The sequence below is a fragment of the Haloferax namakaokahaiae genome, from assembly GCF_042663225.1.
Taxonomy (GTDB): Archaea; Halobacteriota; Halobacteria; order Halobacteriales; family Haloferacaceae; genus Haloferax; species Haloferax namakaokahaiae.
This window is the reverse complement of record NZ_JBHTAA010000005.1, coordinates 940516-995637: the sequence shown is the minus strand read 5'-3', so window position 1 is coordinate 995637 and position 55122 is coordinate 940516. Positions and strand designations below refer to the sequence as shown.

The following is a 55122-nucleotide window of genomic DNA, read 5'->3' as shown; positions in this document are numbered from 1 at the left end:
GCACGGGGCCGCGCAACGGCATGCACAGCTTCGACAACGCGACGCTGTACATCGACAATCCGGACGCAGACATCGAGGACGCCGACCTCTACGATATCGCGCCGACGATTCTCGACCTGATGGAAGTCGAGTACGCGCGCGCCGACTTCGACGGCGCGAGCCTCATCCAGCAGTAACGCACTAAAAAACAGTTTTTTCGCAGACTGCGCCCGGTTAGAGGAGGCTGTCGAGGTCGTCGTTCTGCCACATATCGTCCGGGTCTTCGCGCGAGGCGGCCTCGGCTTCTGCCTCTTCGATTGCCATGCGAGCGCGCTCCATGAACGCCTCGACGCGGTCGGACCGCTGGACGCCCGCGAGCAGTACCAAGACGGCGATTCGACCGCTGTCCAGCGGGAAGTCGCCGCCGCGGACTTCGAGACTCCCCGTCTCGTTTTCGACCCACCGCCGCGCTCGTTCGACGCCCTTCCGCGGAATCACGTCGGGCTTGCCGGCGACGACGACGAGCGCGGAGTCGGCGTCGCTCGCGTCCTGGAGACTCGTTCCCGTGAGGACCGCGCGACGGGTCGTGCTCATCACGGCGTTGATGTTGTCTTCGGCGACTTCGGAGGCTTCCGCGCTCGCGTAGCCCAGTGCGGCGATGCCGCCGCTCCGGAGCGTGTTGATGATTTCGGAGGAATCGACGACGCTCTCGCCGACGCCTTCGACGGCCTCGCCGGACGCGAGGAGGAGTCCGACGCGTTGGGCGATAGCCTGATTGATGGCTTCGTAACCGGCGCTCATCGACTCGCCGGACGAGCGGAAGGCGTCGTTATCGACGAGGAGGACCGCGTCGGCCTCGCGGGCGATGGTCTTGAGCGACCGACCGGCGTTGACCTGATACATCGCGCCTTCGTTCTGGCCGGGGACGATACCGAGGACGTACACCGGAATGTCGTAGATTCGCTTGAGTTCCTTTGCGAGGACGGGCGTGCCGCCGGACCCGGACCCACCACCGAGACCGGCGACGAGGAATATCGACTCGGTCTTCGCGGTCACGCTCCCTTCGAGCGCCGAGAGCACTTCCGTCTTGTCTGCTTGCATGACCTCTGCACCGAGTTCGTTGTCGCCGCCGACGCCGTGACCGTTCACTCGGTCTTGGCCGATGAGGACCGTCTCGTAGGGGAGTGACTGGAGGTCGGCTTTCGCCGTGTTCACTCCGACTGCGTCGAGGACCGCACCGAATCCCATCTGTTTGTCGAACTCGAGGAGGGCCTGCGTGAGTTTCCCACCCGCTTGTCCCACGCCAATGAGGACCGTTTTCATACGATACGTGACTCGGGCGCGCATCTTGAACGTTCCCCACCGTGGAACCGATGTGTTCTCACATTCCCGTCAGAATCGACGCCTGAGGTTTATATTCGATACCGGAACCAGCCCTCGTATGACCGACGACCTGACCCACGGCAGTGGCCCGTCACCGACCGCACCACGGAACCAGCACTCGGCACAGACCGAAACGCTCTCGGCGCGACTCGACGCCGTCGAACGAAGCCTGACTGGCGACGACGTTGCCGTCTCCTCGCTGGAAGATGCGGCCGCGGTCGAATCGCGCCTCTCGGACCTCGAAACCGCCGTCGAAGAACTCTCGGTGCGGATGGACGAAGTCGATGCCGCGACGCAGGCGATGCGCGGGTATCTCGGCGGCGTCCGCGCCGTCAACGAGGACGTAGAGCGCCGAGCGAACGCCGCACTCGCCAAAGCCGAATCGCTGGAGGGCGCCCTCATCGACGAGTCCGCGCACTCAATCGACGGACCTACGCACGCTGTGGGCGACGACGCGATTTCGGAGGCTGTCGATGCTCGCACCGACGCCGACGCGCCAGTTCACCCCGACGTTGGCGCTGAACCGAATCGGGAGGACGGTGCTGGCTTGGCCGAGCGACTCCGAGACGTCCTGTGATTCGCGTCGTCCTCTCGTGTCTCCTCGTCGTCGCAGTCGCGGGCGTGGTGTTTCCGGCGGCCGACGCCGCACGCGCCGATTCGACGGCGACGCACGTCGAGACCACCGCCGACGAGATTGCCAGCGCGGCGAGCGAACTCGTCGCGGACGAAGACCCGGCACCCGCCGGACTCGCAGGGCCGACCCGTCGCGTCACTATCTCGGTGCCGCGCGAGTCGTGGAAGCGGATAGAAGTCTCGTCGCTCACGATACGCGGCGGGACGCACCTCGAACTCGTCGCCCACACGGCAACCGGGACGACGACGGCGCGCCGAGTGGACGTGCCGCGGATACGACCCGTCGATGGAGTTCTCGAACTCGAACCGGGGGAACAGAGACTCACACTCACGTTGAGGGGCGATTCGACCGCGCCGGTCGTCGTCATCGACACGGCGTAGGTTCAAATACCCGAACGGGACCACCCCGGCGTATGACTCACACCCTCGACCCCTCGTCACTGTTCGACGTCGGTCGCATCCGCGACGGCGTCGTCACTGCACTGGGCGTCGGCTCGGATACCGACGACGACTGTACGTGTTCGACGTCGGTTTCCTCGCCGACGGCGAACCCGGACAGTTCGCGTCGCTCGCTCGTCGTCGATGCCTCGTCCTGTCCGGGCGCTGGCGCGCTCGCAACCGAACCCGCCTGTCGCGCGTCCGTGATTTCGGCGCTCGAATCGACCGACGTGGAGTCGGTGGTCGTTCGAACCGCGGGGCTGGAACACCGATACGACGGCGACGCCTGCGCGCTGCTCGTCGCGGCGGGGCGCTTCGCCGAGCGCGTCGGCCACCGCGACGAACGACTCGCCTCACGCGCTCGTCACGACCCGCTCGCGGCCGCACACGAAGCACTCGGACGAGCGGGAGCGATTCGCCGCGCCGCCGTCGAGACCGGACTCGCCGAGGGCGCATCGCGGGCACCCGACGACGCGACGGCGCTCCGCGCACACGTCGGCCCTGAGGTTGCGCGCTTTCGAGCCGACAGACACCCACCGAGGGACGCCAGCCTCGTGAGCCGCGAGACGTTGGAGACGGGGTCGGTCGTTCGGCAGTACGACACGGCCGAGGGACCGCTGTACCACCTCGACCCGCCGGAGTCGAATCTCGACCCCGCCGCGGCCCGCACGCTCGACGAGGCCCACGACGCACTCGCACGCGGTGTCGTCTCCGGCGGCGAGCGCGCACCCGGTCGGGCGGTTCGCCACGTCGCCGACGAAGACGCCCCGGTGTCGATGCTCACGTCGATTCTCACCAAACACGTCCGCGGCTACGGCATCCTCGACGACTTCTTCGCCGACCCGTCGGTCTCAGACGTGTACCTCTCGCATCCGGTCTGTGAGACGCCGATTCGCGTCGTCGTGAGCGGGACGACGATGCGGACGAACGTCCGTCTCGCGCCCGGCGGGGCAGAATCGCTCGCCTCGCGTCTGCGCCGCGAGAGCGGGTCGCCCTTCTCGCGTGCCGACCCGACGCTCGACGCCGTCATCGACGTCGGCTCGGGTCGCGTCCGCGTCGCGGGCGTGACCGCCCCCGCGAGCGAAGGACTCGGCTTCGCGTTTCGACGCCACGACGAGACGCCGCTGACGCTCCCGTCGCTCGTCGCCAACGGGACGCTCACCGCCGAGTCTGCGGCCCTTTGCTCGCTCGCCGTCGAACGCGGCGCGTCCGTCCTCGTCGCCGGTGCTCGCGGTGCCGGCAAGACGACGTTCCTCGGGTCGCTGCTGTGGGACCTCCCCGCGGACGTTCGGACGGTGCTCATCGAGGATGCGCCCGAACTCCCGGCCGGGACGTTGCAAGATGCGGGTCGTGACGTGCAGGCGTTGCAAACCGACCCCGCCGACGGTCCCGCGCCGACGCCGCAGGACGCGCTTCACACGGCGCTTCGACTCGGTGACGGCGCGCTCGTCGTCGGCGAAGTCCGCGGCGACGAAGCAGCGGTCCTGTTCGAAGCGATGCGCGTCGGGTCGAATTCGAGCGCGGCGCTCGGGACGATTCACGGCGACGGCGCTGCTGCGGTCCGAGAGCGCGTCGTCTCCGACCTCGGCGTCTCGCCCTCGTCGTTCGCAACGACGGACCTCGTGGTCACCTGCGAACACGCCGGGAGTCACCGCGTCGCCACCATCGAGGAAGTCCGTTCGACCGGCGACGACGCCACCTTCGAGACGCTGTTCGCCCACGACGGCGAGCGGGTCGTCCCGACGGGTGCGCTCGCCCGCGGTGACAGCCACGTCGTAGAGTCCATCTCGGCACCCGATGAGTCCTACCGCGACGTTCTCGCCGCACTCGACCAGCGAGAGGCCCGCCTCTCGATGCTCGCCGAGACGGGACAGACGAAGCCCGCTGATTTGGCCGCGAATGCCGGAGGTGCGTCACAATGACGACGCTCGCGTTCGAATCGGTGCTTCCCGCTGTCGCGCGTCTCGCCCCGGTCAGTGCCGACCCGAGCGACGAACTCCAGCGGTCGCTGTCGTTTCTGGATGCGAACGTCGATGCCGAGACGGTCGTGCAGGCTGGCTACGGCGCGGCACTCGTGGGTGGCGTGCTCGTCGGTCTCTGTTCGGCGTTCGTCGTCCCACCGCTGAGTGCGTTCGTCGCCGCACTCGCAGCGATGCTCGTGACGGCCCACGCAGTCCACGTGCTCCCGGTTTGGCTCGCCGCGCTGGAGCGGACGCAGGCACTCGGAAGCGCGCCCGCGCTCGTCGGCCGCCTCGTCCTCCGGATGCGAGTCGAACCCTCCGTCGAGCGCGCGACCCTCTTTGCCGCACGCTCTGGTGACGGGCCACTTTCGTCGTCGCTGGCGACGCACGTCGAACACGCTCGCGGGTCGCCACGGACGGGACTCGGTGACTTCGCCGCCGCGTGGCGCTCGTGGTTCCCCGCGCTCGACCGCGCAGCGGCACTCGTCGAGACGGCCGCTGACGCACCCGCAGGAGAACGTGACCGCGCACTCGACAGAGCGCACGAAATCGTCCGCGAAGGCACGCGCGACCAACTCGCGTCGTTCACGAGCGAGGTCCGCGGACCGGTGACCGCCGTCTACGCCTTCGGCGTCCTCCTCCCGCTCGCGCTCGTCGGCGCGCTCCCCGCGGCCCGTATCGCCGGCATCCAGCTTTCGGTCGTCCACGTCGCGCTCCTGTACGATGTCGTGCTTCCCGTCGCGCTCGTGGCCGCCATCGGGTGGGTGCTCGCGCGTCGGCCGGTCGCGTTCGCACCTGTCGCGGTCGATACCTCGCATCCGGCGGTTGCCGACCACCGACTCCACGCGCTCGTCGCTTCCATCGCGGCTGCCGCGGCCGGGTTCGTCGGCACCGACCTGTTCGTCGCCTCGTGGGCCGCGCCGTTGGCCGCCCTCGGTCTCGGCGTCGGGTCGGGCATGTTCGTCGTCACCCGTCCCGTGGTCGAACTCCGCGACCGAGTTCGGGGTGTCGAAGACGGACTGTCCGACGTGCTCTACCTCGTGGGCCGCGCCATCAACGACGGTGAGGCGGTCGAATCCGCCCTCGTGCGTGCCGCAACGTCGGTTCCCGGTGCGACCGGCGAGTTGTTCGAAGCCGCCGTCGGCGTGCAGAACCGCCTCCGCGTCGGCGTCGTCGAGTCGTTCTCCGGGGAGTACGGCGTCCTTAACGAACTCCCGAGCCAGCGAGTTGCGAGCGTGGCGACCTTGCTCGGTCTCGCGGCGAGTGAAGGCCGTCCCGCCGGACACGCCATCGTCGCAATGGCCGACCAGCTCGCGGCACTCAACCGACTCGACCTCGACGCGCGCCGCGAACTCGCCAGTATCACCGAGACGCTGTCGAACACGGGGTCGATATTCGGCCCGCTCGTCGCGGGTGCGACCGTCGCGCTCGCAGACGGCATGGGTCCGGCGCGCTCGCTCGATTCGGCCGGCGTCGTCGAACCGCTGGCGACGGCAGACCTCGGTCTCGTCGTGGGGAGCTACGTGCTCCTCTCGGCGGTCATCCTCACGACGCTCTCGGTCGGCGTCGCACACGGACTCGACCGCTCGCTGGTCGCACACAACGTCGGGAAGGCGCTCGTCTCGGCGACGACAATCTTCCTCGCCGCGTTCGTCGCCGCGGGGACGATTCTCTGAGCTGAGGTTTATATACTGAGACGGGACCACCCCGGGCTATGTTCGATGCACCAATCGAGTCGCTGTCTCTCTGGACGGCCCTCGCGCTCGGCGGGGTCGTCTTACTCGGCGTCGTCGGTGGGCTTTCGTCGCCGCCCGCACCCGACGCTCCGGCTGTCGCCGACGCCATCGACCGCGTCGCGGTCGCCGAGTACGACGCGTCTGCGACTGTCCACCTCGACGCCGAGTCCGTTCGCCTCGGCACGCACCGAATCGCGCTTCGAAACGACGGCGGCACGTCACACGCGACGTTCGCGTTCGGCCCGGTCACGCCCGCGACGCCCGGGACGCCGCTCGCCGCCGTCGCACGGGGTTCGTCGCCCGAGTCGGTCTTCGATACGCCAGCGGCGTTCGAATCCGCGCTCGCCGACGCGCGCACGACCAATGCGTCGTGGCACGCCGCCGAAGAATCGCTCGTCGTTCGCCGAATATCGTGGGAGGGAGTCGATGCACTCGTCGTCGTCGCGTAGAGCACAACTCTCGCCGCTGTCGGCGCTGACGGCGTTTTTCGTCGTGTGCGCGGCGATTACGGGCTACGCGACGGTGCTGAACGACGCGCGCCCGACTTCGGAGCGGAATCTCGGCGAGACGACGCTCTCGGCCGTCGAATCCTCGCTCGAAGACGATACCGGCGTCGTCGCGCTTCCTGACGAATCTGCATCCGTCTCGTCGTGCCCCGACGGCTACTCGTGTCGCGTCGTCGTCGCCGCTGGCGACCACCGCCGTGTCATCGGCGCGACTGATCCTGTTCCCACGGATGCCGACCGCGCGACGACCCGTGTCAGCGTTCGTGTCGCGCCCGGCGACGTTCGCTTCGGGACGCTTCGCGTGGAGGTGTGGAAATGACCGACCTCGTGTTCGACGTTGCGCTCTGTCTCCTGCTCGTGAGCGCGAGCATCGGCGTCGTCGCAACCGCCGACGAACCGACGACGGGCGACGACTCGCTCGACCCCGACGGTATCGCCGACGCGCTCGCAACGAGCACGGCGACGGTCCACTACGACCTCGAACCGGGCGTTCAGGCCGCCGATTCGTCCCTCCTCGACACGGGCGGCGTCGATGCCCGCGAACTCGACCGAACCGCCCACGGCAGTCTCGCTGGTCTCCTCGCTCGGGCGACGCTCGGCGCGGTCACCATCGACGGCGTTCGACTCACGCACGCCCGCGACGGACTCCGCCGCGCAGTCGGCGAGCGAGTCGCGGCCGAACTCCCTGCCCGCGGCATCCACGTCGGTGTGCAGTGGACGCCGTACCCCGGCGCACCGGTTCGTGCGGTCGATGGGCTGGGCGAACGGCCACCCGAAAGCGTCGCCGTCCACAGCGCGACGCTACGCGTTCCGAGTGGTTTCCCAACCGCACGCGAAGACGCAATCGACGCCAGCGACGACGGCTTCGACGCCGTCGCACGCGTCGTCGCCGAGCGAACCATCGCGGGACTGTTCCCACCTGAACAGGACCGCCTCGCACTCAACGGCGACGAACCGGTTACGACGCTGATGCGCACGCGCTACGAGCGCGCCGGTCGGTTGCTGAACGCATCCGTCGAACCCGAAGTCGCTCGCAGTGAGACCGAGGCGGCGAACGCCGACCTCTCGGCCCGACTGGCATCGAAGTTCGAAGCCGACATGCGCGACCGGTTCGACTCGCCGCGCGCCGCGGCCGAGAGCGTCGCAGTCGGCCGAATCACCATCGTCGTCAGGACGTGGTCACGATGAGACTCGCCGACGACACGCGCGGCCGTGTGCCGTTCGCCCTCTTGGGCGTGCTGCTCCTCGTTTCGAGTGCGACGTTCTCTGGTGCGCTCTCGGGGCAGTCGCTCGTCACGGACCAGCGCGTCGATGTCTCGATGGACCGCGCGACGGCGCAGGTCGATGCGACCGTTCGCAGCGCGGTTTCTGCCGCCGCCCGCGACGCCGCCGCCAACCCGGTGACGACGCCGGCGAACACGACAGTCGGTCGGGTACTTTCCGAGAACGACACCTTCCGTGACTACCTCAAACTGCGAATCGCGCTGGAGGCGAAGTCGCGTCTCGAATCCGTCTCGGCGGGTCGAAACGGCGTTCGAGCCACGGCGTCGCTCCCGAACGCGACCAACGAATCGACCCTTCGAACGTTGCTCTCGCGGGTCTCCATCGAGAGTCGGGAGAACGGGACGCTCCTCGTTGCGACCGTCGAGAACGTCTCCGTCGAAGCGGTGCGAGAAGGCGACGTCGTCGCCAGCGAACCGGTGACGAGCACCGTCAGCGTGCAGACGCCTGTGCTCGCACTGCACGAGAAGACCGAGACGTTCGAACGCCGACTCGATGCGAACGCGCTGAACGGCGGAACGCTGGACGCCACCGTGACGACCGCGCTCTGGACGAGTGCGTGGGCGCGAGGATGGGGCCAGTACAGCGGCCTCCCAATCGACAACGTCGTCTCGAACGAACACGCCGCGCTTGCGACGAACGCCGGCGTGTTGCTCGCCGAACAACAGACGTTCGGTACGACCGACCGTGACGCTCGCGGAGCGATGGGTCGCGCCGCGGCCCGAGCAGGCGCACGAGCAATCCTCTCGGAGAGCGGCGTTCCCGTCGCCCCCGAGATGGCGAACGCGCTCCCGTCCCCGAACCGAGCCGACTCGCCGGACCCGACGATTCCCGAGGACCGGCGTATCAACGTCTCGGCGGGGTCGGCCGCGGACGCGGCGTTCGTGTCACTCCTCGACGGGACGAACGGCCCGTCGATTGCGGACCTCTCGACGGACGCCTACCGTGCCGACGTCGTGGTCGTCGCGGACGTGACGGAAGTCGCAGACACCACTGGGACGACCCAATCGCCGGGCGACGAGTGGGAACACGTCGAGACGCGCACGGAGACCGACTCGTCGGTGACGACGCGTTCGACGACCCTCCCCGGCGGCGTGGACGACTCGCTCGTCGTCGATGCCGGGTCACGACTCGTCTCCGAGACGACGACGACCACGCGGACGTGGCGCGATGGAAACGTGACGCTGACCACTCGCCAGCGGTCGAACACGACCCATCGCGTCGATATCGCCGTCGTCGCCGAGCCACACGCGCTCCCCGGGCCATCGAAACAGATCGACCCGGTGTTCGAATCCGGCGGCGTGCTCGAAAGCGAGAATCTCCGTGAGGCGAAGGCCGAAGGCGACGATATCGTCGCTACCCGCGGTGGAATGGACGGTCTCGCCCGCGACGCGGTCGAGTCGGATATCGATATCCAACGAACCGTTTCAGCGGACAAACCGACCGACATCGAACCGTGGATTCGCGCCGACCTGTACGCGCTCCACCAGCGGGTGAAAAATCGCTCTGTCTCCGTGCCGGCGCGGAAAATCGCCGCGGGCGAGGTCAACCCCGCGGGCGAACTGGCGGCGTCGATTCGCGCCGACCGCGCTGAACTCGTCGCCGCCCCGGACACCTACGACGGCGTCGCCGACAGGGCGCGTGTCGCTGCCCGTGCGGCCTACCTCGACCGCGTTCTGTCCGCACTCGACCGCCGCGCGAACACGACCGAACGCGTGACGAACGCGACCGAATCCACCGCACAGGACGCGGGCGTCGAGTCGCTCTCGGCCGCCGTTCAGGGCGCACGTGACGCGCGAACGTCGCTGGAATCCGCATCGGAAAATCGCACGGCGGAGTCCGAGACCGAAGTTCGGTACGTGCCCGACGCGGACCCGATGTACCTCTCGCTGAGCGGTCTCAACGGTTCGACCATGCCCGAAGTCAGCTCTGACGGGACGTACCATCCGCTGGCGGCCCGCAACACCAACCTGTTCACGCTGCCGTACGGCGATGCGACCGACACGGTTCTGTCGCCCATCTTCGGAAGCAACCGTCGGGTTCCGCTTCGCGTCGCCGCGCGCGCCCTGCTCGCGGCCGACTCGACGCTCGCACAGACCGGCCCGAACGAGACGCTCCAGACGCGCCGCGACGACCTCGAAATCGCAGTCACTCGCTCGATGGCTCCGACGAGAGACGCCGCGCGCGAGACGCTGAAATCGCACACCGACCTGACGCTCACCGAGCGACGAAACGCGCTCACGGGCGGATTGAGCCGATGGCCCGACCCAGCGCACCGCGCACTCGCAATCTCCAACGGCTCTGCGGCGCGCGCCATCGCCGTCGAAGTCGCGGGCGCGGGCACCACCGAAGCCGACATCCTCGAACTCAGACTGGACAACGCGTTCCGCGACGCACGCCAGACCCCCGCGGCGACGGTTCCACAGCGACTCACCAACCGAACGGTTCAGACGACGCGCACGACGAGACAGGACGTGCTCGCGGATGCTGTGACTGACGCCGCGATGAACGCCACCGAAGACGCCGTTCACGGCAAACTGAACGAGACGCTCGAAAAGCGACTCGGCAAGTCGTTCAAGCGCGTCCCCGCGGGGATGCCAGTCGCGCCCGTGCCGGGTTACTGGTACGCGACGGTCAACGTCTGGGACGTCGAAGTAAAAGGCGAGTTCGCGCAGTTCCGCGTGCACGCCCGCGGCGAGACAGAATCGCTGACCTACGCCCGAGACGGGTCGGCCGTCGAACTCGATTGGGACGACGACGGCGAGGCTGAGCGCGTCGGCCGCGGTGAACGAATCGACTTCGAGACGCGCGTGCCCATCGTCGTCGCCGTCCCGCCGAGTGGGGTCGGCGTCGGCGATATCGACGGCGACGCGGACGAACGCTCCGAGGGGTGGGCGAACGGGCCGGGCTGTGAGATTCCGTCCGACTGCCGCGTCGCCTGAGGCCGCCCGCATCGAGTGATAACCGTTTTGCCGCCCGCCTCCCGAACACAGGGTATGTTATACGACGCCGTCGAGCAACCCGGCGCAGTCTCCCTCGACGAACTCCGCGCCGCCTACGACGACGAACTCCGCTCGGCAATCGACGCGATTGGACTCGATACCGCGGCCGACGCCGCGGGCGTTTCGGAAGAGACCGTCGAAAACGGCGTGCTCGACCTGACGCTCGAACAGGCCGCTTCGATTCTCGAACACGTCGATGGCAACCCCGACGCCGACGCCATCGTCTTCGAGTACCGCGACCACCTGCTCATGGGCATGACGACGGGCATCCTCGACGTGGATACGCTCGCCGCGGAGGTCGATTACGACGCCTCCGGCCAAGAGGTCCAGCAGGCAATCGAAGGCCGGATTTCGGCACCCGTCTCCGAACTCGCGGCCATCCACCACGCGATTGCCGTCCGTAACGAGCGATGAGGGTCGCCGTCCTCGGATGCGGCTACGTCGGTCTCGAACTCGCCCGACAACTCGTCGCCGAGGGTCACGACGTGTGGGGGATTCGCCGCTCGGACCACGGTCTCGAAGCGGTCGCTGAAACCGGCGCGCACCCAGTTCGCGCCGACGTGACAGAGCCAGCGTCGCTCGAATCCGTCCCCGACGTGGACCACGTCGTCTTCGCCGCCAGCTCCGGCGGCCGTGGTGCGGACGCCGCCCGAACCGTCTTCGTCGATGGCCTGCGCAGCGCAATCGACCACTTCGCCGCCCGCGACGACGCCCCGGACCGACTCGTCTACACGTCGAGTACGGGCGTCTACGGCGACCACGACGGCGCGTTCGTAGACGAATCGACGCCGCTCGACCCGACGACAGACAAGACGCGCGTCCTCGCCGAGGCGGAACGCGTGGCCCGCGAATACGCCGCCGAACGGGGTATCGAGGGAACCGTCGCCCGATTCGCGGGACTCTACGGTCCCGACCGCTATCGACTCTCCCGATACATCGAGGGACCGGTCACCGCGGGCTATCTGAACATGGTCCACCGCGACGACGCCGCCGGAGCGGTGCGATTCTTCCTCGAGACTGACCGCGCCCGCGACGAAGTCGTCCTGGTCGTCGATGACGAACCCGTCTCGAAACACGACTTTGCGGACTATCTGGCCGACGCGTGCGGCGTTCGGTCGCCCGAAAAGCGGTCGAAACAAGAACGGCTTGAAGAAGGCGACCTCTCGGAAGCCGCCAAACGTCGAATTTTAACGAGCAAACGTTGCTCGAACGACCGATTGCGCGAACTTGGGTACGACTTTTACTACCCCACGTACCGCGAGGGGTATCGGGACGCAATTAATGCCTATCGAGCGTCAAGTGAGTGATACACTGGCGATGAACATCTCGCCAAGTCGTACGTTCTGTCGTTCGTGAAACATCGATTTGGGGGAATATTCATACCGCCGGGCTTAGACGTGATGGGTAATGGTTGGTTCGGTGGGTGGGATTGACATGCCTGGCGTCACTGGTGCCATCCAGTCGTTCGTCAGCACCTACCCGGAAGTCGTCGCCGCAATCGTCGTCGGCATCGTCGCCGTCGCACTGGGAGTGTACGCTGCGCTCCGATTCAAGCGCCCGATGGGTGCGCGCTTCATCGACGCGCTGAGCGACGTGGACGAAATCGCGGTGCTCATGCATCCGAACCCGGACCCCGACGCGATGGCCGCCGCAATCGGCGTGGCGAACTTAGCCGAACAAGTCGGCACAAAGTCCACGATTCAATTCGCAGGCCAAATCAGACACCAAGAAAACCGCGCGTTCCGAACCGTCCTCGACCTCGACCTCCATTCTATCGACCACGTGAGCGACTTAGCGGCCGAGGCCGTCGTCCTCGTGGACCACAACTCCCCGCGTGGCTTCGCCGGGGCCGAGAGCGTCCTTCCGTACGCCGTCGTAGACCACCACCCCGGCGACGGCGGGGGCGAGGCGTTCACGGACGTTCGAACCGACTACGGCGCGGCCTCCAGTATCGTCGCCGAATACTTCCGCGATATCGGCGCGAAACCCGTCCCGCCGGACATGCACGCGAGCGAGGTCAACTCCACGTACACCGTCCCCTCGCAGGTCTCGACCGGTCTCCTGTACGGCATCCTCACGGACACGAAGAACCTCACCGCGGGGTGTTCGGCACCCGACTTCGCGGCCGCGGGGTACCTCTTCCCCGGCGTCAACGAGGACCACCTCGACCGCATCGCCAACCCCGAAGTCTCCCGCGAAGTGCTCGAAGCGAAGGCTCGCGCAATCGCCGGCCGCGACGTTCGCGGTCCCTTCGCCGTCGCCGACATCGGGTCGCTCTCGAACGTCGATGCCATCCCGCAGGCGGCGGACGAACTCATCCAACTCGAAGGTGTCACTGCGGCGGTCGTCTGCGGCGAACGCGACGGCAACGTCTATCTCTCGGGTCGCTCGCGCGACGACCGGGTCCACATGGGCCGCACCCTCGAAGCCGCCGTAGACGAGTATCGCGGGTCGAGCGCGGGCGGCCACGCCCGGATGGGCGGCGGGCAGATTCTCCGCCCCGAAATCTCGACCGACGGCGGCGACGGCGACGACATCTCGCGGGCGGAACTCGTCGAGCGGATTTTCGACGCCCTCTCGGGCGAAGTGTGACTGTTGCCCCGGTGACCCTTACTGCCGGACCGAGAGCCAGCACGCCGGACCGAGAGTCAGTACATCGGACCGGTGACCACTACCCCGGACCGGTGACCATTAACCGCCGTCGCTCGTAGCCTCGTCCATGGCTACAGGACGGGCGACGTGGTCCTATCGGGATACCTACGGCGACAGCTTCGGACGGACGTTCTTCCGCCGATTCGGTCCCGGCGTCACCTCCAGTATCGCGCTCGGAACCTACCTCGGCGACCCGACCGACGAGGTCGATGCGAACTACCGCGAGGCGATTACGCTCGCGCTCGAATCGGGAATCAACTTCGTCGATACCGCCTCGAACTACCGCATGAGTCGCTCCGAGCGCGTCGTCGGCGAGGCCATCCGAGAGGCATCGACCGACCGCGACGCGGTCTTCGTCGCCTCCAAAGCGGGGTTCGTCCCGTTCGACAGGACCCGCCCCAAGAACCCGGGTCAGTACGTCCGCGAGACGGTTCTCGACCCCGGACTCGCCTCGGCCGACGAACTCGCCTTCGGGAGCCACACTATCGCGCCCGCCTTCATCGACGAGATGGTGGACCGTTCGCTCGACGTGCTGGACCTCGACCACATCGACTGCTACTACCTCCACAACCCCGAGACGCAGTTAGAAATCGCCGATAGAGGGACCGTCTACGACCGAATCGAAGCGGCCTTCGAAGTGCTCGAATCGCGCGTTGCGACCGGCGATATCGGTCGGTACGGCGTCGCCACGTGGGACGCCTTCCGCGTCCCCGACGACGACGAGTCGTATCTCTCGCTCCCGGAAGTCGTCCGACGGGCCGAGCGCGCCGCCGAGACGGTCGGCAACGACGGCCGCGGACTGGAGGCGATTCAACTTCCGTTCAACGTGTTGATGGCCGACGCGTTCACTGTCGAGTCCCACGCCGGCGACGACGGCGAGCCGACGAGCGCGCTGTGGTACGCCCACGAACACGACCTGCACGTCTTCACGAGCGCGAGCATCGCACAGGGTGACCTCGCAGCGTCGATTCCGGAAGCTATCGATGCACAACTCACGGGTGACACGCCCGCCCAACGTGCGCTCAACTTCGCCCGGAGCGCGCCGGGGGTGACCTCAGCAATCGTCGGTACGTCCTCGGTCGAACACGTCGCAGAGAATATCGCGGCCGGAACCTTCGACCCGCTGGGAGCGCGGGCGTTCGACGCCGTCTTCGAGTAACTGCCGTCTGTCAGTCGTTATCGCGGTCAGTCGTCGTCGCGGTCAGTCGTTACCGCAGTTCCTTCCACTCGCGTCCGCACTCGGGACAGGTGCGAACCGAGAAGATTTCGTCGGGGTCGTTCTTCTTCTTCAGCGACTTCCCGCAGTCGGCGCAGGTCAGTCGCTCGTAGGTGTCTTTTTTCAGCTCACCGTCACGAAGCCCCTTCCGCGTTGATTTCATAACTTGCAGTTTGTGCAACACGCATAAAAAGACGCCGGGCGACCCGGCAACCGTGTCTCGGTTCGAAAGGATTGTCACCCCACAGTGCGCGAGTTCAGGCAGTGTCTCGTGGCCGTCTCTTCGGAACCCTCTGTGGGATGATATTTCTCGTCAATCTCGCACGAGTCGTCTTCGCACCGCTCCTCGGTGAGTTCATCACCTTCTTCGAGGTCAACCGCGCGACCGTCGGGTTCGTGGCCACGCTCGTCTGGCTCGGAAGCGCGACCCTCCGCGTGCCGACCGGGTGGGCGCTGACCCGAATTCCACGTCACCGCGTCGTCCTCGGAACCGGACTCGTGCTCGTCCTCGCGTCGGCGCTCACCGCCAGCGCGACCTCTATCGAGATGTTGATGGTCGGCGCGGCGGCGATGGGACTCGCGTCGGGGGCATACTTCGTCGCCGCCAACCCGCTGGTGAGCGAACTCTACCCCGAACGCGTCGGCCGCGCGATGGGGATTCACGGCACTGCGAGCCAACTCGCGGCCGTCTTCGTCGCCCCGTTCGTCACGCTCGTCCTCGCCGTCGCGCCGGCGCTCATCGAGCGCTTCGGAATCGTCTCCGCGCCGTGGCAACTCGTCTTCGTCTGTATCGGCATCGCGGCCGCGGTCGTCACGCTCGTTCTCTTCTTCGCCGCACGCTCGACTGACCTCCCCGACGCGGGGTCGTCCGACCGCGACCTCCTCAGTGCCGTTCGCAAGGAGTGGCGAATCATCCTCACGGGCGTCGTCATCCTCGGCGCGACCGGGTTCGTCTGGCAGGGGCTGTTCAACTTCTACGAGTTGTACATGGTCTCGAAGGGCCTGAGTGAAGCGACGGCGCGAAACATGCTCACCGTCATCTTCGGCGCGGGCGTCCCCGCGTTCTTCTTCTCGGGGCGCCTCGCCGACCGTCTCCCCCGAGTGCCGTACATCCTCGGCGTCCTCGTCGCGTTCGTGCTCTCGCTGCTCGTGCTCACGCAACTCTCGGGACTCCTCCCACTGCTCGCCATCACGGCCGTCGTCGGCTACGTCATTCACAGTCTGTTTCCCGCACTCGACACCTACCTACTGGACACCCTGCCCGACGAGAGTCGCGGCAGCGCTTACTCGGTCTACTCGTTCGGCATGATGATATTCCAGGCGAACGGCGCGGGCGCGGTCGGCTACCTGACCGAGTTCTTCTCGTTCAACGAGGTGTACATCGGTCTCGCACTCGGTCTCGGCGTCGTCGTCGGCAGCCTCGTCGGTCTCCAGCGCCTCGGCCGGATTCCGAACTAGCGTCCCGTTCCGACGCCTCGCACCTCGAACTTTTCTGTACACAGCGCCCACCTCCACCACGATGGAGTACGTACAAGAGCGGGTGACGACCCTCCACGACCTCTCGGCAGCGACTCCCGACGCGCCGATAGATCGCACCGCAGTCGTCGTCCCGATGACCGAACAGGAGTACGCCAGCCCTGCCACCGAGCACATTCTGACGACGCTCGAATCCCTCTCACCCGCTCGCGTGGTCGTCCCGCTTCGCGCCGCGGCCGACCGCGTCGTCTCTTTCGCCGAGTGGCTCTCCGAGTTCGACCTCTCGCTCGATATCGTCTGGTGCGACGGCCCGAGACTCGAATCCCTCCTCAACGACGCGAACCTCGATGGCCAGCGCGGCAAAGGCCGCGACGTGTGGGTGGCGCTCTGTGCTGCCTTCGACGAGGAGTACGTCGTCGTCCACGACGCCGACGCGAAAATTTACGGCGACCACTACGTCCCTCGACTCCTGTTCCCGCTCGCCCACGGCTACGACTTCTCGAAGGGCTACTACGCCCGCGTGGAGGACAACCGCCTCTACGGCCGCCTCTTCCGGCTGTTCTACACCCCGCTCGTTCGCGCGCTCGCCGACGAACTCGACGCGCCAATCGTGGACTACCTCGCTTCGTTCCGCTACGCGCTCGCCGGCGAATTTGCGATGACCGGCGACCTCGCCCGCCAAATCCGCCCGCAGCGGACGTGGGGGCTCGAACTCGGCACGCTCGGCGACGCGTACGACTTCGCGGGGTTCGACAAGAGCGCGCAGGTCGATTTGGGTGCCTACGTGCACGACCACCGGGCCGTCGGCGGGGCGACCGGACTCTCGGAAATGAGCACCTCCGTCGGCGAAACACTTCTTCGGGTGGTAGTCGAACGCGGAGGTGTGCCAGATTTCGACACGCTGCCTGACCGCTATCGCGCGGCCGGGATGAAACTCGTCGAACAGTACGCCACCGACGCGGCGTTCAACGGTCTCGATTTCGACTCCGAGGGCGAACGCGCACAGGTCGAAACCTACGCCGAGGCCGTCGTCGAACCGAGCGGCGACGACCGTCTGCCCGCGTGGACGGACGCGCCGATTACGCCCGGCGAGGTGCTAGCCGAAACGCAGTCGGACCTCCGTGCCGCACTGAGAGAGACATGAGCGAGGCGACCTACGACGATTTGGCAGGCATCGTGGACCTATTCGGTGCGCTCTCGCGCGACGAACTATCCGCGGCACTCGATGAGTTGGCCTTCAAGCAGGGCGAAGAGGCGAACGCAGAGGCGCTCGAAGCTGCCATCGAAGACGCCATCGCGGCGTACTATCTGGTTGAGTACGAGACCGACACTGCCGACGAGACGGCGCGACTGACCGTCGGCCCGATGGCGTTTCCGACCCTTCCGGCGCGCGCCGAAGACCTGCCGCACATCCTCGAATATCCGACGCGAGACGTCTCGCGCGAGGAGTTGGCCGAACAGGTCGAGACGCGACTGCGAGCGGACGCCGAGCGAGCAATCGACGATGGCGACGAGGAGGAAGTCGAGCGCTTGCTCGATGTGACCTACGACTTCGAGGCGTGGGCGAACGTCGATGCGTCGGAAATCCGGGACCGACTCGACGACGCGATTGCCGCAGAGGGGCAGGCCTAAGTCGTGACATCACCTCAGGGATTCGTGACGATGGACTTCACGGGCGTCGGCACGCACGAGCCACGAACCGTCGAAGCAGGGCGCAGAGCGGCCGTCATCGCACCCGTCCTCTTCCGCGACGACCGCCCTCACGTACTGTTTACGAAGCGTGCCGACCACCTCGGCGAGCACCCCGGCCAGATGAGCTTTCCCGGCGGCGGGACCGAACCGAGCGACGACGGATTGGAAGCGACCGCGCTCCGCGAGGCCAACGAGGAAATCGGACTTCGTCCCGACGAAGTGACCTTTCACGGCCGTCTCGACGACATCCTCACGATCACCGACTACGCCGTCTCGCCCTTCGTGGCGACCATCCCCGACCGCGAGTACGAACCCGACCACCGCGAAGTCGCCGAAATCGTCGCGCTCTCGGTCGATGACCTCACGTCGCGTGCGAACTACGAGTCCGAACGCCGCGACCACCCGACCTACGGCGACATCCGCCTCCACTTCTTCTACGTCGATGGCTACACCGTCTGGGGGGCGACCGGGCGAATGCTCGTCCAACTGCTCGAACTCACGACCGACTGGCGCATGCCCGAAGCGGTTGACCGCGTCGTTGACCCCGACGCCGACTATCCCGTCTGAGTTTCGAACGTTCGTCCACTTTCGACCGTCACTCTCGCCGTCACCGACAGGGTTTTCAGCTTCTCAGAGCTATTCCCGTTCACATGGTCGCACAGACGATGGATCGCGTTCCGCGACGGTACTGAAATTTTGTTGGTGATAGCATGCTGACCGCCGAATATGCGGTGGTAAACGCCGGACTGGACGCAGTCGCGCTCAAACCCAAAGAGTGCGACGTGCGCCGGGCGCTCGATATCCCGCTCGATGTCGTCGCCATCGACTACGAAGGCCGAGACCACTTGCCCGACCAGTCCGTGCTCGCGCGACTCGCCGCCGAGAGAGACGTTCGACTGACGACGCCCGTCCGCGCCGACGGCTTCGACCCGCTCGGCGACGATTCGCGCTACGAGTGGCTTCCCGACGGTGTCGGACAAGTGCTCGTCGCCGGCCACGGCGCGTATCTCACCGAGTCAGAACAGAAACGCGCAATCGCGCCTCGTCTCCGCGAAGCGCGCGAGGCCGCACCCGAGGCGTGGGTCGGCACCGAAGGAATCGAGCGAATCGCGCTCGCCGCCGGCGGCACGCAGTACGAACTCCTCTCGCGGCGAACCACGCGCGACGTTCGCGCCCTCCGCGCCGCCGGCTTCGACGGCGAAATCGCGCTCTACGCGCCGACGGTACTCTCCGACGACGACGACGAGATTCTCGACGGCGTCGGCGCGTACGTCTCTCGTCGCCGCCCCGTCGCCCGCGCGCTCCCTGACGAGTGCGAAGTCGATTCCGGCGCTCGCGGCCGGGCACGCGAGATACTGTTGAAGGCGGCCCGCGATTACGCGCTCATCGGGTCCGTTAGCGACGTGCGCCAGCGCGTCGATTCGCTCCGTGAGGTCGGTGTCGATATCGTCGTCGGCTACCCCGCCCGCGGCATCGACGAGTTCACCGAATAAGCATCGTTCGCGCCCCACCCTCACTTCTCCCGTTCCACACGCACTTTTCGCGCTCTATACTCACTTCTTTCAAGTCCTCGCCGCGCCAGCGTTGGGTATGCAACCCGAGCGAGTCGCCGTCGTCGGCGCTGGTGCGGTCGGTCTCACGACCGCGTTCGACCTCGCATCGCGCGGTGTTCGCGTGACGCTGTTCGAACGTGACGACCCCGGTGCGGGGATGAGTGGCCGCGCGGCGGGCATCTGTTACGACGCCTACGCCGAGGACATCGACGTCGCGGTCGCCGACCGCGCGATGGAGCGATTCCGCGAACTCGACGGCGAGGGCGACTTTCGATTCCACGAGACGCCCTACGTCTTCCTCGCGCGCGAGGGCGACGACCCGGCTCTCTCGGCGCTCGAAGAAGCGGTCGAACAGATGCAAGGCCACGGCCGAGACGTGTCGCTCGTGGCTGGCGAGGAATTGGACGCCTACTCGATTCGAACAGACGACGTTGGCGTCGCCGGCGTCTGCTCGAACGCGGGGTGGGCCGACCCGGAGGCGTACATCGACCTGTTCGTCGAGAAGTGCGAGCGCGCCGGCGTCGAGTTCCGATTCGGGACCGAAGTCGAGGTTCACGCCGACCCGCCGGGCGTCGCCATCGACGACGTGGTCACGGAGCGATACGACGCAGTCGTCGTCGCGGCGGGCGTGTTCTCCGGTCGGTTGCTCGAAAGTGCTGGTCATCCCGTCGCGCTCAAACCGTATCGCGTGCAGGCGCTCGTCGCCGACTGCGACTATTCGGGACCAATCGTCTACGACGCGACCGACGAGTCGTATCTGCGGCCTCATCCGCGGGGCGTCCTCGCCGGCGACGGGGTCGAACTCGCCGAAGCCGACCCGAGCGACTGGGACCCGAGTGCCGATGACTGGTTCGTCGCTGATGCGCTCGGCGCGGTGGCTCACCGAACCGAGACCGACCGAAAAACTGAGACCGACCCGAAACTGGCTCGCGCGTGGGCAGGACTGTGCGGGGCGACACCGGATAGAAACCCGCTCGTCGGCGAGGTCACAGATGGACTCTCTCTCGCCGCCGGCTGGCACGGCCACGGCTTCATGTGGGCACCGGCAGTGGGCGAACTGCTCGCTAGAGACGTGTGTGGAGAAGACGTGATTCCCACCCCGTTCGACCCCGGTCGATTCGAGGGGACCGAGTCGTTCGACGTGCTCGACGGGATGGTCCTCGAAGAGTAGCTATTCGCCCGCGTCGTCGTCGCTGGAGTGGTCTGCCGGCTCGTCTGTGTCGGACGCTTCTTCCTCGGTGACGACGATATCGCTCGACGTTTCGTCCTTGGGGATCTGGACCTGGAGCGTGCCGTTCTTCGTCACGACGGCGGTCGAATCGGTCGCTTCGACCGCGGCATCGCCGGGGAGTTTCGCGCGTCCGGAGAGCGTGAGTCCGCGACCGGGGAAACGCATCTCGAACCCCTCGTGGAAGTCGCGGAAGCGGTCGATTCGAACCTCGACTTCGCCGTCGAGGAACCGAACGTGTACGTCTTCGCTGTGTGCGCCGGGCGCGTCGAAGACGACGAGGTAGGCGTCGCTCGATTCGAGCAGGTCGTGGGTCAGCGGCTTGCGCTCTTGCATCTGGCTGACGCCGCGGCCGACCCGTTCGAGGACGGCGCTCGCCGCCGATTCGCCGAGTTCTCGAAGGTCCGTCATAGCACAATCTCCTCCAGCGACTCGGTTTGACCGCAGTACGGGCACGAGAAGTCGCCGACGGTCACGCTGTCGGGCATGTCGTAGGTGTAGTGCATCTCGAACATGTCGAGTTCGCAGTCCGAGTCGGTGCACTTGACTTCGAGGGTGGATGGCATATCCAATCGTTACGCTCGCACGCCCATAAACGCGCGGGAGTCGGAACCCTCGTCCAGTGGTTCTGGCGGGCCATCGCGCCCGACCCGCGACCGGTTGCGTTTTCAGCGTCGAACTCGAATCGCGTTCCAATGACTGACCCCGCAACGCTTTCTGCAACCATCGTCGATGGCTACGTCGATGAACCGGCTCACTTCGGGGTGCCGCCGTACATCTCGACGTATCCACGCTTTACGGCCGGCGCGCTGGTTGACGCGGGCGTCCCCGAGTCGAACGTCACCTACCACACTATCGACGAACTCCGCGACGACCGCGCGAAGTGGGCCGACGTGGCCGACGCCGACCTCCTGATTTACGTCGGCGGGATGACCGTCCCCGGCAAGTACGTCGGCGGCACGCCCGCCGAACCCGACGAGGTGCGCGAACTCGCGTGGGTCGCCGAGGGGACGACCGTCATGGGCGGACCGATTCGCTTCGGCGTCGGCGAGGAGAACGCCGGCGGCCAGGACATGCAGCGCAAGAACCTCGACTACGACTTCGTGGCGAAAGGCGACGTCGAGGCCGCGGTGTACGACCTCGTGGACTCCGGACTCGAAGGCTTCGGCAACCGCATGCGCGACAACGCCGAACTCGACCGCTGGGCCGCCAAGGGCGCGTTCGTGGTCGAACAGCACCCGAACCACCCCGAGCACCTCATCTGCGAGATGGAGACCTCTCGCGGGTGTGCCTACCGGTGTTCGTTCTGTACCGAACCCCTCTACGGCAACCCCGCGTTCCGAACCGCCGACTCCGTCGTCAAAGAGGTCGAGAACCTCTACAACCGGGGTGCCCGGCACTTCCGACTCGGCCGCCAAGCCGACATCCTCGCGTTCGGCGGGGACGGCGAGGCACCGAATCCCGACGCGCTCCGGCGACTCTACGGCGGGATTCGAGAAGTGGCCCCCGACCTCGGGACGCTCCACCTCGACAACATGAACCCCATCACCATCACGAGGTGGCCCGAGAAGTCCCGGGAGGCGATTCGCATCATCGCCGAGCACAACACGCCCGGCGACACCGCGGCGTTCGGTCTCGAATCGGCCGACCCCGTGGTCCAAGAGGAGAACAACCTCAACGTCTCCGCAGAGGAGTGTTTCGAAGCCGTGAAAATCGTCAACGAAGTCGCAGGCTGGCGACCCGGCGACGACCCCGCCGACGCGCCGACCTTCGGCGACGGTGCCGCCAATCGACTGCCCAAACTCCTGCCCGGCATCAACCTCCTCCACGGTCTCATCGGCGAGCGCGAGGAGACGTTCGACCACAACAAGCGGTTCCTCCAGCGCGTCTACGACGAGGGCCTGATGGTCCGCCGAATCAACATTCGGCAGGTGATGGCCTTCGACGGGACCGAGATGTCCGGTACCGGCGCGTCCATCGCCAACGACCACAAGCAACTGTTCAAGAAGTACAAACGCGAGATACGCGAGGAGATCGACCGCCCGATGCTCCGGCGTGTCACCCCCGCGGGGACGGTCCTCCCGAACGTCCACCTGGAGTACCACCAAGACGGCCGCACGTTCGGTCGGCAACTCGGGACCTACCCGCTCCTCGTCGGGATTCCGGGCGAGCGCGAACTCGGCCGAACCATCGACGTTGCCGTCGTAGACCACGGCTATCGCTCGGTGACGGGAATCCCCTACCCGCTCGACTTCAACGACGCGTCGATGGACGAACTGAGTTCGATTCCGGGCATCGGCAAGTCCACCGCGGGCGATATCGTCGTCAATCGCCCCTACGAGTCCCACGACGAACTCGACCTCGATGCAAACATCCTCAAGTACGTGCAGTAGCTCGTTGACGCCTCACGCGCTCGTTTTCACCTGCAATAGTGCTCTCTGTGTGAGCGTCTTCACTCGCAACGGTGGTGGGTTCGACCGCAGACGAACGATGAGCACGCGCTCACCCGTCGAAGCTGAGAAAGAACTGAGGTTCGCTTAGAAGTCGTCTTCGACGACTTCGCCGACCGCGAAGTTCGACTTGACTTCCGTAATTTCGACCTTGACGCGTTCGCCGATGTCCGTGCCGGGAATGATGATGACGTAGCCGCGTTCGACGCGGGCGATACCGTCTCCCTGTTTACCGATGTCCTCGATTTCGACGTAGCGGAGTTCGCCGACTTCGACCGGCGGTTGTGGCTCCGTCGAGGGGACGGTACTCGGTTCGGCGCTCGGTTCTTCGGCCGGCGCTGCTTCACGAGAGATAAGAGCGACGCGATACGTGTCGCCGGGTTCGATAGCGCCCGTTTCGACCTCGCGGCGAGGAACTTCGACGACGTATCGGTCGTCCTCGGCGCGAACGTCGGCATTGAACAGACACAAGAGTTTATCTGAGATTTCCACCGTAAGACCTCCAAATAAGTGTCACTCCGTATGGTTAAAGAGGTACCGCAGTCGGGGAGATTCGGTCACTCGATAGGCGTTCCATCGAGGTGTTTCGCACCCTCGGAGTCGTGGACGACGACTTCGCCCGGCTCCGTCTCTACTGGCTCGTAGGCGTCGCTGACGGCGATTGCCTCCCTGACTTCTCGCACTGCTCGCTCTTTCAACGCCCGCGCCAACGCCTCCGCATCGTCGCGCGAGATGTCGCGGCCGAGTCCCTCGCACTCGTGGGCGCGAACCATCCCCTCTTCGTCCACGGCCTCGCCCATCGGTTGACTCGTCCCTCCGAGTGCGACGCTGAAGGGGTACGTCTCGCAGATGAGCGGCCGGTCGTCGTGTACCTGACAGGCTCCCATCCCCGACTCGTCCTCCTCGTAGAATCGGCAGTCGCCGCAGGCACTCGTCTGGAGCGCCCACTCGAACGTCTCGCCTTCGAGACCCGACTTTCCCTCGGCGAGGCCGTAGGGCATGGGCCGGGCGATATCACGCCACTCCAGCGAGGTGTCCGAGGTGGAGTCAGCGGCACCCTCGGTGCCGCCAGATTCGTTTGCTGTCGCGTCCTGAATCGTCCGCACCTCGTCGGGAAAGATGGTCGCCGTGTGTGGCTCGGGACCGTCGTCGGTCTCGTAGCCCTTACAGCAGGCCCCGCAGCGCGTGCATTCGAAGCCGATAGACTCGATGGCATCCGCGAGTTCGGACTCGTCGAGGTCCTGCGCGCGTTCGAGTTCGGCTTCGAGACTCATAGTGACTCGTGCGGGCGCGAGGGGTAAGAGAGACGCGGTTCAGTCTTCGCTCAGCGTTCGAGTGGCTCGACCGACTGCGTCTTCGGGTCCCATCGAACTCGGCGCTCGGCGGCCAGTTTCTCGATGTGCGCGACGACGGTGGCGCGCGCGAGGTCGTAGACGGCCGAGACGTCCTTGTCGTAAGCCGCGTCGGTCACTTCGTCCGGCGTGCGCGCGCCGTCTCGAATCGCGGCCTCCACTTTCTTCTCGCGGGCGCGCCGGTGGTCGATGAGTCGAGCGAGAACGTCACGCGAATCCTCGATGACGGGACCGTGGCCGGGATGCATCCGTCGCGGATTTCGAGCGTAGAGCCGTCGGAGGGAAACGAGATACGCGCGCATGTCGCCGGCGGGCGCACCGACGACGACGCTTCCTTCGGCCATAGCGAGGTCACCGGTCACGTACTCGTCGCCGGCGACGAACGTCACGTGGTCGCGGGCGTGACCGGGCGTATCGAGCACCTCGATGCCCGAGCCGACGGGAATCGTCGTCCCCTCGACGAAGGTGTGGTCGGCCGAAACTCCGGTCGCCGCCTCGAACATGGCTTCCCGCCCGCGACGACACCAGATTGTCGCTCCCGTGTCGCGGGCGTAGTCGGCGACCGCGCCGACGTGGTCCGGATGCGTGTGGGTCACGGCGATGTGGTCCGCGCCGCGGTCTTCGACCAGCGAGTCGAGGTCCGTTGTTCGGGCGGCGGGGTCGAGAAGGAGCGTCTCGCCGTCGTCGGAGACGAGATACGCGTTCGTCGCGCCGGTCGGCGCGCGCGTTTCGACGGGGACGGAGACGCGAGTGACGTTCATACGGCGGCTTCGCTCGGGAACGAATTAGTCAGTTGGGAAAAGTGCGTGGCTTGGTCAGAGCCTGGTCGAACTCTACGTGTTCAGGAAGTAGACCTGCTTGCGCGCGTCCTTGAAGGAGTAGCGCGAGCCGACGAGGTCCGAATCTTCGAGACGGTTGAGCGCGTAGCGGACGGTCCGGTCCGGGAGGAGCGACTCCTCGGCGAGTTGTCCCTGCGAGAGGGGCGCATCGCTTTCGAGGACTTTTGCGACGAGCTTCGCGCTCGGTGGGAGTTCGCGGAGGCGCTCACGGAACTCGGCTTCCGAAAGCAGCGCTTCGGCGTCTGGTTCTGCAGTGGTGGTGCTCATACTTGCCTAGCCAATGTCCTCCGTGTTAAGAGTTAGCTACCAGTGTGACAAAACAATGCAGACTCCTAATATAGATATTATTTCAGTCGCAAAAATGGGTATCGCGCTGTTCGAACCCATGCGCGGTCTCCGAATCAAGAGTCAGCGCGCTTCGTATCGACCGCGGGCGACCCGACGTGGTAACTTCCCATCGGCGCGTGGCAGTCGGGGCAGTGGACGATGAGGATTCCCTCCGTGATGTGGCGCTGTAACTCGTCGGCGTCGTGCGTAGCACCACAGATGCGGCACGTTGGCATACCTCATGGTTGGTGCCCAGTGCGGGTAAGCATCACCCCAGACCGCACGACGCATCCAGTATCGTTTTACCGGTGCCCCCGCGATACAGCGTAGCGTGAAAGGAAAGGAGTGGTACCAAGCGGACGACATCGCTCGGGAGTACGACTCGAAGCGGTTTTCGCGGGGCGGTCAGCTCATCGACCAGCGGGAGAAAGCGGCAGTGCTCGACGCTCTCGGCCCGGTCGAAGACAAGAACATCCTCGAAATCGCCTGCGGGACCGGTCGCTTTACCGTGATGCTCGCCCAGCAGGGCGCGGACATCATCGGTCTCGACATCTCGCGGGCGATGATGCAACAGGGGCGCGAGAAGGCGCGCAGAGCGGGCGTCGAGGACAACATCGAGTTCCTCCGCGGCGACGCCGCGCGACTGCCGTTTCCGGACGACCACTTCGACGCCGTGTTCGCCATGCGGTTTTTCCACCTCGCGGACACGCCGACGAAGTTCCTCACGGAGATGGCGCGCGTCTCGAAGAATCAGGTCTTCTTCGATACGTTCAACGACCAGAGTCTGCGCGTCGCCTACAACTGGTTGCTCCCGATGGGGTCGCATCTCTACTCCGCGAACGACGTGCATCGCCTCCTCGACAACGCGGGTCTCTCGCTCGTCGAAGCGAACCACGACTTCGTGCTCCCGTTCGGGTTCTACCGAAAGATTCCGAACGGCATCGCCCAGCCCTTCCGGTCGTTCGACCTCGCGGTCGGCGACTCACTCGTCGGCGACGACGTGGCCTCGGTCTCCTACTGGAACGCTCGCGTTCCGTCGGCGACCGACGCCGAAACCCGTGCGGAAGAGCACGCCAGCGACGCCGAATAACCCCCATTCCTCTCATTCGACCGTCTCGCGTGGTCTACGGTAGATATTAACACGGAGTTTCAATTCACATTTAAGTAGGTCCGTAGCAACTGTCGAGTATGGACCTCTCGGTTGTGCTCCCGACGCTCAACGGTCGGGACAGCCTCGTCACCAGCCTCGATGCGCTGGCCGAGTACGCCCCCGACGCCGAGGTAATCGTCGTCAACGGGCCGTCAGCCGACGGTACGACCGGGATGGTACGAGAGCGCGACGACGTGGACGTGCTCATCGAAATCTCAGACCGCACGCTCAACGTCGCGCGCAACGCCGGTCTCGAAGCCGCGACGGGTGAGGTGGTCGCCTTCCTCCGATACGACCTCGCAATCGAAGATTCGTGGTTGGACGCACTCGAAGCAGGCATCGAAGATGCGGACGTCGTCACCGGCCCACTGCACCAGACTCTTCGGAACGGAATGACCACCGAATCGCTCGAACAGCGGACGATTTCGGGGCGCACGGTCACCTACTTCAACGGCGGCAACGTCGCCTTCCGCCGCCGCACCATCGACGACCTCGACGGCTTCGACGAGTACCTCCGCACCGGCGGCGCGCGCGACGCCGCCCACCGCCTCGCCACCTTCGACCGAACCGTCGCGTGGGCACCGGAGATGTGTGTCCAACGCGAGTTCGAGGCCGACGGTGGCGTCTCCGAGCGCGATTGGGGCTGGAAGTACCGCTCGCTCGCGTATCGACTCGTCAAGAACTACGGCGTTCGACCGGCGATTATCAAACGCACTCTCAAACACGCCGCGAGCGACGGTATCGCCGCGGCACGCGGCGTACTCGACGGTGAGGTGACGCCGTCTGGCTGGGTCGGCACCGGCCGCGACGTGGTGATGGGAATCTCGACCGGCGCGTCCGACGGTCTCGTCGCCCGCGCCCGCGACCGAAGCAGGGCGCGTAATCCACACGGTCGGTCGAAGCGCGCCGACCGCGCCGTCGCTCGGTACGACTGGCGGTAAGCGCAGATGCGCGGTCCGCTCAGAGTTCTGTTTCAACGTCGAATCCTCGGCAGACTGTTACGATTACGTATTGCGATAGCTGTTGCGGGTGTCTTTGCAGTCGGAACTGCCGTCTTCGTCAGCATCGGTGGCGTTGCCGGGTTGTTGGCCGTCGGTGCGCTGGTCGGTAGTGGACTGGCGGTACTGGGCGTGGGGTTACGCCTTCGATAGACTCCTTAAGCGTCTTCTCGGTCCGATGGCCGAAGAAGACAACACTATCCATGAGATGGGGGAAGTCGGTGATATACGAGAGTGGCTACTCCTCGCCCGGCCCGAGCGCCGAAATCACGCGCGTCGCGTTGTTCGAGAACGCCTTGGCGAGGGCGTCTTCCGACACGTCGAGGGTGAGAATCTCCATGACGCCGACGTTGGGATGGGTCTCGGGTGCGCCGCTCCCGAAGAGGACGCGGTCCGGGTGTTCGAGCAGGGCGCGTTCGAGGACGCTCCGGAAGCAGACGAAACTCGTGTCCAGATACAGGTCGTCGTGGTCGTCGAGCATGTCGATGGCTTCGTCCATCAGGTCACGATTGAGGGGGTAACCGCCGAAACTCGACATGATGACGGGGAACCGACCGAGGAGCGTCTCGGAGAGGGTCCGCGGTGTGAACGCCTCGCCGGCCTCGACGAACACGGGAAGGCCGACCGATTCGAGCATGTCGAGCGTCTCGTCGTCCGGCAGTCCATCGACCGCGGGCGCGAGACAGAAGCCGTGGAATCGGTCGTCGTAGGCGTACTGCTCGACGTCTTCGGGGTCGGTGTGGTGGGCGGCGCGCGAGGCGGTGAGGTTACGGAGGCGGCCCATGGTCTTACTGCTCGGGTCGCGCGGGCCGTTGATGCGGGCGAAGGCGAGAAACGGCCGGTCCACGCTCAAGCGCGCGACGGCGTTGTTCGGTCGAAGATAGCTCACGTCGCCGGGTTGGGCACCCGGTGAGACGACGGCGCGGACGACGCCTGCCTGGTGTAGTTCTCGTTCGAGGCGCTCGGGGCTGATTTCTCGCCCCCGCGTTGCGATGGACTGCTCGTCTGGGTCGAGTTGGGCGTTCACATCGACGACCCGAAACCCGTGTTCCAACTCCAGCATTGTCCAACTCCACACGGTTGGGTCTGAAATAGATTACAGAAAATGGCGAGACACTGGCACCCAACGTGACGGCCCGTCGAAACGGTACGAAATCCCGAATGTCTGGATTACGTTGTCATTAGGCCGTCATACGGTCATATACGCTTTTGATGCCATCCGTTGAAGCACGGTTGTGAGTCTCATCGCAGAGGTCGAATTGCCGATTTCTGTTTTCTGTCTCGGTCGAGTGGCCGATATCGACACCCTCGAACTCGAACTCGAACCGTTCATTCCGACTGCTGTCTCCGAGGGCTGTACGGTCTGGGTCCGGGGCGAACTCGCCAGTGAGTACGGTGAGCGAGCAAAAGCGATTCCCGAAGTGAGCGAGATAACGATGCTCGAAACCGTTCCCGACGGAGCGCTCTACGAGGTGGTGGTAGACCACGAAGAAAACCCACTGTTGTCGGCGTTTTCGGCGTTCGATATCACGCTGCTCGCCTGTTCGAGCACTGGAGAGTCGTGGACTCTCGAACTGCGGTTGCGTTCTCACACTGCTCTGCGAGAACTTCGAGCACGCTGTGTCACAGAGCAAATCGACATGGACGTAACCCGCCTCGTCACGCTCGAAGAGTACGAAACCCCCATCGAAAGGCGACTGACAGACGGGCAGCGAGAAGCGCTCCTCCTCGCGCTCGACCACGGCTACTTCGACGACCGCCGCCGAACGTCGCTCGCCGAACTCGGCACCGAACTCGGAATCTCTCGACAGGCGGTCGCGGCCAGATTGCGTCGGGCCTATCGGTGTCTCGCAGAAGCTGTCTCGGACGAGACACCTAATGAAGAACGGATTACATAGTCAACCCACATTCATAGATACCAGATTCCCGTTACGGATTGTATGGACGATGAACGTGAGACCGAACCATCATCTGCAGTGACTATCTCTGCGGACCGATACGACGATCTCGCAGTTGCCGTAACTTCGGCTGTTGCAACGGCCGAGGAACTCAGTCCACTCGAACTGCCACCGTTAGCTGACGTGGGCGTCGATCCAGAGGCACTCAACTCGCTGTTTGGGACGGCACGAGACCCGTCGCTCGAATTCACCTTCAGGTACGCTGGCTACCTCGTTTCGTTGTTTGGCGACGGAACACTTCGAGTCGCACCACCCGATATCTGAGTTACACGAGCGCTGAACGCACGAACGACGAACGTCGAATTCCGGGCGCGTTCGTCTCCCTGTCGTGCGATTTCATAGCGCACCGCTCGCAGAAATGTATTTATAGAACTGCAAACGTTGTACTCGCTTGAGGTTTCAACATGGCTTCACGAATGCAGCAACCACTCTACATCCTCGCAGAAGGCTCGAACCGCACACGCGGTCGCTCCGCACAGGACTCGAACATCCGCGCCGGCAAGGCCGTCGCCGAGGCTGTACGAACCACCCTCGGACCACGCGGTATGGACAAGATGCTCGTCGATTCCTCCGGCGACGTCGTCATCACCAACGACGGTGCGACCATCCTCGAAAAGATGGACATCGAGCACCCCGCCGCACAGATGATCGTCGAAGTCTCGCAGACGCAGGAAGAGGAAGTCGGTGACGGCACGACCACCGCTGCCGTCCTCACCGGCGAACTCCTCGCGCACGCCGAGGACCTCCTCGACGACGACCTCCACCCGACGGTCATCGTCGAAGGCTACACCGAGGCCGCGCGTATCGCACAGGAGGCAATCGACGACTTCGTCCTCGACGTGGAACTCGACGACGACCTGCTCGAACAGGTCGCCGAGTCCTCTATGACCGGCAAGGGAACCGGTGACGTGACCGCCGACGTGCTCGCAAAGCACGTCGTCAAGGCCGTCCGCATGGTCCACGAGAGCAACGGCAAGTTCGACCGCGACAACGTTCGCGTCCTCACCCGCACGGGCGCGTCCTCCTCGGCGACCGAACTCGTCGAAGGCGTCGTCCTCGACAAGGAACCCGTCAACGACAACATGCCCCGCTCTGTCGAAGACGCCACCGTCGCGGTCCTCGACATGAAACTCGACGTGCGCAAGAGCGAGGTCGATACCGAGTACAACATCACCTCCGTGGACCAGCTCACCGCCGCCATCGACGCCGAGGACACGGAACTCCGCGGCTACTCGAAGGCGCTCAAAGACGCCGGCGTGGACGTGGTCTTCTGCACGAAGTCCATCGACGACCGCGTCGCCGGCTACCTCGCCGACGCGGGCATCCTCGCGTTCAAGAGCGTGAAGAAATCGGACGCCCGCGCCATCGCTCGCGCGACCGGAGCGAAGCGCCTCGGCTCGCTCTCCGACCTCGACGAGTCCGACCTCGGCCACGTCGATTCGGTCAGCATCAAGACGTTCGGCGACGACGAGTTGACCTTCGTCGAAGGCGGTGTCGCGGCCAAGGCCGTGACGCTGTTCCTCCGCGGCGGCACCGAACACGTCGTGGACGAACTCGAACGCGCCATCAACGACTCCGTCGATGTCGTCGTCGCCGCACTCGACAAGGGCGGCGTCGTCCCCGGCGCGGGCGCGACCGAAATCGCCATCGCCGACCGTATCCGCTCCGAAGCCGCAGGTATCGAAGGTCGCAAGCAACTCGCCGTCGAGGCGTACGCGGACGCCGTCGAAGCCCTGCCGCGCACCCTCGCCGAGAACACCGGCATGGACCCCATCGACGCACTCGTCGATCTGCGCGCTCGCTACGAGCACGAGGGAATCGCCGGCATCATCTCGACCGGCCGCTCCGGCGAAATCGGCGACCCCGTCGAACACGGCATCATCGACCCCGCGGCCGTCAAGCGCGAGGCAATCGAATCTGCGACCGAAGCCGCGACGATGATCGTCCGCATCGACGACGTTATCGCCGCCAACTAACCCCACCACAGACACCGCGTTCTCCTTCCAACGGTCGGTGTCACTTCTTCCGTTCACGTTTTTAGTTCGGTCAGACGTTTCCCCAGCCACGGCATTCATCCGTGTCGAGTGTCTACCAGGTATCATGTCCGAGTCCGTCGGGCTTCCAGAAGCCGTTTCGATGGCAATCGGTGGCATGGTCGGTGGTGGTATCTTCGCCGTGCTCGGCGTCGTCGCCGGGGCGGCAGGAACGCTCGCGTGGGCCGCCTTCGTCGTCGCTGGCCTGCTCGCGCTCGCGGCCGGGTACTCGATGCTACGACTCAATAGCCTGCTCTCGGATGCGACGAGTCCCATCGGATACGTCCAACACTTCACCGGGAGCACGACGCTCTCCGGCATCGTCGGTTGGACGTTCGTCTTCGGCTACGTCGGAACGATGGCGATGTACGCCTACGCGTTCGGCGGCTACTTCACCGAACTCGTCGGCGTCGCCTCCGTCGCGGGATTCTCGATCCGCCCCGTCGTCTCGGCGCTCATGGTCGCCGGATTCGTCGGTCTCAACGTCCTCGGCGCGCACGCCTCCGGGCGCACCGAAGACGTGCTCGTCGGTCTCAAAATCGCCATCTTACTCCTGTTCGGTCTCGGTGGTATCTGGTACGGAACCAGCCACGGCGGCATCAGTCTCGGCTTCGGCAACCTCGGTGCTGGTCCGGTCATCGCCGCGGCCGTCTCGTTCGTCGCGTTCGAGGGGTGGGAACTCCTCTTTTTCGACCAGGATAGCATCGAGAATCCCACAGAGACGGTTCGCAAGGCGGTCTACATCTCCATCGTCTCCGCGACCGCGCTCTACATCCTCGTCGCGCTCGTCACGACGAATCTGGCGGGTCTCGACGCTATCCAACGACACGCCGAAACCGCGCTCGCAATCGCCGCTCGGCCGTTCCTCGGCCAGATTGGGTTCGTTCTCATCTCACTGGCGGCGCTCTTCTCGACCGGGAGCGCCATCAACGCCACCTTGTTCAGTTCGGCGCGCCTCTCGAACCGCCTCGTCTCGAACGACCTCTTACCGAGTCGGTTGCGCGACGAGAGCCACGACGAACCGGTTCGGGCGCTGCTCGTCCTCGGGGCGCTCTCGGCCGCGTTCACCTTCCTCGGTAGCCTCGACGCCATCAGTTCGTTCGCGTCGCTCGCGTTCATCAGCATCTTCGGCGGTCTCAGCCTCGTCGCCTTCCGCCAGCGCGAGAACCTCACGACTGCGGCGATTCCCGCGGCGGCCACCGTCGGCGCCGCGGCGTCGGTGCTCGCGCTCCTGTGGCACCTCTACACCGCAGAACAGGGCACCTTCTGGACGGTGCTCGCGCTCGGCGTCGCGGTCATCGCCGTCGAGTTACTCTACTTCGAGCGCGACGAACTCGCCGAAGACGCGCGCGCTCTCGAACGCGAGGTCCCGGGCGTCGGCAAGAACTAACTCCCCGCTCTCACCTTCGGGAGTCGCCACTCGTAGCGCACGGCGAACATCCGCAGGCCGAACACGACCGCGGCGCAGAGTCCGGCGGGAACCCCCGACGGCGCACCGAGCCAACGAGCGACCAGAAAGCCGAGACAACCGACGACGGCCGGTGTCGCGTAGAAGTCGTCGCGGAGGACGACCGGCACGCGCCCGATGAGGATATCTGCAATCGAGCCGCCACCGACGCCCGTGATTGTGCCGAGGATGACGATTCCGAAGGGCGAGACGCCCGCTTGGACGCCGACGAGCGACCCCGCGGCGGCGAACGCGGCGAGACCGATGGCGTCGGAGGTCAGAAACAGCGGGTGGTCGCGGACGCGCCCTTTCAGGCGTCGGATGAGCACGATAGCGAGCGCGACGCCGACGAGCGCGACGCTCATGTCGTCGAGAGTCGCCAACGAGGCTGGCAGTCTGTCCACGAGTACGTCGCGCGTGGTCCCGCCGCCGAGCGCCGTGACGACGCCGAGGACGGCCACGCCGAACGCGTCGAGTCCGGCGTCTGCGGCCTTGAGCGCCCCCGCGACGGCGAACGCGAGCAGGCCGACGACGTTCATCACCCAGAAGGGGTCTACTTCGACCATCAGTCGAAACCGAGCCGGACGGTGTCTCCCTGCGCGAGTCCGAACGCCTCGTCACCGCGGCCGTGGTTCACGTCGCACTCGACGTAGCCGTGACTGCCGACCGTCACGAGACGAGAGCCACGGAGCACCGCCTCGAAGGTGTCGCCGACGGGCGTCGGTTCGCCGTTGACCGCGACGCGGTCGTACGCCCGAATCTCGTTTCCGGGGATGTTCGTGATGCAGTTCCCGAAGTCGTCCACGACGAGGACTTCGCCGGAGATGCCGTCGTCGTCGCGCTCGGGGTCGGGAAAGACGCAGTCGGTGAGACCGGACCACTCGATGGGGGCGAATCGCTCGATTGCGTCGAGCGCGTCCGCGCCGATTCCGTGGGCGTCGGCCGCGGCCGGGGCGAACACGTCGCGGCCGTGGAAGGTCATCGAGTCGGGGTTCTCGACCTGAATCTCGTACGCTTCGCGTGTGGGTTCGTCGTCGGACTCGCGGGCGATTCGTCGCGCCGCTGGACGGAGTACGCCGTTGTCCGGGCCGACGAGGACGTGGTCGCCGACGCGGAGCGCGACCGCTCGTCGGTCGGTTCCGACACCGGGGTCGATGACCGCGAGATGGACCGCCGGCGGAAAGTAGGGCAGCGTCTCGCGGAGCCAAAAGGCGGCCGCACGGACGTTCTGGCGGGGGAGGTCGTGGGCCACATCGACGAGACGAGCGTCGCTCTTCGAGAGGATGACGCCTTTCATCGCCGCCGGGTAGGCCGAGCCGAAATCGGACGCGAGCGTTATCATCTCAGGCCGTATCGGGGTGGTTCTCTGCGACGTCGCCGGAGCCGTCGGAGGCGGTGATGTTCTGGATTCGCTCGATGCCGCCGATTTCGTAGACGACTTCGGCGACTTCGTCGGGGACGAGCGACTCCCAGTCCCGGTCTTCGACCATGCGCGCGCGGACTTCGGTGCCTTCCAGCACCTCGCGGTTGAACATCGGCGACTGTCGGACCTCGACGCCCGCCTCGGTGAACAACTGGATGACGAGGGGGTTGTTCGAGTAGGCCACGTCGAACGCCGGCGACATGGACTGGACGTGACTGACCCACACGGAGTTTCGGTCGAGGTCCTCGATGGGAACCGCGTAGGTCGTGACGTCGAGGTCGGAGACGGCCTTCGTGACCATCATGATGCGCTCGCCCGCGGTGAACGGATTCCGCGGCGTGTGTGAGTCGCCTGCCGAGCCAATCCCGAGGACGAGTTCATCGACCTCGGAGGCGATTTCCTGAACCATTCGGTGATGACCGTTGTGATACGGCTGAAACCGGCCAATGTAGAACCCCCGCATGGCTCGCGGTTGGGTGCGACTACTTATAAATACGGCGAGTTTCATAAAATCCAGAATTCGGGTAGTAGGAGAGTCGAAACGACATTCTACGGCGAGGTATGCAACGCACAATCGGGGAGAAAGTATATCAAGCGCAGGACCTACGATAGAAGTAGCGACGACAGTTCTATGAGTAACGAAACGAATACCGACGACCGCCTCCAGGAGTCGGAGGAATCCATCGACAAATCGCCCGATAGCGAGGGCGACGTTGCCGACCAGGAGCCTCAGGACGAGGAGGCTGAAGCGGTCGAAAAACACACTATCGACGACCTCGGGAGCGACGTCGAACTGAAAGCCGACGTCGTCAACGAAATCGACGAGGACGACCTGCTCGGTGGACTCAATATCGACTCCACCGAGGAAATCGAGGTCCCCGACCGACTGGTGGACCAAGTCATCGGGCAGGAACACGCCCGCGACGTCATCATGAAGGCGGCAAAACAGCGCCGCCACGTCATGATGATCGGTTCTCCGGGGACGGGGAAATCGATGCTCGCAAAGGCGATGTCCGAACTCCTCCCCCGCGAGGAACTACAGGACGTACTCGTCTATCACAACCCCGACGACGGCAACCGACCCAAGGTCCGAACTGTACCTGCGGGAAAGGGTGACCAAATCGTCGAAGCGCACAAAGAAGAGGCACGCAAGCGCAACCAGATGCGCTCGTTCCTCATGTGGATCATCATCGCCATCGTGCTGGGCTACTCGCTTATCATCGCCCAGCAGGTGCTCCTCGGCATCCTCGCCGCGGGTATCATCTACCTCGCGTTCCGCTACGGTTCGCGCGGCAGCGATGCAATGATTCCGAACCTCATCGTGAACAACGCCGACCAGAAGGCGGCACCGTTCCAGGACGCGACCGGTGCTCACGCGGGTGCGCTCCTCGGCGACGTTCGCCACGACCCGTTCCAGTCCGGTGGCATGGAGACGCCGAGCCACGACCGCGTCGAACCCGGCGCGATTCACAAGGCCAACAAGGGCGTCCTGTTCATCGACGAGATCAACACCCTCGACGTTCGCAGCCAGCAACATCTGATGACGGCCATTCAGGAGGGCGAATTCGGCATCACGGGCCAGTCCGAGCGCTCCTCGGGTGCGATGGTCCAGACCGAACCCGTTCCGACGGACTTCATCATGATTGCCGCGGGGAACCTCGACGCGATGGAGAACATGCACCCCGCACTCCGTTCCCGTATCAAGGGTTACGGGTACGAGGTCTACATGGACGACACCATCGAGGACTCCCCCGAGATGCGCCGCAAGTACGCGCGCTTCGTGGCACAGGAAGTGGCCAACGACGGGCGTCTGCCCCACTTCACCGAGGAGGCACTCGAAGAGGTCATCCTCGAAGCCCGCCGCCGCGCGGGACGCAAGGGCCACCTCACGCTCGAATTCCGTAACCTCGGTGGGCTCGTTCGCGTCGCCGGCGACATCGCCCGCGGCGAGAACGCGGAGAACACCACCCGCAACCACGTGTTGCAGGCCAAGCGCCGCGCGCGCTCCATCGAGCAACAGATCGCGGACCAGTACATCGAGCGCCGCAAGGACTACGAACTCTCCGTCAACGACGGCTTCGTCACGGGCCGCGTGAACGGTCTCGCGGTCATGGGGCAGGACTCCGGTATCATGCTTCCGGTGATGGCCGAAGTCACGCCATCGCAGGGTCCGGGCCAAGTCATCGCCACCGGTCAGCTCAAGGAGATGGCCGAGGAGTCCGTCCAGAACGTCTCGGCTATCATCAAGAAGTTCTCGAACCAGGACCTCTCGAAGATGGACGTGCACGTGCAGTTCGTCCAGACCGGCCAGCAAGGTGTGGACGGCGACTCCGCCTCTATCACGGTGGCGACCGCCGTCATCTCCGCGCTGGAGGACATCCCAATCGACCAGTCGGTCGCCATGACCGGTTCGCTGTCGGTTCGCGGTGACGTGCTCCCGGTCGGTGGTGTCACCCACAAGATCGAAGCCGCCGCGAAGGCCGGCTGTGACACCGTCATCATCCCTGCGGCCAACGAGCAGGACGTGATGATAGAAGACGAGTACAAGGAGATGATCGAAATCATCCCCGTCTCGCACATCAGCGAAGTCCTCGACGTCGCCCTCGAAGGCGAACCCGAGAAGGACTCGCTCGTGGACCGCCTCAAGAGCATCACCGGCTCTGCCCTCAAAGGCAAGGGCGTCGGGCCGTCCAGTCCGAGCCCGCAGTAAGGCAACATGACCGAGTGGGCGACGTTCGCGGGCTTCACCGGCGTCGTCCTCACGGTCCTTCTTTCTCTCGCACATCTCTCACGCGACGTTCCGAGCGACATCGCCGACGCTCGCGGCGAATCCTCGCGCGCACGCGGTGAGTCTCGACGTACCGAGACGGGTCTCGACACTCGACGTGCCGATTCGGCTCCCGACTTCGACACCGACGAGACGAGAGCCGACGGATTCGATATTCAGCCGGCGACGCCCGAACACGCGACCGAGTTCTTCCCAGTCGGCGTCAACGTCACTCACCTGTCCGAGCAGGACCTCGGGGCGGCGGGCTACGACTCGCCCAGCGCCCCGAACCCCGGGGCCGACATCCCGCCGTACGTCCTGCTTGCGAACGTCATCGTCGGACAGGCGCTCTTGGGCGCGTTACTCGCCATGGGTGCGTGGTACTCCGGCATTCCCCTCTCGGCACTCGGTCTCTCCTCGGCCGACCTGCCGACGATGGTCGGTCTCGGTATCGCGCTCGGTCTCTCGCTCTACGCCGCGAACCGAGTCGGTGCGACCGCGAGTCGCCAGTTCGGATTCGCACCCGACGAGTCGCTTCGCGCGTCGCTCACGCCGGAATCGACCCGCGGGTGGCTCCTGCTCTTTCTCGTCGCGCTCCCGCTCATCGCGGGGTTCGAAGAACTGCTGTTTCGCGGCGCGCTCATCGGCGCGGCGGCAGCGGGATTCGGTCTCTCGCCGTGGCTCATGGCCGCGCTCTCGTCGGTCGCCTTCGGCATCGGCCACGGCGCGCAGGGTCGCCTCGGCATCTTGGTGACCGGTCTCCTCGGGTTCGTCCTCGGTGCGGCGTTCGTCCTGACTGGCAGTCTCGTGGTCGTCATCGTCGCCCACTACCTCGTCAACGCGCTGGAGTTCGTCGGCCACGAACTGTTCGACTGGGAGTGAAAGTGAGGTACCCCCGCGACTCGCGTGTGGGGTGTTCAAGTCCCCGGCGCACCGCGTACTCTGTATGGACCTCGACACGAGAACTCTCGCCCAAGCGGGGCTTATCGGCTACATCGCGCTCATCGCGGCGGCCTTTATCACCGGTAACCCGCTCGTTCAGACGCTCGCGGACGTCGCGTTCGGCATCGCCGTGATTCTCCTCGGTATCGTCACCTACCAGATTCCAATCGAGTCGCGCGTGAAACTCATCGCCGCAGGCGGGTTCGTCGCGGCCGGAATCACGCAGTTCGTCCAACTGGCGACGGGAATCGCGGAACTCGGACTCGCAGGGACGCTGTTCTTGCTCGCAGGTTTGGTCGGCTACATCGCACTCCGCCGCGAGACGACCGCGACACCGTTCTAATTCGTCTTCTTACACCTCGACTCAGAGTCCTTCCGCCCGTCGAAGCGCCTGCACCACCTCGTCCGGCGCGGCGCTCGGACCGTCCATCACGCGATGGTCCGGAACGACGACCGGAATCGGGTTGTTCGAGAGCGTGCGGGTGACCGTCCGCGCCGAGGCGTCGTCCTCGGGGTCGAGTCCGGCCATTCGAACGAGGAGTCCGACCTCGACGGGCTTGCCGCGCGGGACGTTTCGCAGCGCTTCGAGGACGCTCCGCTGGTCGGTTGGAACGGTCAGCCCGATTTCGACCGACGAGAAATCCACCTCCTCGCCGTCGATTGCGGCGACGATGTCGTCGAGAATGGGATGGTCGCCCTCTGCGTCGTCGGGGACCGACTCCGGAAAGGTGACGCTGATGAGCTTTCCACTCACGACTCCGATTTGCACGGCGCGACCGACCGAGGGTAGTTCGCTGGCGTAGATTCCGGCGACGTCCATGTCTCACCCTCTCCCCGCCGGACGTTTGACACTTACGCCGATGGAACGGGCGAACCGAGCGCCAACACCCACCCGGAAAACGCTCGCGCTGACGCAAACCTTATGTACAAATCAGTTCGTTAGTGTACATCAATGAACGCTAGCGAAGGTGACTTAGCGCCACAAGTGCGGTCGATTCTGTCGGCCGCCCGCGCGCGACCCGGCGGTGAGCGGCGTCTCACCGTCGATGCGCGGTCGTTTCCGGCGGCCGTCGAGGCGACCGAATCGGAGGGTCGGGTGCCCCTCATCGCGGAAGTAAAGCCGACGAGTCCGACGACCGACGGCGTCCGAGACGACGACCCGGTCGAACTCGCCCGTGAGATGGTCGCCGGTGGGGCGACTGCCCTCTCGGTGCTCACCGAACCCGAGCACTTCGGCGGCTCGACCGACTCGCTCGAACGCATCCGCGACGCGGTCGATGTACCGGTCCTCCGCAAGGACTTCGTCATGAACGAGACGCAGTTGGACGTCGTCGAATCCGACTTGATTCTGCTCATCGCCCGATTCGTCGGGGACGACCTCTCGAACCTCGTCGATGCGGCGAAAGACCGCGGATTCCAGCCGCTCGTCGAAGTCCACACGAAAGACGAACTGGACGCCGCGCTGGCGACCGACGCTGACATCGTCGGCATCAACAACCGCGACCTCGGCAAATTGGAAGTAGACCTCGGGACGTTCGAGGACCTCGCCTCTCACGTTCCCGACGACGTACTCCTCGTCGCCGAGAGCGGCGTAAAGACCGCAGACGACGTGCGACGGATGCGCGAGGCGGGTGCCGACGCCCTCCTCGTCGGGACGGCAATCATGGACGGCGACGTCCGAGAGAACACACGGAATCTGAGTTCGCTATGAGTGTAGATGGCAAGTTCGGCGACTACGGCGGACAGTACGTTCCCGAGGCGCTCATGCCCGCTATCGAGGAACTGAACGACGCGTACCAGCGATACGTCCTCGACAACGAGGACGGCTTCATGGACGAGTTCCGCGCGCGACTGCGCGACTTCGGCGGGCGGCCGACGCCCCTCCAGCGCGCGGACCGACTCTCGGAACGCTACGGGCGCGAGGTCTATCTCAAGCGCGAGGACCTCGTCCACGGCGGCGCGCACAAACTCAACAACGCGCTCGGACAGGTCTTGCTGGCGAAGTACATGGGCAAAGACCGCATCATCGCCGAGACGGGCGCGGGCCAGCACGGCACGGCGACGGCGATGGCCTGTGCCCACCTCGATATGCCCTGCGAGATTTTCATGGGCGAGCGCGACATCAACCGACAACGCCCCAACGTCTTCCGGATGAAGCTCAACGGGGCCGAAGTCAATTCGGTCACTGTCGGCCGCGGAACCCTCAAAGAAGCCATCTCCGAGACGATGCGCGACTGGGCGACCAACGTCGAAGACACCCACTACGTCATCGGCTCTGTCGTCGGTCCGCACCCCTTCCCGAGCATGGTTCGGGACTTCCAATCCGTGATTTCGGAAGAGGCGCGAACCCAAGCCCACGAGAAGTTCGGCCAACTCCCAGACTCCGTGCTCGCCTGCGCCGGCGGCGGGTCGAACACGATGGGCGCGTTCGCCGAATTTGTAGAAGACGAATCGGTCGCGCTCTACGCCGTCGAAGCGGGCGGTTCGACGCTCGAGGTGGACGAAGAGGCGGGTGTCGCCCCCAACTCCGCGTCGCTGACGACGGGGAGCGAGGGCGTGCTTCACGGCGCGCGCACGCAACTCCTCCAGGACCGCGACGGCCAGATTATGGAGTCGCACTCCATCTCCTCGGGTCTCGACTACGCCGGCGTCGGCCCCGAACTCGCCTACTTGAACCAAACGGGACGCGTCACCGCCGTCAACGTGGACGACGACGAGGCGCTGACCGCGTTCCACCGCCTCTCCCAGTTGGAAGGCATCATCCCGGCGCTCGAAACCGCCCACGCGTTTGGCTACCTCGAACGCGTGTTCGGACCCGACTCCGAGGCCAGCGACGCCGAACGCGACGCGCTCGGCGAGTACGTCGTCGTCAACGTCTCCGGCCGCGGCGACAAGGACCTCGAATCGGCCATCGAAGAGACCTACGAACGAGACATCGACATCGCACCTGATATGACCGAATTCACGGGGGGACTGTGATGTCCCTCGAAGACGCGTTCGCCGACGGCCCGGCCTTCATCCCGTACCTCGCCGCGGGCGACCCGGACTACGAATCGTCCCTGAAGTACGTCGAAGCGCTCGAACGCGGCGGCGCTGATATCATCGAACTCGGCCTGCCCTTTTCGGAGCCAATCGCCGAGGGTCCGACGATTCAGAACGCGGTGGTTCGCTCGCTCGAAGGCGGCATGACGCCGACGCGATTCTTCGAGTTCGTCGAGGACCTCGACGTGTCGGTGCCGCTGGTCTGTATGACCTACTACAACCTCATCTACCGCTACGGCGACGACCCCGGCCCGCGCCCGTTCGTCGAGAAGTCCGCCGAGGTCGGCATCGAGGGCTTCGTCGTCCCCGACCTGCCCGCCGAAGAAGCGGACCCGCTTCGGGAGGCGTGCGACGAGTTCGGTCTCGACCTGGTGTTCATCGTCGCCCCGACGACGACCGGCGACCGACTCGACCGAATCATGCAGCAGGTCTCGGGCTACGTCTACGTCCAGGCGCGACTCGGCACGACGGGCGCGAAGACGGAGGTCTCGGACCAGACCGAATCGACGCTCGCCCGATTGACGAAGTACGACGTGCCTAAGGCGGTCGGATTCGGAATCAGTACGGGAGACCACGCCGCCCGAATCGTCCGCGGCGGCGCAGACGGCATCATCGTCGGCAGCGCGCTCGTGGACATAATAGCAGACGGCCACGAGAACGGTGACGACCCCGAGGTCGTCGCCGACCGCCTCGAAACGCTCGCCCGCGAACTCGCCGACGGCACGGCCGACGGTGCATCGCAACGAACACCGCATCCGGAACGCACATAACTACCCTGACACTGAGTACCATACATGAACACTGACGTAGGAATCTCCGCTCGACTCGAACGCATCTCCACAGGAGGGCGATACCTCATCGTCCCCATGGACCACGGCGTAACACTCGGCCCGGTCAAGGGCCTCGTAGACATCGAATCCACGATAGACGGCATCACACGCGGCGGCGCAGACGCCGTCCTCACACACAAAGGAATCGCCCCGCGCGTCCACCCGAACAAGAACGGCAAAGGATACATCGTCCACGTCAACGGCTCGACGGTCATCGGCCCGGACGAGAGCGACAAACGAATGACTGCCTCCGTCGAAGACGCCCTCCGCGTCGGTGCTGACGCTGTTTCTTTCCATATCAACGTCGGGTCGGAGTACGAACCTTCCCAGATGACCCAACTCTCCGAACTCTGCTCTCGCGCCGCAGACTTCGGCGTGCCCGTCCTTGCGATGGCCTACGCCCGCGGCCCCGGAATCGACGAACACGACGCCGAGAGCCTCGCACACGCCGTCCGCCTCGCCGAAGAAGTCGGTGCGGACGTCGTGAAGACGGCCTACAGCGGCGATGCACAGTCGTTCAGCCGAGTCGTCGAAGCCACGCGCCTCCCGGTCGTCATCGCCGGCGGCAGTCGCGGCACCGACCGCGAGACTGCAGAGATGGTCCGCGGCACGATGGACGCCGGTGCAGCGGGCGTCTCGATGGGACGCTCTATCTTCCAACACGACAAGCCCGAAGCGATTACGCGCGCCGTGAGCGCAATCATCCACGACGACGCGGACGTCGATACCGCCCTCGGCCGCGCCGGTCTGAGTCTCGAAGTCTAACGTTCTCGTTCGTCGCGGTCGTTTTGTTTGCCGTGGCCGGTTTTGTCCGACGCGGCCGGTCCCGTTTTCGTGTCGGTCGATTCGTTTTCGCCTCGGTCAGTCGTCGCTCTCTGCCAACTGCTGTCTCCCTTGGAGTTCTTTCGCTCGTGCGAGAATCACGTCGTCGTCGAAGTGGTCGAGCAGGCGCTCTTGTGCCCGCCTGCCCCGTGCTTCGATTTCTTCGTTCGAGATGTAGCCCGCGAGGGTACGGCTAATCTCCCACTCGCGTAGCTCGACGAGTTGCTCGTCGTCCAGACCCGGGTCGTCGGGGAGTCGGTCGTGGAAGAACTCGCGCCACCGGTTTCGGTCGCTCCACTCGCCGTCGAGTTCTGCGTCCAGCCGGACCCAGTCGTAATGGTTCAGCATCGAGTCGGGATAGCCCTGTTCGCGCCGAACGTCCTCGATGAGCGAGATTGCCGTCCGGGTCCCGCGTCCGGCGGCCATCATCGCTTGGTAGCCAGTCTCGCCGTAGGGAGCGGCGACGAACAACCCCTCGACGTCAGTCGTGCCGTCCTCGTTGGCGTAGTTCTTGTCGAAGTACTCGGCCTCCTCGCCGTGTTTCTCCCGAACTTCGAACATCGCGTCGTCGTCGCCCAAACCGCGCATGTACTGGCCGTCGTAGCGGGTGGCCGCGACGACGCGGCGTGCAGTCACAGGGTCCCCCTCTTGTGGGTGGACGACGAACCCTTCACGGTCGTCGTCGAACTCGACCGATTCCACGAAATCGGGGACGATTTCACAGCCGGCAGTCTCGGCGTGGTCGTGAATCAGGTCGTACAGCGTGTCGATGCCGATTCCGGCGGGGAAACCGAGGTAGTTCTCTAAGTGAGCACAGCGCTGGAGCGACGAGCGGCCTCTGTCGAAGATGGCCGTCTCCAGTCCGTATCGGGCGGTAAACACGCCCGCAGCGCACCCAGCGGGGCCACCACCGACGACGACGACATCGTGGTCGTATCCCGTGGCTTTTCCCGGTATCTCGTGGAGTTCCATCTTATTCTTCCCCGCTGGCTTGTCTCGCTGGCCGTCGTTGCTCGTGCGAATCGTCTCTCATACGATTTAGGGCAACCTAAACTGACAAAGGCGTTTCGATTATTAGGTCTACCTAAACAATCGGCATCAAATATTTCAACCAGAAAACATAATCGGTTCGCCACGTAATCTGCGCACGATGTCCCTCCACGTGGTGATGAAAAAGGACTTCCGCGATTCGATGCGCTCGTACACGCTGTATCTGCTCATCGCGTTGTTCACGCTCTTTGCGATATGGCTCGCGTCCATTCAGTGGATTCCGCTCCCGTATCAGGATAGTCCCGTCGAGGCGAGCACGCTCGCGCTGTTGAACAGTATGCGACAGCCGACTGTGTTCTTCGTGCCGCTCATCAGCCTCGCTGTCTGCTACGATACCATCGTCGGCGAGCGCGACAGCGGGACGATTCGCCTGTTGCTCGCACTCCCGCATTCGAGAGCCGAAGTGGTGTTCGGCAAACTCCTCGGCCGAATCGGCGTCGTCTCCGTCTCGATACTCGTCGGCTACGGCGTCATCGCGCTCATCGCGCTGGTGACGTACGACTCGTTCAACCTCACCGTCTTCGCGCTCTACACGCTCATGACGCTCCTCTACGCCGCGGTGTACGCCGCCTTCGCGCTCGGGTTCTCCGCGGCGATGGAGACGAAAGTAGAGGCGTTCGTCGGGGCCGGTATCCTGTATCTCCTGTTTCTCTTCGTCTGGGATCTCCTGCTCTACGTTATCCAACTCATCGTCTGGGGGCAGGAAGTTCCAGAAGGCGGACTTCCGGGGTGGATGTGGCTCATCGGGATGCTCAACCCCTCCACGGCGTTCATGCACGCCGCGCGGGTGCCCATCCCGGAGTACGAGGAACTCACGTTCTATCCCTCTCCGGACGTGTTCTATCTACAGGACTGGGTCGGGTTCGTCGTCCTCGCGTTGTGGGCCGTGATTCCCCTCGCGTTCGGCTACGTTCGCTTTACGCGAGCGGATATCGAGTAACTCGTCGTCGATTTTCCTCGATTCGAGTGCGTAGCCACGCCGCTCCTTCGAATGCGCTCCCGAAGCCCGCGTTGAGTAGCGCCGAACCGATTTGGTATCGCACTATTTAGTTTATGAATGCGCGAGACTCGTCGATATCGGGCGTTTGAGGCAGTGTGAGAGAATGGGAAATTCAGTCGAGAAACCGTCGAATATCCGCTGCAACGGGGCCGCGCTGGTCGGACGGCACTTCGTCCCGCCACTCGACAGAGGTCGTACCGCGCTCTTCTCGCATTTCGTCCGAGACTGGTCGTCCTTCTACGGGGACTGCTCGAAAGACGACCGTGTACATCGTCGTCTGGTCGTCTCTCGTTCGGTACTCGACGCGCCGAACGAGTTCCGGGGTGTCGAGTTCGGCACTTCCGCCGGTGAGCGAGTCGATACCCACTTGGGCGACCGACTGCCAATCGTCGCCCGGCGAGACGGCGAATGCCGGGAGTGTCCAGCCATGCGAGCCATCGTTTTGGAGCAGCACTTCGCCGCGGTCGTTGGTGAGACCGACGACGGCGTGACTATCCAGCGATTCGTATTCGTCGAACTCGTCTGCCTTGATGGTGTGGCTCTCTTCGCTGAATTCGATATCCTCGTGTCGGAGCCGCTCGGGTTCCAGCAGTCGGTCCATCGGTTGACAGTTTCGCGGTCTTCACTTGTAGATTCGGTCTGGTGCTGGTGCGCGATACCAGCGAGAGGGACCCGCATCGACATCGCCACCCCCCGTTGTTGGAGGCCTGTTCTGTCCGGCCGACTCCGGGGGTTCGGGTGGGTGAAACAGGGATGCATATGAATGTGTGATTTTCGAGAATGTGTGACGGATCGACTGCGAGATATCCCGCGAGACCTGCAACCCGGTATTCGGCGTGGGGAATTCGGACCGCTCTGTCAGCAGTCCCTTCGAAATGAGGGTGATTCAAGGAAACCCGCCCCGAGCGTTGTCAACACGATAGATTTGGTGTCTTCTTCGGGTTCAGGTCCCGAATTCGAACGACTCAAGCCTTTTCTGTAGTGATTGCTGTGTCCTCACTTTTTGTCCGAAACCAGCGCGATAAACTCTATTGTGCGATATAGAATTGCCACTAGAACGAAACTCAGAGATGATCCAACATCACCACGCCGTCAGTTGATTCATCCGCCACGTTCAAGCAGTGCGACCGAGTGAATTCGGTAATGACACGAAGCGTCTGGCTCAAGGCCGATGACACGGTCGGAGACTGGGAGACGCGGAAGCACCGCATCACCGCAGGTCTCGAAGCAGGTGTCGATTGGGTTCTCGTTGACGAGGGCGACGTCGAAAAGGTCCGCGAACTCGGTGACGTGAAGGTTGCCGCGTTCAGCACCGACGTCGATGTTCACGTCAAGGAAGCCGAAGACGACGAGGAAGACCACGCCGTCGCCGACGCCTACATCGTCGGTAAAGACGGCGAGGGCGACGGCACGGTGGACCTCCCATCTGATTTCTCTGGGTCTGCCGATTTGACGACACTCCGCCGAACCGACTCGAGAGCGAACGGCGCGTACGTCCGTATCCTGAGCAAGGAGTACGAGACGCTCGCCGAAGAAGCAGCAGCAGACAGCGACCACACAATCGTCGTCGGCGAGGATTGGACTATCATCCCGCTGGAGAACCTCATCGCCCGCATCGGCGACCAGACCGAACTCATCGCGGGGGTCACGAGCGCCGACGAAGCGAAGGCGGCGTTCGAGACGCTCGAAACCGGGGCCGACGGCGTCCTCCTCGACAGCGATAGTCCCGACGAGATTCGCAAGACCGTCGAGATGCGCGATGCGGCCGAACGCGAGACGCTCGACCTCGTGTACGCCGAGATTCAAGAAGTAGAGCGCACGGGCATGGCCGACCGCGTCTGTGTGGATACGGGCACCCTGATGGAACACGACGAAGGGATGCTCGTCGGGTCGATGTCTCGCGGTCTCTTCTTCGTCCACGCGGAGACGGCCGAGTCGCCGTACGTCGCCTCACGCCCGTTTAGAGTGAACGCCGGCGCGGTCCACGCCTACGCGCGAACGCCGGACGGGATGACGACGTACCTCTCGGAACTCGAAAGCGGCGACGAAGTGCAGGTCGTGGATACGAACGGACACACGCGCGAAGCCATCGTCGGCCGCGTCAAAATCGAGAAGCGCCCGATGTTCCGCGTGGTCGCCGACTACGAGGGCGACCGAATCGCCACGCTCCTCCAGAACGCAGAGACCATCAAGGTCCACACGAAAGAGGGCCGAACCGCCGTCACCGACCTCGAACCCGGTGACGAGGTCTTGCTGTACTACGAAGATACGGCCCGACACTTCGGCGAGGCCGTCGAAGAGAGCATCATCGAGAAGTAATCAGTACTGGTCGTACTGCCACTCGATTTCTGTCGCACACCACGGACAGAAGGTCAGCTCGTAGTCGAGACCACCGCCACACGCCGGACAGGTCGGGGTGCCGTCGGCGCGCTGTTGTCCGCGGTAAAACGCGATTCTGTAAGCGTCGAGTGCGCTGAGAAACAGCAAGACGATGACGGGAACCGTCACTTCGGGTGGGAGTGAATCGAGCGACGTGACCGTCGGGGACGCGAACGTAGATACGAGAACGAGTGCGACGCCGACGACGAAACTAAACCACGCGACGGCACGTCGCCACTCGCGGAGATAGACGTGTCCCGCGCCAGCGATTCCGAGGGATGCCCCGAGGACGCCAACGAGGGCCGCGACGAGTGCACGACGGCGAGCATCAGCCATTGTTCAACCCGGTCACGGCCAGTATGCTTAAACGTCCGGTTTACTGGATAAGCCGCTGACGAGTGACCGGAGCGTTTCGAGGTCGTACTGGCCGGGAGCGGTCGCGTCCGCCGAATGAACGGGCGCGTAGCCGATTTTCGAGCCATAGACGGGTGCGACCGCCCGTGTGTGCCGACCCGATTCGCCCATCGCAATCGTCGCCACGCGGTCACCCCACGCAGTCGCGCGCTCTGTGACTTCGAGTAGTTTCAGCGCGTCGCGTTTCGTGTGGGCGGTCACAGCGAGTTTCCCCACGTCGCCGTGATGTGCTACCTTGCGGAGCAGTGTCACGAGTTCGGAGCGGGCGGGCGTGCGCTCGAAGTCGTGGACAGACGCGACGACGACTGCCCCCGCCGCTCGCGCACGCTCGGCGATTTCCCCGCCGAGGTCGGTTCGGAGTGTCGCAAGTTCGATATCGACCGCGGCGACCGCGTCGTGTTCGGCGGCCGAGACGAGCGCGTCGAGACGGTCGCGTTCGCTCTCGGTCGATTCGCCGCCTTCCCACTCGGCGCGATTGGTGGCGAGAATCGGGAGCGCCCCGTCGTAGGCGTCGAGTGCGTCCAGCGGGTCCGTGGCGAGGTCCATCCGAAACTCCAGCGCGTCCGCGTGTGCTCGGGCGGCAGGCTCGTCGTCGAGGTCGGCCGTGCTCGCCGTCAGTACGAAGGAGTCGAACGAGAGGTCCATACGTAGCCTGCGCGAGCCATCAGTAAAGGCGTGTTCGTGGTAGCGAATTCCGCCACCGATTCGGTTGCCACCGGTCGTCGTCGGTCGTCGTCTCAGCCGTCGGTCGTCGCTCACTCAGCCGTCGGTCGTCGCCCACTCAACCGACGCTCACTCAGTCGTCGTCGTCTCCCGTCGCATCGACGTTGTCGCTGGCGACTGGGTCATGCGAGTTGGGAAGCGACGTGACCGGTGTGTGCTCGACGGTGTAGGTCGTCTCCGACTCTTCATCGTCGCCCGAGACGGAGGCGACGCGGTACAACTGAATCTGCTTCTCCTGTTTGGTGACGACGCGAAAGTCGTAGGTGTCGGCGTCGTAGCTCGGTTGCGTCGCGCGATTCGTCGAGAACCTGCGGTGGTCGGCGAGTCGTTGGCTGACTTCGCGTTCCGAGCGCGCGGGGATATCTTCGAGTCGCTCGTCGAACGCCGCGACGAGACTCGATTCGAGTTCGTAGCCCACGGAGTTTCGCCCGGCGAGCATCGCCGCAATCGTCGTCGTTCCCGTCCCGAGGAACGGGTCGAAGACGGTGTCGCCGTAGACGGAGTACATCCGAATCAGTCGAAGCGGGAGTTCGATTGGGAAGGCCGCAGACCGAGTGCGGGACTCCGATTCGAGTCGCTGGCCCGTCCCCGTGAACTCCCAGAGGTCCGAGAACCACTGGTTTCGCTCCTCCCAGAAGATTGCGCTCTCGTAACGGGATTCGTCGCCGGGCGGAAACGAGCGTGGCAGGCCCTTTCGAAGGATGAGGACGTACTCGTGTTCGAGGGTGACGTACGCGTTCGACGGGAGCGTCCCCGACCCCATGAACTTCGTCCTGCTGTTGGTCGGCTTTCGCCAGATGATATCGGGGAGGGGACTCAGTCCGCGCTCGGAGAGGGCGCTGAGCACGCGTGCGTGATTCGGATACTGTCGGAACGACCCGCCGAGGCTCCGGGTCGCATCGCCGACGTTGATACACGCGATGCCACCGGGTCGAAGCACGCGGGCGACTTCGTCCCACACCGAATCGAGTTGGGCGTGCATCGCCTCGAACGCCGCCTCGCCGTCGCCCGAGTCGAGTGCGTCCGCGACGGCGTCGTCGCGTGCCGAAAAGAGGTCGTCCCACATCTCTATCATCGGGTAGGGAGGCGAGGTGACGACGAGGTCCACGCTCTCGTCGGCGAGCGACGTATCCGCGGCATCACCGACGTGTAAGGCGTGGTTCGTTCGCATTGGCCTGAATTGTTGCGCTCACGACAAAACACTTCCCCCGAAGCCGAGCGCTACCGCTCGAAAAGACTGTACGTGAGCGACATCTTCCGGCCGAAAAACGAGTCGTCACCAGTCCTGCGGCCGTCGCGGCTCGCTGACAGTTAGACGAGACCGAGGTTGTCCTCGGCTTCCAGCAGTTCGTGGTAGCGGTTGCGAATCGTCACTTCGGAGATGTCCGCGACGTCGCTAACGGCGGCCTGCGTCGTCTTCTCGTTGGTGAGCAGGGCCGCGGCGTAGACGGCGGCGGCCGCGAGACCGACCGGCGATTTACCCGAGTGGACGCCCTTCTCCTTCGCGTTCTTCAGGAGTTGGCGAGCGCGCATCTTCGACTCGTCCGAGAGACCGAGTTCGGAGGCGAAGCGCGGAACGTACTGCTCGGGGTCCGCGGGCTTGACTTCGAGCGAGAGTTCGCGGGCGATGTAGCGGTAGGTTCGGGCGACTTCGCTCTTCTCGACGCGCGAGACTTCCGAAATCTCGTCGAGCGAGCGGGGAACGCCGGCCATACGAGCGGCGGCGTAGGTACACGAGGTTGCGACGCCTTCGATGGAGCGACCCGGGAGCAGGTCGTCGTCGAGTGCGCGGCGGTAGATGACCGAGGCCGTCTCGCGGACGTTCTCGGGGAGACCCAGCGCCGAGGCCATGCGGTCGATTTCGCCGAGTGCCTGCTTCAGGTTGCGCTCTTTCGAGTCGCGGGTGCGGAAGCGCTCGTTCCACTTGCGGAGGCGCTGCATCTTCTGGCGCTGGCGCGCGCCGAGGGAGTTGCCGTAGGCGTCGCGGTCGCGCCAGTCGATGTTGGTCGAGAGTCCCTTGTCGTGCATCGTGTTCGTCGTGGGGGCGCCGACGCGGGATTTTTCGTCCTTCTCGCGGGCGTCGAACGCGCGCCACTCCGGGCCGCGGTCCACGGAGTCCGCGGTGACGACGAGACCACAGTCGTTACACACCGTCTCACCGTGTTCGTCGTCGGTGACGACGTGACCACCACACTCGGGGCACTTGAGGGTGTCTCCCTTCTGGGATTCCTGTTGGTTCTCGTCCTGCTGGGAAGTTCGCTCTTGGTTTCGGTCCGATACGCCGGGTTTTTTGGTCCAGATTCGTTCGCTCATGGCTACGACGGCGGGTGCTCCGGGGTTAGGGGAATACGAGGCTAGAAGCCCGGAAGCTGTCCGTAACACCAACGTCCGTAGACGAACGCATAAATGGTTTGGTATCGCCGCCGGGATTCGACGTCTCTTCGGTGTGAAACACTCACATAGCGCCTTCGAAGAAAATCAACGAACATGACAAATCGAGGTGGCACGACAGTTATTTTCGGCCGCAAGATGTGGTCGAACTATGGACGAGACAGACGCACCGCGGGTCGTTTCGCTCGCCCCGAGTACGACGGCGATTCTCGACGCCGCCGGTCTGGACGCTCGGCTCGTCGGCGTCACCGCCCACTGCTCGGTGGAGCGACCCGTCGTCGGAGGCTGGTTGAACCCAGACTACGACCGCCTCGACGCGCTCGACCCCGACGTGGTGTGTACCTGCGACGACTTACAGGCGGATATCGCAACCGAACTCGACGAACGTGGCTACACCGTCGCCCACGTCGCGCCCGCGACACTCGACGAGGTGTTCGACTCGTTCGTCGAGGTGTGCGCTGCGGCCGGGACACCGGATGCGGGCGAGAGACTCGCTGCTTCGTGCAGAGACCACCTCGCCGACATTCGCGCCGCACTCACGGACGAACCGACGCCCACCGTCTACTGTGAGGAGTGGGCCGACCCGCCGATGGCCGCCGGAAACTGGGTCCCCGACGCGGTTCGCGCCGCGGGAGGGTCGTACCCGTTTCTCGATGCCGGCGTTCGCTCCCGCGAAGTTACCCCCGAAGCCGTCGCAGACGCCGACCCCGACCACGTCGTCTTACACCCTTGTGGAAAGGGCGAGCGCGGCGATATCGAGGGGTTCGCCGCACGCGAGTGGAACCTCGATGCCGCGGTTCACGCCGTGGACGACTCACTCCTCAACCAGCCCAGCCCAGCGCTCCTCGCCGGTATCGACCACCTCGCCCGGTTGTTCCACCCGAAGGCCGACCTGCCCGCGCCGTGGCCCGGAATCGATTCCGACGAAGCGATATGAGCCGACGCGTGCTTCATGATATGAACGTCGCAGTCGGCAGTGGAAACCCAGCCAAGCGCCGTGCAGTCGAGCGCACGTGTCCCGACGCCGAGGTCGTCGCCGTCGCCGTCGAGTCGGGCGTCCCAGAGCAACCGTTCGGCCACGACGAGACCATCGCCGGGGCCGTGACGCGTGCCGAGCGAGCGCGAGCGTCGGGCGAGTTCGACCTCGGAGTCGGCATCGAAGGTGGGGTCGCCCCGTTCCCGAACGGTCTCGACGACGATTCGTCCGACCTCTATCTCGTCATGTGGGCCGCCGTGACCGACGGCGAGCGCTACGGGCGCGGGTCGGGACCGAGCCTCCTTCTCCCCGACCGAATCGCCGACCGAATCCACGCCGGCGAGGAACTCGGGCCGGTGATGGACGACGAACTCGGCACGAACGACATTGCGAAGAAAGAGGGCGCGGCAGGGGCGTTCACGGGCGGGCGTCTCACCCGAACGTCCGCGCTCGAATCGGCGGTCACGGGCGCGCTCGCGCCGTTCCGTTGTGATTTGTACTAAGAGTCCGTCTCCGCGAGTTCCCGCTCCCGGTCGGAAATCTCTCTGCTCTCTTCGACCGCCGTCGTGAGCGAGACGTTGAGCAGGAGCATCGACAGGACGCCGCCGACGACCGTTACCGCGTTCTTGACCGCGTGGTCCAAGACGGCGGCCGCGAGCGCCATCGCGGGCGAGATGGGCGCGAGCGCGGCCATGAAGACGGTGAAGGCGATTTCGTAGAGGCCGATACCACCGGGAGAAAGCGGCAGCACTTTGGCGAGGTTCCCGACGCTCACCGCGAAGAACGACACGCCGACGAGGACGACCGGGTCGATATCGACGCCGAGGGCGAACAGGACGATGACCGCGGTCACCACGTCGAGCATCCAGATGGCGACGCTCGAAACGCCGACGCGACTGAACGCGGTCCGGTCGCCGGCGACCGCTTGCAGGTCCGAGACGAACTGGTCGATGATATCGACGACGTACTCCACGTAGGAGTCCGACGAGAACCGGCCGACGGTGCTGCGAACGAGGTTGCGGTCGGCACGTGCAGAGAGCGCGATACCGAACACGCCCGCGATGGCGACGATACCCACGCCAGCGGCGACGTAGGCGACCGTTCGAACGTCTTCGGGTGAGACCGAGACTTCGCCGCCGCTCACACCGTTGGCGAGGACGGTTGCGATGTCGCTCAGACTGCCCGTCGCGGCGAGACCGACGAGGACGACGCCCGCCATGCCGGCGATAGTGAGCAGGTCGAACACGCGCTCGATTGCGAGCGATGCGAAGCCAGACGGATAGGGAATGCCGCGGCGAGCCTTGACGATGTAGGCGCGAACGGCGTCACCGGCACGTGCGGGGAACACGAGGTTCCCGGTTTGGCTGATGAATATCGCCCCCGTGAGGAAGCCAGTGTTCTCGCGGTAGCCGAGTTCGTTGAGGATGTCGCGGTAGCGAACCCCGCGAAGCGGCCACGAGAGGACGTAGACGGCGGCGGCGACGGCGACGAGCGTGGGGTCGGTCTGCCCGAGGACGGCCAACACCTCCGAGGGGTCGATGTAGAGCGTCATCAGCGCGAGCGCGAAGACGGTCAGGAGCAACCCCGCGAAGATGGTGACTCGGCGTGTGATGCGCGGGCGAACCGAGAGTTGCCACCACGTTCGGAGGATTTGGCTGCCCATCCCGAGCACGTCGCGCACGAGGTCTACTTTGGTGTCGCCTTTCGGTTCCCAATCGACCGCGAACTCGCGGATTCGAAAGCCGTAGCGCTGGCCGCGGACGAGCATCTCAGTGTCCCAGAACCAGTGGTTGTCTTCGACTTCGTACCGGAGCGTATCGAACGCCTCGCGGCTGAACGCCTTGAACCCGCACTGGTGGTCGCGGAGGTCCGACCGGAGGAAGAACCGAACGAGCGTGTTGTAGACGCGACTCGGAACACCGCGTTCTGCGGGTCGGTGGGCGACGTTCTCGGGCATCCACCGGGACCCAGTGGCGATATCGTACTCGCCGGAGCGCACGCACTCGACGAGTTCTTCGAGGTGGCGCATGTCCGTGGCGAGGTCCGTATCGAAGTAGACGAGCGTCTCGCCGTCGGCGGCCTCGAACGCGTGTTCTAACGCGCCACCGCGACCGAGTCGCCTGTCACTGTGGAAGTGTCGAACGCGACTGTCTTCGGCGGCCATCTGGTCGGCGATTTCGGGCGTCCGGTCGTCGCACCCGTCTTCGGCGATGATGACCTCGAAGGCATCCGCTGGGAGGAATGATTCGAGCGTTTCGAGCGTCACCCGGACCGTGTTCTCGATGGTCCGTTCCTCGTTGTACGCGGGGAGGACGACACTCACTTCGACGCCGGCCGTGGAGGTGGCGGCCGGTCGCCCTGCTATCGGGCGTTCCATTGACATTGTATGACCGCTTTTTGCGTATGAATTTTCTGTATTATCCCACAGAGACTCGCCGGAGACGACTCGTCAGTCGATTTGAGTGTCTCGTTTAGGATGCTGTTAGATGACCGTACCTGCGGCGAACCGCGAGACTCACTTCGCCCCCGTTCGAGACTCAATAATCGACAGACAGCGGCGTGTTAAGCTCTCGTACCAAACCCCTCATAGGCACCAACGACCTGTGTGTTGGTATGAGCACGACGACGACCACGATGGCGACTGCGGAAACCCTGGCGGCAGAAGACGACCTCTCGGAGAAACAGCGCAAGATTCTGGGGTATCTCCGCCAGCACGCCGGCGACAAGATGTACTTCAAATCGCGCCTCATCGCCGACGACCTCGGTCTCTCGGCGAAGGAAGTCGGCGCGAACATGCGCGCGATTCTCGAAGGCAACTTCGACATCACCGTCGAGAAGTGGGGCTACTCCTCCGGCACGACGTGGAAAGTCACCGCGTAATCCAGACCAATCGGTCCCGCACTCCCGCTGACGCAGGCCCTCTCGTCTCCCCTCCGCGAACCGAGTCGATTCGCGTTCGCTCGTTTTGACGTGTTTTTCTCTCCGTAATTGACGGTTCGACCGACCGTAGACTATCGAGCGTGCTGAACGTGTGTCGAAAATCGTCTCTAACTCAGTTCGGGTCGAACCGAAT

General features: G+C 64.9%; 60 protein-coding genes (2 of these 60 cut by a window edge). 38 read left to right on the top strand and 22 right to left on the bottom strand.

Annotation, left to right across the window (positions count from 1 at the left end; genetic code table 11):
• Positions 1-176 carry the final stretch of an alkaline phosphatase family protein gene (locus ACFQJC_RS12680; protein ID WP_390224025.1) on the top strand. 1174 nt of this gene lie to the left of the window's left edge, so only the last 176 of its 1350 coding nucleotides appear in the window; its start codon lies off the left edge, out of view; the stop codon is at positions 174-176.
• 37 nt (positions 177-213) lie between these two features.
• Here ACFQJC_RS12680 and ACFQJC_RS12675 read toward each other — a convergent pair whose 3' ends face one another.
• A complete protein-coding gene (locus tag ACFQJC_RS12675) occupies positions 214-1302 on the bottom strand; it encodes a tubulin/FtsZ family protein (protein WP_390224023.1) in 1089 nt (362 codons plus the stop codon).
• 118 nt (positions 1303-1420) lie between these two features.
• Between ACFQJC_RS12675 and ACFQJC_RS12670 the strand changes: the two genes are divergently transcribed.
• The 12 genes from ACFQJC_RS12670 to ACFQJC_RS12615 all read left to right on the top strand — a co-directional run bounded on the left by ACFQJC_RS12670 (position 1421) and on the right by ACFQJC_RS12615 (position 14730).
• Complete coding sequence (locus ACFQJC_RS12670; protein ID WP_390224021.1) at positions 1421-1939, top strand: DUF7310 family coiled-coil domain-containing protein; 519 nt, start codon at positions 1421-1423, stop codon at positions 1937-1939.
• Entirely contained in the window at positions 1936-2376 is a 441-nt protein-coding gene (locus tag ACFQJC_RS12665) for a DUF7311 family protein (RefSeq protein WP_390224019.1), read from the top strand. The genes ACFQJC_RS12670 and ACFQJC_RS12665 overlap by 4 nt, the downstream gene beginning before the upstream one ends.
• A 32-nt stretch (positions 2377-2408) precedes the next feature.
• Positions 2409-4355 carry an ATPase, T2SS/T4P/T4SS family gene (locus ACFQJC_RS12660; RefSeq protein ID WP_390224017.1) on the top strand — a complete coding sequence of 649 codons (1947 nt, stop codon included), beginning with the start codon at positions 2409-2411 and terminating at the stop codon, positions 4353-4355.
• Positions 4352-6070, top strand: a complete 1719-nt coding sequence (locus tag ACFQJC_RS12655; RefSeq protein ID WP_390224015.1) for a proline dehydrogenase family protein — start codon at positions 4352-4354, stop codon at positions 6068-6070. Before ACFQJC_RS12660 ends, ACFQJC_RS12655 begins: the two co-directional genes overlap by 4 nt.
• Before the next feature lie 38 nt (positions 6071-6108).
• Entirely contained in the window at positions 6109-6579 is a 471-nt protein-coding gene (locus ACFQJC_RS12650; RefSeq protein WP_390224013.1) for a DUF7283 family protein, read from the top strand.
• Entirely contained in the window at positions 6557-6955 is a 399-nt protein-coding gene (locus ACFQJC_RS12645; protein ID WP_390224011.1) for a DUF7285 family protein, read from the top strand. The genes ACFQJC_RS12650 and ACFQJC_RS12645 overlap by 23 nt, the downstream gene beginning before the upstream one ends.
• On the top strand, positions 6952-7824 hold the full coding sequence (locus ACFQJC_RS12640; protein ID WP_390224009.1) for a DUF7284 family protein: 873 nt from the start codon (positions 6952-6954) through the stop codon (positions 7822-7824). Before ACFQJC_RS12645 ends, ACFQJC_RS12640 begins: the two co-directional genes overlap by 4 nt.
• Positions 7812-10859: a DUF7286 family protein gene (locus tag ACFQJC_RS12635; RefSeq protein ID WP_390224007.1), complete on the top strand. Its 3048-nt coding sequence runs from the start codon at positions 7812-7814 to the stop codon at positions 10857-10859. The genes ACFQJC_RS12640 and ACFQJC_RS12635 overlap by 13 nt, the downstream gene beginning before the upstream one ends.
• 54 nt (positions 10860-10913) lie before the next feature.
• Positions 10914-11333 (top strand): DUF5791 family protein, encoded by a 420-nt coding sequence (locus ACFQJC_RS12630; protein ID WP_390224005.1) that lies wholly within the window; start codon positions 10914-10916, stop codon positions 11331-11333.
• A complete protein-coding gene (locus ACFQJC_RS12625; protein ID WP_390224003.1) occupies positions 11330-12226 on the top strand; it encodes an SDR family oxidoreductase in 897 nt (298 codons plus the stop codon). The genes ACFQJC_RS12630 and ACFQJC_RS12625 overlap by 4 nt, the downstream gene beginning before the upstream one ends.
• 100 nt (positions 12227-12326) lie before the next feature.
• Entirely contained in the window at positions 12327-13511 is a 1185-nt protein-coding gene (locus ACFQJC_RS12620; RefSeq protein WP_390224001.1) for a DHH family phosphoesterase, read from the top strand.
• A 127-nt stretch (positions 13512-13638) separates the two neighbouring features.
• Positions 13639-14730 carry an aldo/keto reductase gene (locus ACFQJC_RS12615; protein ID WP_390223999.1) on the top strand — a complete coding sequence of 364 codons (1092 nt, stop codon included), beginning with the start codon at positions 13639-13641 and terminating at the stop codon, positions 14728-14730.
• Positions 14731-14779: 49 nt separating this feature from the next.
• On the opposite strand, the gene ACFQJC_RS12610 is transcribed toward ACFQJC_RS12615, so the two are convergent.
• Positions 14780-14950: an HVO_0758 family zinc finger protein gene (locus ACFQJC_RS12610; protein WP_390223998.1), complete on the bottom strand. Its 171-nt coding sequence runs from the start codon at positions 14948-14950 to the stop codon at positions 14780-14782.
• A gap of 137 nt (positions 14951-15087) precedes the next feature.
• On the opposite strand from ACFQJC_RS12610, the gene ACFQJC_RS12605 reads away from it, so the two are divergent.
• The 6 genes from ACFQJC_RS12605 (at position 15088) to ACFQJC_RS12580 (ending at position 20679) form a co-directional block, all read left to right on the top strand.
• Complete coding sequence (locus tag ACFQJC_RS12605; protein ID WP_390225619.1) at positions 15088-16245, top strand: MFS transporter; 1158 nt, start codon at positions 15088-15090, stop codon at positions 16243-16245.
• A 61-nt stretch (positions 16246-16306) separates the two neighbouring features.
• Positions 16307-17407 (top strand): glycosyltransferase family protein, encoded by a 1101-nt coding sequence (locus ACFQJC_RS12600; protein WP_390223996.1) that lies wholly within the window; start codon positions 16307-16309, stop codon positions 17405-17407.
• On the top strand, positions 17404-17895 hold the full coding sequence (locus ACFQJC_RS12595; RefSeq protein ID WP_390223994.1) for a DUF7109 family protein: 492 nt from the start codon (positions 17404-17406) through the stop codon (positions 17893-17895). Before ACFQJC_RS12600 ends, ACFQJC_RS12595 begins: the two co-directional genes overlap by 4 nt.
• Positions 17896-17925: 30 nt before the next feature.
• Entirely contained in the window at positions 17926-18522 is a 597-nt protein-coding gene (locus ACFQJC_RS12590; protein ID WP_390225617.1) for an NUDIX hydrolase, read from the top strand.
• 143 nt (positions 18523-18665) lie between these two features.
• Positions 18666-19448 carry a DUF7388 family protein gene (locus tag ACFQJC_RS12585; RefSeq protein WP_390223992.1) on the top strand — a complete coding sequence of 261 codons (783 nt, stop codon included), beginning with the start codon at positions 18666-18668 and terminating at the stop codon, positions 19446-19448.
• A gap of 97 nt (positions 19449-19545) precedes the next feature.
• The gene (locus tag ACFQJC_RS12580) at positions 19546-20679 is read left to right on the top strand and encodes an NAD(P)/FAD-dependent oxidoreductase (RefSeq protein WP_390223990.1); all 1134 of its coding nucleotides are present in this window, start codon (positions 19546-19548) and stop codon (positions 20677-20679) included.
• Here the strand turns inward: ACFQJC_RS12580 and ACFQJC_RS12575 are convergent, their stop codons facing one another.
• Positions 20680-21147 (bottom strand): Hsp20/alpha crystallin family protein, encoded by a 468-nt coding sequence (locus tag ACFQJC_RS12575; RefSeq protein WP_390223988.1) that lies wholly within the window; start codon positions 21145-21147, stop codon positions 20680-20682. It abuts the gene before it with no gap.
• Positions 21144-21302 carry a DUF7559 family protein gene (locus ACFQJC_RS12570; RefSeq protein ID WP_390223986.1) on the bottom strand — a complete coding sequence of 53 codons (159 nt, stop codon included), beginning with the start codon at positions 21300-21302 and terminating at the stop codon, positions 21144-21146. The genes ACFQJC_RS12575 and ACFQJC_RS12570 overlap by 4 nt, the downstream gene beginning before the upstream one ends.
• Positions 21303-21431: 129 nt before the next feature.
• Between ACFQJC_RS12570 and ACFQJC_RS12565 the strand changes: the two genes are divergently transcribed.
• A complete protein-coding gene (locus ACFQJC_RS12565; RefSeq protein WP_390223984.1) occupies positions 21432-23129 on the top strand; it encodes a radical SAM protein in 1698 nt (565 codons plus the stop codon).
• A 144-nt stretch (positions 23130-23273) separates the two neighbouring features.
• Here the strand turns inward: ACFQJC_RS12565 and ACFQJC_RS12560 are convergent, their stop codons facing one another.
• The 5 genes from ACFQJC_RS12560 to ACFQJC_RS12540 all read right to left on the bottom strand — a co-directional run bounded on the left by ACFQJC_RS12560 (position 23274) and on the right by ACFQJC_RS12540 (position 25940).
• Positions 23274-23678, bottom strand: coding sequence for a TRAM domain-containing protein (locus ACFQJC_RS12560; protein ID WP_390223982.1), 405 nt, complete (start codon positions 23676-23678; stop codon positions 23274-23276).
• 65 nt (positions 23679-23743) lie between these two features.
• A complete protein-coding gene (locus ACFQJC_RS12555) occupies positions 23744-24460 on the bottom strand; it encodes a YkgJ family cysteine cluster protein (protein ID WP_390223980.1) in 717 nt (238 codons plus the stop codon).
• A gap of 50 nt (positions 24461-24510) precedes the next feature.
• Complete coding sequence (locus tag ACFQJC_RS12550; protein ID WP_390223978.1) at positions 24511-25299, bottom strand: MBL fold metallo-hydrolase; 789 nt, start codon at positions 25297-25299, stop codon at positions 24511-24513.
• A 72-nt stretch (positions 25300-25371) separates the two neighbouring features.
• Positions 25372-25644 (bottom strand): winged helix-turn-helix domain-containing protein, encoded by a 273-nt coding sequence (locus ACFQJC_RS12545; protein WP_390223976.1) that lies wholly within the window; start codon positions 25642-25644, stop codon positions 25372-25374.
• 134 nt (positions 25645-25778) lie between these two features.
• Complete coding sequence (locus ACFQJC_RS12540; RefSeq protein ID WP_390223974.1) at positions 25779-25940, bottom strand: hypothetical protein; 162 nt, start codon at positions 25938-25940, stop codon at positions 25779-25781.
• A gap of 95 nt (positions 25941-26035) precedes the next feature.
• Here ACFQJC_RS12540 and ACFQJC_RS12535 point away from each other — a divergent pair, with 95 nt between their 5' ends.
• Both ACFQJC_RS12535 and ACFQJC_RS12530 read left to right on the top strand, forming a co-directional pair.
• A complete protein-coding gene (locus tag ACFQJC_RS12535) occupies positions 26036-26794 on the top strand; it encodes a class I SAM-dependent methyltransferase (RefSeq protein ID WP_390223972.1) in 759 nt (252 codons plus the stop codon).
• 98 nt (positions 26795-26892) lie between these two features.
• On the top strand, positions 26893-27795 hold the full coding sequence (locus ACFQJC_RS12530) for a glycosyltransferase family 2 protein (protein WP_390223970.1): 903 nt from the start codon (positions 26893-26895) through the stop codon (positions 27793-27795).
• 295 nt (positions 27796-28090) lie between these two features.
• Here ACFQJC_RS12530 and ACFQJC_RS12525 read toward each other — a convergent pair whose 3' ends face one another.
• Positions 28091-28915: an amidohydrolase family protein gene (locus ACFQJC_RS12525; protein WP_390223968.1), complete on the bottom strand. Its 825-nt coding sequence runs from the start codon at positions 28913-28915 to the stop codon at positions 28091-28093.
• 172 nt (positions 28916-29087) lie between these two features.
• Between ACFQJC_RS12525 and ACFQJC_RS12520 the strand changes: the two genes are divergently transcribed.
• The 4 genes from ACFQJC_RS12520 (at position 29088) to ACFQJC_RS12505 (ending at position 33233) form a co-directional block, all read left to right on the top strand.
• Positions 29088-29750: a helix-turn-helix domain-containing protein gene (locus tag ACFQJC_RS12520; RefSeq protein WP_390223966.1), complete on the top strand. Its 663-nt coding sequence runs from the start codon at positions 29088-29090 to the stop codon at positions 29748-29750.
• A 42-nt stretch (positions 29751-29792) separates the two neighbouring features.
• A complete protein-coding gene (locus ACFQJC_RS12515; RefSeq protein ID WP_390223964.1) occupies positions 29793-30074 on the top strand; it encodes a HalOD1 output domain-containing protein in 282 nt (93 codons plus the stop codon).
• A 152-nt stretch (positions 30075-30226) separates the two neighbouring features.
• Positions 30227-31786: a thermosome subunit alpha gene (thsA, locus tag ACFQJC_RS12510; RefSeq protein ID WP_390225615.1), complete on the top strand. Its 1560-nt coding sequence runs from the start codon at positions 30227-30229 to the stop codon at positions 31784-31786.
• A gap of 124 nt (positions 31787-31910) precedes the next feature.
• Positions 31911-33233: an APC family permease gene (locus tag ACFQJC_RS12505; protein ID WP_390223962.1), complete on the top strand. Its 1323-nt coding sequence runs from the start codon at positions 31911-31913 to the stop codon at positions 33231-33233.
• Here ACFQJC_RS12505 and ACFQJC_RS12500 read toward each other — a convergent pair.
• From ACFQJC_RS12500 to ACFQJC_RS12490, 3 genes are read right to left on the bottom strand one after another with little or no spacing between them, the layout of a single operon-like run.
• On the bottom strand, positions 33230-33856 hold the full coding sequence (locus ACFQJC_RS12500; protein WP_390223960.1) for a trimeric intracellular cation channel family protein: 627 nt from the start codon (positions 33854-33856) through the stop codon (positions 33230-33232). The genes ACFQJC_RS12505 and ACFQJC_RS12500 overlap by 4 nt on opposite strands.
• Positions 33856-34632 (bottom strand): SAM hydrolase/SAM-dependent halogenase family protein, encoded by a 777-nt coding sequence (locus ACFQJC_RS12495; RefSeq protein WP_390223958.1) that lies wholly within the window; start codon positions 34630-34632, stop codon positions 33856-33858. The genes ACFQJC_RS12500 and ACFQJC_RS12495 overlap by 1 nt, the downstream gene beginning before the upstream one ends.
• 1 nt (position 34633) lies before the next feature.
• Positions 34634-35176, bottom strand: a complete 543-nt coding sequence (locus tag ACFQJC_RS12490) for a nicotinamide-nucleotide adenylyltransferase (protein ID WP_390223956.1) — start codon at positions 35174-35176, stop codon at positions 34634-34636.
• Positions 35177-35344: 168 nt separating this feature from the next.
• Here ACFQJC_RS12490 and lonB point away from each other — a divergent pair, with 168 nt between their 5' ends.
• From lonB to ACFQJC_RS12475, 3 genes are all read left to right on the top strand, one after another.
• Complete coding sequence (gene lonB, locus ACFQJC_RS12485) at positions 35345-37423, top strand: ATP-dependent protease LonB (RefSeq protein WP_390223954.1); 2079 nt, start codon at positions 35345-35347, stop codon at positions 37421-37423.
• Between the two features lie 6 nt (positions 37424-37429).
• Complete coding sequence (locus ACFQJC_RS12480) at positions 37430-38362, top strand: CPBP family intramembrane glutamic endopeptidase (protein ID WP_390223952.1); 933 nt, start codon at positions 37430-37432, stop codon at positions 38360-38362.
• Positions 38363-38426: 64 nt separating this feature from the next.
• Positions 38427-38765, top strand: a complete 339-nt coding sequence (locus ACFQJC_RS12475) for a hypothetical protein (RefSeq protein WP_390223950.1) — start codon at positions 38427-38429, stop codon at positions 38763-38765.
• Positions 38766-38786: 21 nt separating this feature from the next.
• Here the strand turns inward: ACFQJC_RS12475 and ACFQJC_RS12470 are convergent, their stop codons facing one another.
• Positions 38787-39242 (bottom strand): MGMT family protein, encoded by a 456-nt coding sequence (locus ACFQJC_RS12470; protein ID WP_390223948.1) that lies wholly within the window; start codon positions 39240-39242, stop codon positions 38787-38789.
• A 132-nt stretch (positions 39243-39374) separates the two neighbouring features.
• On the opposite strand from ACFQJC_RS12470, the gene trpC reads away from it, so the two are divergent.
• From trpC to ACFQJC_RS12450, 4 genes are read left to right on the top strand one after another with little or no spacing between them, the layout of a single operon-like run.
• Positions 39375-40133: an indole-3-glycerol phosphate synthase gene (trpC, locus tag ACFQJC_RS12465; protein WP_390223946.1), complete on the top strand. Its 759-nt coding sequence runs from the start codon at positions 39375-39377 to the stop codon at positions 40131-40133.
• Positions 40130-41401 (top strand): tryptophan synthase subunit beta, encoded by a 1272-nt coding sequence (gene trpB, locus ACFQJC_RS12460; protein ID WP_390223944.1) that lies wholly within the window; start codon positions 40130-40132, stop codon positions 41399-41401. The genes trpC and trpB overlap by 4 nt, the downstream gene beginning before the upstream one ends.
• Positions 41401-42234: a tryptophan synthase subunit alpha gene (gene trpA / locus ACFQJC_RS12455; protein WP_390223942.1), complete on the top strand. Its 834-nt coding sequence runs from the start codon at positions 41401-41403 to the stop codon at positions 42232-42234. Before trpB ends, trpA begins: the two co-directional genes overlap by 1 nt.
• 24 nt (positions 42235-42258) lie before the next feature.
• Positions 42259-43059 (top strand): 2-amino-3,7-dideoxy-D-threo-hept-6-ulosonate synthase, encoded by an 801-nt coding sequence (locus ACFQJC_RS12450; protein ID WP_390223940.1) that lies wholly within the window; start codon positions 42259-42261, stop codon positions 43057-43059.
• A 96-nt stretch (positions 43060-43155) separates the two neighbouring features.
• Here ACFQJC_RS12450 and ACFQJC_RS12445 read toward each other — a convergent pair whose 3' ends face one another.
• Positions 43156-44088, bottom strand: a complete 933-nt coding sequence (locus ACFQJC_RS12445; protein ID WP_390223938.1) for an FAD-dependent oxidoreductase — start codon at positions 44086-44088, stop codon at positions 43156-43158.
• A gap of 178 nt (positions 44089-44266) precedes the next feature.
• Here ACFQJC_RS12445 and ACFQJC_RS12440 point away from each other — a divergent pair, with 178 nt between their 5' ends.
• Positions 44267-45106 (top strand): ABC transporter permease subunit, encoded by an 840-nt coding sequence (locus ACFQJC_RS12440; RefSeq protein ID WP_390223936.1) that lies wholly within the window; start codon positions 44267-44269, stop codon positions 45104-45106.
• A 172-nt stretch (positions 45107-45278) separates the two neighbouring features.
• Here the strand turns inward: ACFQJC_RS12440 and ACFQJC_RS12435 are convergent, their stop codons facing one another.
• Positions 45279-45767, bottom strand: coding sequence for a hypothetical protein (locus ACFQJC_RS12435; protein ID WP_390223934.1), 489 nt, complete (start codon positions 45765-45767; stop codon positions 45279-45281).
• Positions 45768-46309: 542 nt separating this feature from the next.
• On the opposite strand from ACFQJC_RS12435, the gene ACFQJC_RS12430 reads away from it, so the two are divergent.
• Entirely contained in the window at positions 46310-47485 is a 1176-nt protein-coding gene (locus ACFQJC_RS12430; RefSeq protein WP_390223932.1) for a 3-dehydroquinate synthase II, read from the top strand.
• Here the strand turns inward: ACFQJC_RS12430 and ACFQJC_RS12425 are convergent, their stop codons facing one another.
• The 4 genes from ACFQJC_RS12425 to ACFQJC_RS12410 form a co-directional block, all read right to left on the bottom strand.
• Complete coding sequence (locus ACFQJC_RS12425; RefSeq protein ID WP_390223930.1) at positions 47486-47881, bottom strand: DUF7575 domain-containing protein; 396 nt, start codon at positions 47879-47881, stop codon at positions 47486-47488. It abuts the gene before it with no gap.
• A gap of 27 nt (positions 47882-47908) precedes the next feature.
• Positions 47909-48604, bottom strand: a complete 696-nt coding sequence (locus tag ACFQJC_RS12420) for a type I 3-dehydroquinate dehydratase (protein WP_390225613.1) — start codon at positions 48602-48604, stop codon at positions 47909-47911.
• Positions 48605-48755: 151 nt separating this feature from the next.
• The gene (locus ACFQJC_RS12415; protein WP_390223928.1) at positions 48756-49853 is read right to left on the bottom strand and encodes a DNA-methyltransferase; all 1098 of its coding nucleotides are present in this window, start codon (positions 49851-49853) and stop codon (positions 48756-48758) included.
• A 140-nt stretch (positions 49854-49993) separates the two neighbouring features.
• A complete protein-coding gene (locus ACFQJC_RS12410; protein WP_390223926.1) occupies positions 49994-50995 on the bottom strand; it encodes a transcription initiation factor IIB in 1002 nt (333 codons plus the stop codon).
• A gap of 229 nt (positions 50996-51224) precedes the next feature.
• Between ACFQJC_RS12410 and ACFQJC_RS12405 the strand changes: the two genes are divergently transcribed.
• Together ACFQJC_RS12405 and yjjX are read left to right on the top strand one after the other, a co-directional pair.
• A complete protein-coding gene (locus tag ACFQJC_RS12405; RefSeq protein WP_390223924.1) occupies positions 51225-52010 on the top strand; it encodes a helical backbone metal receptor in 786 nt (261 codons plus the stop codon).
• Positions 52011-52030: 20 nt separating this feature from the next.
• Positions 52031-52552, top strand: a complete 522-nt coding sequence (gene yjjX / locus ACFQJC_RS12400; protein WP_390225611.1) for an inosine/xanthosine triphosphatase — start codon at positions 52031-52033, stop codon at positions 52550-52552.
• Here the strand turns inward: yjjX and aglD are convergent.
• A complete protein-coding gene (gene aglD / locus ACFQJC_RS12395) occupies positions 52549-54426 on the bottom strand; it encodes a flippase domain-containing glycosyltransferase AglD (RefSeq protein ID WP_390223922.1) in 1878 nt (625 codons plus the stop codon). The genes yjjX and aglD overlap by 4 nt on opposite strands.
• Before the next feature lie 236 nt (positions 54427-54662).
• On the opposite strand from aglD, the gene ACFQJC_RS12390 reads away from it, so the two are divergent.
• Positions 54663-54929, top strand: coding sequence for a DUF7123 family protein (locus ACFQJC_RS12390; protein ID WP_390223920.1), 267 nt, complete (start codon positions 54663-54665; stop codon positions 54927-54929).
• Positions 54930-55101: 172 nt separating this feature from the next.
• Here ACFQJC_RS12390 and ACFQJC_RS12385 read toward each other — a convergent pair whose 3' ends face one another.
• On the bottom strand, positions 55102-55122 hold the final stretch of the coding sequence (locus tag ACFQJC_RS12385; protein WP_390223918.1) for a winged helix-turn-helix transcriptional regulator. The gene runs 591 nt beyond the window's last position; only the last 21 of its 612 coding nucleotides appear in the window; the start codon falls outside the window, past its right edge — the gene reads right to left on this strand; the stop codon is at positions 55102-55104.

Coding starts and splice junctions, on each gene's coding strand:
- ACFQJC_RS12675 (WP_390224023.1), bottom strand. CDS start 1,302: ATGAAAACGGTCCTCATTGGCGTGGGACAAGCGGGTGGGAAACTCACG.
- ACFQJC_RS12670 (WP_390224021.1), top strand. CDS start 1,421: ATGACCGACGACCTGACCCACGGCAGTGGCCCGTCACCGACCGCACCA.
- ACFQJC_RS12660 (WP_390224017.1), top strand. CDS start 2,409: ATGACTCACACCCTCGACCCCTCGTCACTGTTCGACGTCGGTCGCATC.
- ACFQJC_RS12655 (WP_390224015.1), top strand. CDS start 4,352: ATGACGACGCTCGCGTTCGAATCGGTGCTTCCCGCTGTCGCGCGTCTC.
- ACFQJC_RS12650 (WP_390224013.1), top strand. CDS start 6,109: ATGTTCGATGCACCAATCGAGTCGCTGTCTCTCTGGACGGCCCTCGCG.
- ACFQJC_RS12645 (WP_390224011.1), top strand. CDS start 6,557: ATGCACTCGTCGTCGTCGCGTAGAGCACAACTCTCGCCGCTGTCGGCG.
- ACFQJC_RS12640 (WP_390224009.1), top strand. CDS start 6,952: ATGACCGACCTCGTGTTCGACGTTGCGCTCTGTCTCCTGCTCGTGAGC.
- ACFQJC_RS12630 (WP_390224005.1), top strand. CDS start 10,914: ATGTTATACGACGCCGTCGAGCAACCCGGCGCAGTCTCCCTCGACGAA.
- ACFQJC_RS12625 (WP_390224003.1), top strand. CDS start 11,330: ATGAGGGTCGCCGTCCTCGGATGCGGCTACGTCGGTCTCGAACTCGCC.
- ACFQJC_RS12620 (WP_390224001.1), top strand. CDS start 12,327: ATGGTTGGTTCGGTGGGTGGGATTGACATGCCTGGCGTCACTGGTGCC.
- ACFQJC_RS12615 (WP_390223999.1), top strand. CDS start 13,639: ATGGCTACAGGACGGGCGACGTGGTCCTATCGGGATACCTACGGCGAC.
- ACFQJC_RS12610 (WP_390223998.1), bottom strand. CDS start 14,950: ATGAAATCAACGCGGAAGGGGCTTCGTGACGGTGAGCTGAAAAAAGAC.
- ACFQJC_RS12605 (WP_390225619.1), top strand. CDS start 15,088: ATGATATTTCTCGTCAATCTCGCACGAGTCGTCTTCGCACCGCTCCTC.
- ACFQJC_RS12600 (WP_390223996.1), top strand. CDS start 16,307: ATGGAGTACGTACAAGAGCGGGTGACGACCCTCCACGACCTCTCGGCA.
- ACFQJC_RS12595 (WP_390223994.1), top strand. CDS start 17,404: ATGAGCGAGGCGACCTACGACGATTTGGCAGGCATCGTGGACCTATTC.
- ACFQJC_RS12590 (WP_390225617.1), top strand. CDS start 17,926: ATGGACTTCACGGGCGTCGGCACGCACGAGCCACGAACCGTCGAAGCA.
- ACFQJC_RS12585 (WP_390223992.1), top strand. CDS start 18,666: ATGCTGACCGCCGAATATGCGGTGGTAAACGCCGGACTGGACGCAGTC.
- ACFQJC_RS12580 (WP_390223990.1), top strand. CDS start 19,546: ATGCAACCCGAGCGAGTCGCCGTCGTCGGCGCTGGTGCGGTCGGTCTC.
- ACFQJC_RS12575 (WP_390223988.1), bottom strand. CDS start 21,147: ATGACGGACCTTCGAGAACTCGGCGAATCGGCGGCGAGCGCCGTCCTC.
- ACFQJC_RS12570 (WP_390223986.1), bottom strand. CDS start 21,302: ATGCCATCCACCCTCGAAGTCAAGTGCACCGACTCGGACTGCGAACTC.
- ACFQJC_RS12565 (WP_390223984.1), top strand. CDS start 21,432: ATGACTGACCCCGCAACGCTTTCTGCAACCATCGTCGATGGCTACGTC.
- ACFQJC_RS12555 (WP_390223980.1), bottom strand. CDS start 24,460: ATGAGTCTCGAAGCCGAACTCGAACGCGCGCAGGACCTCGACGAGTCC.
- ACFQJC_RS12550 (WP_390223978.1), bottom strand. CDS start 25,299: ATGAACGTCACTCGCGTCTCCGTCCCCGTCGAAACGCGCGCGCCGACC.
- ACFQJC_RS12545 (WP_390223976.1), bottom strand. CDS start 25,644: ATGAGCACCACCACTGCAGAACCAGACGCCGAAGCGCTGCTTTCGGAA.
- ACFQJC_RS12540 (WP_390223974.1), bottom strand. CDS start 25,940: ATGCCAACGTGCCGCATCTGTGGTGCTACGCACGACGCCGACGAGTTA.
- ACFQJC_RS12530 (WP_390223970.1), top strand. CDS start 26,893: ATGGACCTCTCGGTTGTGCTCCCGACGCTCAACGGTCGGGACAGCCTC.
- ACFQJC_RS12525 (WP_390223968.1), bottom strand. CDS start 28,915: ATGCTGGAGTTGGAACACGGGTTTCGGGTCGTCGATGTGAACGCCCAA.
- ACFQJC_RS12515 (WP_390223964.1), top strand. CDS start 29,793: ATGGACGATGAACGTGAGACCGAACCATCATCTGCAGTGACTATCTCT.
- thsA (WP_390225615.1), top strand. CDS start 30,227: ATGCAGCAACCACTCTACATCCTCGCAGAAGGCTCGAACCGCACACGC.
- ACFQJC_RS12505 (WP_390223962.1), top strand. CDS start 31,911: ATGTCCGAGTCCGTCGGGCTTCCAGAAGCCGTTTCGATGGCAATCGGT.
- ACFQJC_RS12500 (WP_390223960.1), bottom strand. CDS start 33,856: ATGGTCGAAGTAGACCCCTTCTGGGTGATGAACGTCGTCGGCCTGCTC.
- ACFQJC_RS12495 (WP_390223958.1), bottom strand. CDS start 34,632: ATGATAACGCTCGCGTCCGATTTCGGCTCGGCCTACCCGGCGGCGATG.
- ACFQJC_RS12490 (WP_390223956.1), bottom strand. CDS start 35,176: ATGCGGGGGTTCTACATTGGCCGGTTTCAGCCGTATCACAACGGTCAT.
- lonB (WP_390223954.1), top strand. CDS start 35,345: ATGAGTAACGAAACGAATACCGACGACCGCCTCCAGGAGTCGGAGGAA.
- ACFQJC_RS12480 (WP_390223952.1), top strand. CDS start 37,430: ATGACCGAGTGGGCGACGTTCGCGGGCTTCACCGGCGTCGTCCTCACG.
- ACFQJC_RS12475 (WP_390223950.1), top strand. CDS start 38,427: ATGGACCTCGACACGAGAACTCTCGCCCAAGCGGGGCTTATCGGCTAC.
- ACFQJC_RS12470 (WP_390223948.1), bottom strand. CDS start 39,242: ATGGACGTCGCCGGAATCTACGCCAGCGAACTACCCTCGGTCGGTCGC.
- trpC (WP_390223946.1), top strand. CDS start 39,375: ATGAACGCTAGCGAAGGTGACTTAGCGCCACAAGTGCGGTCGATTCTG.
- trpB (WP_390223944.1), top strand. CDS start 40,130: ATGAGTGTAGATGGCAAGTTCGGCGACTACGGCGGACAGTACGTTCCC.
- trpA (WP_390223942.1), top strand. CDS start 41,401: ATGTCCCTCGAAGACGCGTTCGCCGACGGCCCGGCCTTCATCCCGTAC.
- ACFQJC_RS12450 (WP_390223940.1), top strand. CDS start 42,259: ATGAACACTGACGTAGGAATCTCCGCTCGACTCGAACGCATCTCCACA.
- ACFQJC_RS12445 (WP_390223938.1), bottom strand. CDS start 44,088: ATGGAACTCCACGAGATACCGGGAAAAGCCACGGGATACGACCACGAT.
- ACFQJC_RS12440 (WP_390223936.1), top strand. CDS start 44,267: ATGTCCCTCCACGTGGTGATGAAAAAGGACTTCCGCGATTCGATGCGC.
- ACFQJC_RS12435 (WP_390223934.1), bottom strand. CDS start 45,767: ATGGACCGACTGCTGGAACCCGAGCGGCTCCGACACGAGGATATCGAA.
- ACFQJC_RS12430 (WP_390223932.1), top strand. CDS start 46,310: ATGACACGAAGCGTCTGGCTCAAGGCCGATGACACGGTCGGAGACTGG.
- ACFQJC_RS12425 (WP_390223930.1), bottom strand. CDS start 47,881: ATGGCTGATGCTCGCCGTCGTGCACTCGTCGCGGCCCTCGTTGGCGTC.
- ACFQJC_RS12420 (WP_390225613.1), bottom strand. CDS start 48,604: ATGGACCTCTCGTTCGACTCCTTCGTACTGACGGCGAGCACGGCCGAC.
- ACFQJC_RS12415 (WP_390223928.1), bottom strand. CDS start 49,853: ATGCGAACGAACCACGCCTTACACGTCGGTGATGCCGCGGATACGTCG.
- ACFQJC_RS12410 (WP_390223926.1), bottom strand. CDS start 50,995: ATGAGCGAACGAATCTGGACCAAAAAACCCGGCGTATCGGACCGAAAC.
- ACFQJC_RS12405 (WP_390223924.1), top strand. CDS start 51,225: ATGGACGAGACAGACGCACCGCGGGTCGTTTCGCTCGCCCCGAGTACG.
- yjjX (WP_390225611.1), top strand. CDS start 52,031: ATGAACGTCGCAGTCGGCAGTGGAAACCCAGCCAAGCGCCGTGCAGTC.
- aglD (WP_390223922.1), bottom strand. CDS start 54,426: ATGGAACGCCCGATAGCAGGGCGACCGGCCGCCACCTCCACGGCCGGC.
- ACFQJC_RS12390 (WP_390223920.1), top strand. CDS start 54,663: ATGAGCACGACGACGACCACGATGGCGACTGCGGAAACCCTGGCGGCA.